The sequence below is a fragment of the Enterococcus sp. genome, from assembly GCF_032555305.1.
Classification (GTDB): Bacteria; Bacillota; Bacilli; order Lactobacillales; family Enterococcaceae; genus Enterococcus_A.
The window spans coordinates 1-57,671 of the sequence record NZ_JAWGOQ010000010.1; the positions used below are offsets into that span (position 1 = coordinate 1).

48 protein-coding genes (1 of these 48 running past the window's edge) are annotated in these 57,671 nt (G+C 40.5%); 33 read left to right on the forward strand and 15 right to left on the reverse strand.

What is annotated here, in order from left to right; genetic code table 11:
- The first annotated feature begins 219 nt into the window (after positions 1–219).
- On the forward strand, positions 220–645 hold the full coding sequence (locus E6139_RS09035) for a phosphate-starvation-inducible PsiE family protein (protein ID WP_316402735.1): 426 nt from the start codon (positions 220–222) through the stop codon (positions 643–645).
- Positions 646–695: 50 nt separating this feature from the next.
- Here the strand turns inward: E6139_RS09035 and E6139_RS09040 are convergent, their stop codons facing one another.
- Entirely contained in the window at positions 696–1,610 is a 915-nt protein-coding gene (locus tag E6139_RS09040; RefSeq protein ID WP_410470520.1) for a sulfite exporter TauE/SafE family protein, read from the reverse strand.
- Positions 1,611–1,690: 80 nt separating this feature from the next.
- On the reverse strand, positions 1,691–2,557 hold the full coding sequence (locus E6139_RS09045; protein ID WP_316402736.1) for a LysR family transcriptional regulator: 867 nt from the start codon (positions 2,555–2,557) through the stop codon (positions 1,691–1,693).
- A 189-nt stretch (positions 2,558–2,746) separates the two neighbouring features.
- Between E6139_RS09045 and E6139_RS09050 the strand changes: the two genes are divergently transcribed.
- From E6139_RS09050 to E6139_RS09140, 19 genes are all read left to right on the forward strand, one after another.
- Positions 2,747–3,286 (forward strand): prolyl-tRNA synthetase associated domain-containing protein, encoded by a 540-nt coding sequence (locus E6139_RS09050; protein ID WP_316402737.1) that lies wholly within the window; start codon positions 2,747–2,749, stop codon positions 3,284–3,286.
- Positions 3,287–3,463: 177 nt separating this feature from the next.
- A complete protein-coding gene (locus E6139_RS09055; protein WP_316402738.1) occupies positions 3,464–4,825 on the forward strand; it encodes a sensor histidine kinase in 1,362 nt (453 codons plus the stop codon).
- Between the two features lie 6 nt (positions 4,826–4,831).
- Complete coding sequence (locus tag E6139_RS09060; protein WP_316402739.1) at positions 4,832–5,566, forward strand: LytTR family DNA-binding domain-containing protein; 735 nt, start codon at positions 4,832–4,834, stop codon at positions 5,564–5,566.
- A 701-nt stretch (positions 5,567–6,267) separates the two neighbouring features.
- Positions 6,268–7,371 (forward strand): tyrosine-type recombinase/integrase, encoded by a 1,104-nt coding sequence (locus E6139_RS09065; RefSeq protein WP_316402740.1) that lies wholly within the window; start codon positions 6,268–6,270, stop codon positions 7,369–7,371.
- A gap of 504 nt (positions 7,372–7,875) precedes the next feature.
- Complete coding sequence (locus E6139_RS09070; RefSeq protein ID WP_316402741.1) at positions 7,876–9,690, forward strand: SpaH/EbpB family LPXTG-anchored major pilin; 1,815 nt, start codon at positions 7,876–7,878, stop codon at positions 9,688–9,690.
- 29 nt (positions 9,691–9,719) lie between these two features.
- Positions 9,720–14,420 carry a SpaA isopeptide-forming pilin-related protein gene (locus E6139_RS09075; protein ID WP_316402742.1) on the forward strand — a complete coding sequence of 1,567 codons (4,701 nt, stop codon included), beginning with the start codon at positions 9,720–9,722 and terminating at the stop codon, positions 14,418–14,420.
- Position 14,421: 1 nt separating this feature from the next.
- Positions 14,422–15,138 carry a pilin N-terminal domain-containing protein gene (locus E6139_RS09080; RefSeq protein WP_316402743.1) on the forward strand — a complete coding sequence of 239 codons (717 nt, stop codon included), beginning with the start codon at positions 14,422–14,424 and terminating at the stop codon, positions 15,136–15,138.
- A gap of 107 nt (positions 15,139–15,245) precedes the next feature.
- Positions 15,246–17,009 carry a class C sortase gene (locus E6139_RS09085; protein WP_316402744.1) on the forward strand — a complete coding sequence of 588 codons (1,764 nt, stop codon included), beginning with the start codon at positions 15,246–15,248 and terminating at the stop codon, positions 17,007–17,009.
- Between the two features lie 14 nt (positions 17,010–17,023).
- The gene (locus E6139_RS09090) at positions 17,024–19,153 is read left to right on the forward strand and encodes a glucosaminidase domain-containing protein (RefSeq protein ID WP_316402745.1); all 2,130 of its coding nucleotides are present in this window, start codon (positions 17,024–17,026) and stop codon (positions 19,151–19,153) included.
- Positions 19,154–19,192: 39 nt separating this feature from the next.
- Entirely contained in the window at positions 19,193–19,774 is a 582-nt protein-coding gene (gene lepB, locus E6139_RS09095) for a signal peptidase I (protein WP_316402746.1), read from the forward strand.
- 24 nt (positions 19,775–19,798) lie between these two features.
- On the forward strand, positions 19,799–20,575 hold the full coding sequence (locus E6139_RS09100) for a hypothetical protein (protein ID WP_316402747.1): 777 nt from the start codon (positions 19,799–19,801) through the stop codon (positions 20,573–20,575).
- A complete protein-coding gene (locus E6139_RS09105) occupies positions 20,575–22,170 on the forward strand; it encodes a hypothetical protein (protein WP_316402748.1) in 1,596 nt (531 codons plus the stop codon). Before E6139_RS09100 ends, E6139_RS09105 begins: the two co-directional genes overlap by 1 nt.
- 33 nt (positions 22,171–22,203) lie before the next feature.
- Entirely contained in the window at positions 22,204–22,944 is a 741-nt protein-coding gene (locus tag E6139_RS09110; protein WP_316402749.1) for a hypothetical protein, read from the forward strand.
- Between the two features lie 20 nt (positions 22,945–22,964).
- A complete protein-coding gene (locus tag E6139_RS09115) occupies positions 22,965–24,068 on the forward strand; it encodes a hypothetical protein (protein WP_316402750.1) in 1,104 nt (367 codons plus the stop codon).
- Positions 24,069–24,114: 46 nt separating this feature from the next.
- Complete coding sequence (locus E6139_RS09120) at positions 24,115–24,915, forward strand: helix-turn-helix domain-containing protein (RefSeq protein ID WP_316402751.1); 801 nt, start codon at positions 24,115–24,117, stop codon at positions 24,913–24,915.
- 102 nt (positions 24,916–25,017) lie between these two features.
- Positions 25,018–26,739 carry an immunoglobulin-like domain-containing protein gene (locus E6139_RS09125; RefSeq protein ID WP_316402752.1) on the forward strand — a complete coding sequence of 574 codons (1,722 nt, stop codon included), beginning with the start codon at positions 25,018–25,020 and terminating at the stop codon, positions 26,737–26,739.
- 100 nt (positions 26,740–26,839) lie between these two features.
- Positions 26,840–27,532 (forward strand): DUF975 family protein, encoded by a 693-nt coding sequence (locus E6139_RS09130; protein WP_316402753.1) that lies wholly within the window; start codon positions 26,840–26,842, stop codon positions 27,530–27,532.
- 328 nt (positions 27,533–27,860) lie between these two features.
- Positions 27,861–29,114 carry a DUF4352 domain-containing protein gene (locus E6139_RS09135; RefSeq protein WP_316402754.1) on the forward strand — a complete coding sequence of 418 codons (1,254 nt, stop codon included), beginning with the start codon at positions 27,861–27,863 and terminating at the stop codon, positions 29,112–29,114.
- Positions 29,115–29,323: 209 nt separating this feature from the next.
- On the forward strand, positions 29,324–30,721 hold the full coding sequence (locus E6139_RS09140) for a DUF1958 domain-containing protein (RefSeq protein WP_316402755.1): 1,398 nt from the start codon (positions 29,324–29,326) through the stop codon (positions 30,719–30,721).
- A 75-nt stretch (positions 30,722–30,796) separates the two neighbouring features.
- On the opposite strand, the gene E6139_RS09145 is transcribed toward E6139_RS09140, so the two are convergent.
- Genes E6139_RS09145 through E6139_RS09155 form a run of 3 tightly spaced genes read right to left on the reverse strand, consistent with a single transcriptional unit; the run spans position 30,797 to position 33,616 of the window.
- Complete coding sequence (locus E6139_RS09145) at positions 30,797–32,365, reverse strand: L-serine ammonia-lyase, iron-sulfur-dependent, subunit alpha (RefSeq protein WP_316402756.1); 1,569 nt, start codon at positions 32,363–32,365, stop codon at positions 30,797–30,799.
- A 12-nt stretch (positions 32,366–32,377) separates the two neighbouring features.
- Positions 32,378–32,590, reverse strand: a complete 213-nt coding sequence (locus E6139_RS09150) for a tautomerase family protein (RefSeq protein WP_316402757.1) — start codon at positions 32,588–32,590, stop codon at positions 32,378–32,380.
- A 39-nt stretch (positions 32,591–32,629) separates the two neighbouring features.
- Entirely contained in the window at positions 32,630–33,616 is a 987-nt protein-coding gene (locus E6139_RS09155; RefSeq protein ID WP_316402758.1) for an ornithine cyclodeaminase family protein, read from the reverse strand.
- A 373-nt stretch (positions 33,617–33,989) separates the two neighbouring features.
- On the opposite strand from E6139_RS09155, the gene E6139_RS09160 reads away from it, so the two are divergent.
- From E6139_RS09160 to E6139_RS09170, 3 genes are all read left to right on the forward strand, one after another.
- Positions 33,990–34,811, forward strand: a complete 822-nt coding sequence (locus tag E6139_RS09160) for an SPFH domain-containing protein (protein ID WP_316402759.1) — start codon at positions 33,990–33,992, stop codon at positions 34,809–34,811.
- Positions 34,812–34,983: 172 nt separating this feature from the next.
- The gene (locus E6139_RS09165) at positions 34,984–35,910 is read left to right on the forward strand and encodes an FAD:protein FMN transferase (protein WP_316402760.1); all 927 of its coding nucleotides are present in this window, start codon (positions 34,984–34,986) and stop codon (positions 35,908–35,910) included.
- A 426-nt stretch (positions 35,911–36,336) separates the two neighbouring features.
- On the forward strand, positions 36,337–36,825 hold the full coding sequence (locus E6139_RS09170) for a rhodanese-like domain-containing protein (protein WP_316402761.1): 489 nt from the start codon (positions 36,337–36,339) through the stop codon (positions 36,823–36,825).
- A 185-nt stretch (positions 36,826–37,010) separates the two neighbouring features.
- Here E6139_RS09170 and E6139_RS09175 read toward each other — a convergent pair whose 3' ends face one another.
- Both E6139_RS09175 and E6139_RS09180 read right to left on the reverse strand, forming a co-directional pair.
- Positions 37,011–37,430, reverse strand: coding sequence for a VOC family protein (locus E6139_RS09175; protein WP_316402762.1), 420 nt, complete (start codon positions 37,428–37,430; stop codon positions 37,011–37,013).
- 50 nt (positions 37,431–37,480) lie between these two features.
- Entirely contained in the window at positions 37,481–38,254 is a 774-nt protein-coding gene (locus E6139_RS09180) for an AraC family transcriptional regulator (RefSeq protein WP_316402763.1), read from the reverse strand.
- A gap of 177 nt (positions 38,255–38,431) precedes the next feature.
- Here E6139_RS09180 and E6139_RS09185 point away from each other — a divergent pair, with 177 nt between their 5' ends.
- A complete protein-coding gene (locus E6139_RS09185; RefSeq protein WP_316402764.1) occupies positions 38,432–38,923 on the forward strand; it encodes a hypothetical protein in 492 nt (163 codons plus the stop codon).
- A gap of 266 nt (positions 38,924–39,189) precedes the next feature.
- Positions 39,190–41,022, forward strand: a complete 1,833-nt coding sequence (locus E6139_RS09190; protein ID WP_316402765.1) for a DUF4365 domain-containing protein — start codon at positions 39,190–39,192, stop codon at positions 41,020–41,022.
- Between the two features lie 505 nt (positions 41,023–41,527).
- On the opposite strand, the gene E6139_RS09195 is transcribed toward E6139_RS09190, so the two are convergent.
- Positions 41,528–42,433 carry a LysR family transcriptional regulator gene (locus E6139_RS09195; RefSeq protein ID WP_316402766.1) on the reverse strand — a complete coding sequence of 302 codons (906 nt, stop codon included), beginning with the start codon at positions 42,431–42,433 and terminating at the stop codon, positions 41,528–41,530.
- A gap of 234 nt (positions 42,434–42,667) precedes the next feature.
- On the opposite strand from E6139_RS09195, the gene E6139_RS09200 reads away from it, so the two are divergent.
- From E6139_RS09200 to E6139_RS09235, 8 genes are all read left to right on the forward strand, one after another.
- On the forward strand, positions 42,668–43,897 hold the full coding sequence (locus tag E6139_RS09200) for an MFS transporter (protein ID WP_316402767.1): 1,230 nt from the start codon (positions 42,668–42,670) through the stop codon (positions 43,895–43,897).
- 23 nt (positions 43,898–43,920) lie between these two features.
- A complete protein-coding gene (locus tag E6139_RS09205; RefSeq protein WP_316402768.1) occupies positions 43,921–45,096 on the forward strand; it encodes a Gfo/Idh/MocA family oxidoreductase in 1,176 nt (391 codons plus the stop codon).
- Positions 45,097–45,246: 150 nt separating this feature from the next.
- On the forward strand, positions 45,247–46,560 hold the full coding sequence (locus E6139_RS09210; protein WP_316402769.1) for a citrate transporter: 1,314 nt from the start codon (positions 45,247–45,249) through the stop codon (positions 46,558–46,560).
- A 17-nt stretch (positions 46,561–46,577) separates the two neighbouring features.
- Complete coding sequence (locus E6139_RS09215) at positions 46,578–48,701, forward strand: hydantoinase/oxoprolinase family protein (protein WP_316402770.1); 2,124 nt, start codon at positions 46,578–46,580, stop codon at positions 48,699–48,701.
- A complete protein-coding gene (locus E6139_RS09220) occupies positions 48,679–49,323 on the forward strand; it encodes a hypothetical protein (RefSeq protein WP_316402771.1) in 645 nt (214 codons plus the stop codon). Before E6139_RS09215 ends, E6139_RS09220 begins: the two co-directional genes overlap by 23 nt.
- Positions 49,324–49,483: 160 nt before the next feature.
- A complete protein-coding gene (locus E6139_RS09225) occupies positions 49,484–51,535 on the forward strand; it encodes an FAD-dependent oxidoreductase (protein ID WP_316402772.1) in 2,052 nt (683 codons plus the stop codon).
- Positions 51,536–51,561: 26 nt separating this feature from the next.
- Positions 51,562–52,308, forward strand: a complete 747-nt coding sequence (gene aroD / locus E6139_RS09230) for a type I 3-dehydroquinate dehydratase (RefSeq protein ID WP_316402773.1) — start codon at positions 51,562–51,564, stop codon at positions 52,306–52,308.
- 425 nt (positions 52,309–52,733) lie between these two features.
- Positions 52,734–53,618 carry an Rpn family recombination-promoting nuclease/putative transposase gene (locus E6139_RS09235; RefSeq protein WP_316402774.1) on the forward strand — a complete coding sequence of 295 codons (885 nt, stop codon included), beginning with the start codon at positions 52,734–52,736 and terminating at the stop codon, positions 53,616–53,618.
- 85 nt (positions 53,619–53,703) lie between these two features.
- On the opposite strand, the gene E6139_RS09240 is transcribed toward E6139_RS09235, so the two are convergent.
- The 7 genes from E6139_RS09240 to E6139_RS09270 form a co-directional block, all read right to left on the reverse strand.
- The gene (locus tag E6139_RS09240) at positions 53,704–54,501 is read right to left on the reverse strand and encodes a peptidoglycan amidohydrolase family protein (protein WP_316402775.1); all 798 of its coding nucleotides are present in this window, start codon (positions 54,499–54,501) and stop codon (positions 53,704–53,706) included.
- A 13-nt stretch (positions 54,502–54,514) separates the two neighbouring features.
- Entirely contained in the window at positions 54,515–54,946 is a 432-nt protein-coding gene (locus E6139_RS09245; protein WP_316402776.1) for a phage holin family protein, read from the reverse strand.
- 315 nt (positions 54,947–55,261) lie between these two features.
- The gene (locus tag E6139_RS09250) at positions 55,262–55,723 is read right to left on the reverse strand and encodes a hypothetical protein (protein ID WP_316402777.1); all 462 of its coding nucleotides are present in this window, start codon (positions 55,721–55,723) and stop codon (positions 55,262–55,264) included.
- 61 nt (positions 55,724–55,784) lie between these two features.
- Positions 55,785–56,168, reverse strand: coding sequence for a hypothetical protein (locus E6139_RS09255; protein WP_316402778.1), 384 nt, complete (start codon positions 56,166–56,168; stop codon positions 55,785–55,787).
- Between the two features lie 72 nt (positions 56,169–56,240).
- Positions 56,241–56,453, reverse strand: coding sequence for a DUF2922 family protein (locus tag E6139_RS09260; RefSeq protein ID WP_316402779.1), 213 nt, complete (start codon positions 56,451–56,453; stop codon positions 56,241–56,243).
- A gap of 20 nt (positions 56,454–56,473) precedes the next feature.
- The gene (locus E6139_RS09265) at positions 56,474–56,677 is read right to left on the reverse strand and encodes a hypothetical protein (protein ID WP_316402780.1); all 204 of its coding nucleotides are present in this window, start codon (positions 56,675–56,677) and stop codon (positions 56,474–56,476) included.
- Positions 56,678–56,964: 287 nt separating this feature from the next.
- A protein-coding gene (locus E6139_RS09270) for a hypothetical protein (RefSeq protein WP_316402781.1) crosses the window boundary here: on the reverse strand, positions 56,965–57,671 show its 3' portion. Its footprint extends 19 nt past the window's final position; 707 of the gene's 726 nt are visible here — the last part of the coding sequence; its start codon lies off the right edge, out of view; its stop codon occupies positions 56,965–56,967.

Here is a 57,671-nt window from a genome sequence, read left to right on the forward strand (position 1 = left end):
ATCGATTCCTACGATCATCGTGTTTCTTGGCAATTTAGAAATATTTTGGTCTTATTGCTGTGAGACACAGCGATCGGTCTTTGGAGCTGATGTGGAACATTACCTACTTGGTGCTCAAAAGCTGAGCGAGTTCGCGAAGCCTTTCTTATATGCATATTCTTTCTGATTTGATTTAAGACTTGCTATAATTTAGCTAACGATCGGATGGAGGGATGCAGGATGAAAGAAAATTACTTTTTAAAGTTTGAAAAAGCAATCAGTACTGTCGTTGATATCTTATTGGCCCTGCTGATTATCGTCGTAGTCATCGTGATGGGAGAAGGTATCGTTAATATCGTCTTGCATGTGATTCCGCTGAATAATGTCTCCGAGTTGACGCTGTTAATTGACGAGATTGCCACGCTCTTTATTTTACTGGAAGTGATTTTGATGCTGTTGCGGTACATCAAAGAAGGGCATCATATTCCTGTTCGCTATTTGATTTTAATCAGTATCACCGCGATTTTGCGTGAATTGTTGCTGGCACATGGTAATGGCGCCAATTCATTATTGCTGTCGATCTCGATTTTAGTGTTGGTGGGAGTTCTCTTTATTTTAGAGAAGGTCAAGGCCTTCCATCGCGGAGAAGATCGAATAGAGAAATAAAAAGGCTTTGTACCGATTTTTGGTACAAAGCCTTTTTCAAACTGTATGATTTAAGCTGTAACAGTTTTACGTGATTTTATGATGTATTGGATACCAGTAATAAAAATAATGACAATAACTAAATACGTAATCATGGTAATATCCAGTCCCATCAAGAATTGCGAAGCGATGATTACACCAGGAATCCCACCGATCGTAATCGCTAGAGCAATCTTTCTTGAGTAGGCTTTTTCACGAATAAAGTTGATACTTGCGACTGGTTGAAGCCCAGCACATGAACACATCATGATCGGGAAGGCTGCTAAAGGAGTCATCCCCAGCATGTAGACCATCGCCATACATGGCGCGTACAAACCAACACCGACTGTCATCAAAGCCCCAAAAAAGAAGTTTCCGACGATTCCGGCGATCAGCTTTACACCGGTTAATCCCGTAGCTGTGTTGCCTTTTCCTAACAAATCAATGACTTCAGTTTGACGCAGCAGCATCAAAATAGCTGTGATCAACAGTGCCCAGCCAATCCATTTTTGTACCGTTCTTTCTGACATTTTTGTAACGAATTTTGATCCGAACCATGAACCGATCATCGCTGCGACGATCAAAGAAACTAAGGTCATTGGATCGACCTTGATTACTGTGACGAAAATCACTGCTTCGGTCAGGACTGGAATCGCATGTCCAACATTTAAAATTCCCGGTAATTTCCGGTCATCATCGTTTTGTTTTGTGATGTTTAACATCATGGTCGTAAGAGCGAAGCTCCCAATTCCGATCGTATCCGCAAAATCGGCAATAAACCCAATAATTCCATTAATTAACCAGTTCCCTGGTCCTAAATCGTCACGATGAGTCACCACATCGCGCACAAGCATAAATGCTTGAAAGATCATCAGACCAATCAAAATATAAAAAATAATCTGTGCCATAAATCCTCCCGTAGGTCTTTTTCCTATAATTATAACAATAAACAAAAAAGAAAAACCATAAAATTTGAAATTTTTGTGATTCGTTGAACTAACGAAGCGGAAAATAAGTTCTTTCTATTTCAAAATTCATTGAAGGATTTTAGAAATTCACGACTGGCCAAAGAGAGTAGAGATTCGTTGCGATAAAGGAGTCCAACCTTGCGAAAGACCGGTTTGACAAGGGTTCTGGTTTCTACTTGATAAGCAATTCGCTGCAGAATTAATTTAGGTAATATACTGATTCCTAAGTTTTTCTCCACCATCGCTAAAATTGAATAATCGTCCCAAGTGCGAAATTTGATTTGAGGCTGTACCTGTGCAGCGTTTAACAATTTAGTGATGTCGGAAGTACCTTCACGTTCCAGCAGAATAAATGGTTGATCGGTTAAATCAGCCAAGTCGATCTTCTCTTTGGACAAAAAAGGATGTCCTTGTGGCAAGACCACTAGTTGTTCATCATCATGCAGAAATTTTTGTTCCAAATCGTGGACAGCCGGTAACCGGGAAAAGCCGAAGTCAACGCGGCCGTCCAGTATCCATTGCTCAATCTCGTCATAGTCGCCCAGCAATAATTCAAAATCGATCTTTGGATAATTCTTTTGGAAAACTCTGATCGCTTCAGGCAGCCAGTGGGTCGCGACACTAGAAAAAGTTCCGATCCGGATCAAACCAGTGTCTAAGTGACCAAGCTCCGCCAGCTGATTTTGCAGAGTTTGATATTTTTCTGCTAGCTCTTTGGCATAGGGCAAAACATTCATGCCATCTGAAGTCAGCCGCAGCCCGGCACGATTCCGTTCCAGCAATTTAATTCCCCATTCCTGCTCGAGATCATTAATCATGCGACTGATCCCTGATTGGGAATAGTTCAAAATCTTGGCAGCTTTAGTGAAACTGCCGAGTTCGACGGTTTTAACGAAAGCAATGTATTTTTGAATGTTCATATCCATGATTGTTCCTCCTAACTTTACATTTGGTTTTGTCATGCTTAATATGCTGATAATTCGTTTTTGTAATCTATGTTTCTATGATAAATTACTGCTAATAACTATTCAATAAAAAGACTGCGAATCTCCCTTCCTGCTTTAGCAGATTAGTAGAATCAATGGTCTATCGAGAAAAAAATAGAGGTGAGGAAAATGGTTTTAGTAAGTGAAGCATTTACGGCGGTACCTGCGACATACAGCACGCCATTACAGGCAAAAGTCTATCAAATTTTGGAAGAGTTAGGGATGGATTTTGAGCGAGTAGAAACAGAAGAAGTCATTACGATGGAGGATTGCAAGCAAATTAATGAACGACTGGATATGGAAATGGTCAAGACATTGTTCTTATGCAATCGCCAAAAAACAAACTTCTATTTGTTTGTGACCTGCGGCGACAAGCCCTTTAAATCGAAGGAATTCAGTCAGGCACTAGAGATCCCTCGGGTCTCATTTGCATCGGCAGAACAGATGGATGAAATGCTAGGGACAAAAATTGGCGCGGCGACGATCTTTAGCACATTATTGCAGGAAGCCAAAAAGGTTCAGCTGGTTTTAGATAAAGATGTTTGCCAACAGGAGTATTACGGTTGCAGCGATGGCACAACGACCGGTTATTTGAAATTACGAACGGAAGATGTGTTGCAGAAATTCTTACCATACGTAAAACGCCAACCGAAAATCATTGAAGTGTAAAAAGCTTATAGAGCATCTCAAGCGAGATACTCTATAAGCTTTTTTTTGCATCAATTTCGAATCCCATTTGATTCTTGTGTTCAAATTGTAGAATTAAATGATATTTTTACTTGCCAATTTAGATATTATATACTTAATAAATATATATTGATTTGACTTATTATTAAGGGAGGGTCTATGAAATATCTCGTAATTATTTATTTAGTGAATTTCTTTACTTTAATTTTGATCAACTTTTTTACTTTATTTTTAACAAATATTCTTTTAGAGCAAGTACTTTTTTTAGAAAAACGTAGGGTTTATTTTTTTTGTAACACTATTCTATTTTCTGGATTGATTTCCTCCGTCTCTTTGATTGATTTAATGAATGGAATTCAGATTGGCTTTTTAGTGTACAGTATTCTTCTAACACTCCAAATTATCAGCGGCTATTTACTGATACGATCATTTTATCCAATGATGAATTATGCTCAGAATCTATTTATCCAAACAATTTCAGTGGCAATTTTAGCTGTTTTCAAGTATATACTACTAAGTTTTTCGTTTGGATATATCCAAAGTTTGCCTCAATTAGCGACCATGTTTGTAGGAATTATAATCTGTCTTTTTCAAGTAGGAGTGGCAATCATTGTTTGTTGGGCAGCAAGAAGAAGTCAGATAATAAAAGCCATCAAAAGAATCCTTGACTATTCTGTATTTATGTTGGTATTTGCTGGTTCATTTTTCTTTAGTGAGTTATTTGTGTATCTCCGCTTTTATTTAAATAATAATGATGATCAGCAGGTTCATTCATGGTTACTGTCATTAGCCTATTTGATTGTATTAATTATTTTTGGGTTATGGACTCTAACGATTGACCAGAAAAAGAAATGGGAAAATACCCAGCTTATGTTAATTCAGCAACAAAATTATTTGAAGCAAATGGAAGAGGTTCAAAAGGAGATTAGAAGCGTTCACCATGATTATAAAAATATGCTTACGGGAATTTATATGCATGCAAGCGAAGGAAATACTAAGGAAATCCAAATGTTTTTGACAGATAAATTTTTTCATATTGATCATCAAATAGAAGAGAAATTAAAACGGCAAAATCAGTTATTGCTTATTGAAAACACTGAGATTAAAGGATTACTGATTAGCAAGTTAGCAGAGGCTGAGTCAAAAGGTATTTTGATACATCTGGAGATAACAGATATCTTTAAAAACTTTCCAATGGAATCTAGTGATCTGCTGAGAGTTATGGGGATTTTTTTAGATAACGCAATCGAAGCTGTAGCGGATCTTAATCAATCTATGCAACAGATATCTATAGTGATTATGCAAGATGAAAAGTCTTTCGTTATACGTATAAAAAATTCCAATGGGCATAAGATTTTGCTACATGAACTGATGCAGCCGAATTTTTCAACAAAAGGAAAGAATCGTGGATTTGGACTCGCAAATGTTAGAAAAATATTAGCGAAGTACCCTCACATTTTAAATGAAGTTAGCATACAAAATGATCAATTTATTCAAACATTAACGATTAAAAAGGAGTGATTCACTGTGGTTCCAATATATATTTGTGAAGATCAGTCAGAGATATTAATGCAAATAGAAAAAAATGTTCGGAATATTAGTATGATTGAGGAATTTGATTTCAATGTTGTTTTGGCCACTAGATCTCCTGAGGAATTACTCTGTTCTTTACAAGAGAAACGAACTCAAGGTATTTATTTTTTAGACATTGAGTTCCCCAAGGAAGCGATGAATGGTTTCGAACTTGGAAAAAAAATTCGAAAATTAGATTCCAGAGGGTTTTTAATTTATGTTACCACTCATAGTGAATTATTACCGGAAACCTTTGCCCATCAACTAGAAGCGCTTGATTATATTTTGAAAGATGATCCGTCTCAATTGAATCACCGTATCAAAAAGGCACTATCAACGATTCAAAATTTGTTAGGTAATGAGTTGCATGAAGTGAGAGAGATATTTACTGTGGAGAGTGCCTCACGTATCTTGCATATACCTGTTGATACTATTGAGTATTTCGAGACAACCTGTAAAAAGCATAACGTCGCATTAATCACAGCTGATCAATATGTCGAGTTTCCTGGGAATTTAACTCAGATAGAAGAACGTCTATCTTCTAATTTTATCAGAACGCATCAATCCTATTTAGTTAATCGTTCGAAGATTCAGAGTATCGATAAAAGGCACCGCATGATACTACTTAAAAGTGGCGGTACTTGTTTAGTGTCTCGTAGTAAATTAAAAGAACTTAAAAAACTCTTTTGACCGAATAGGACATAGAAAGCACCGAATAGTTTATAATTTCCATTCTCATCTTTTTATTGGTTATAGTAATAAAAAACCATGCAAAGAAAGATGATTATGGCTAAATAAATCAAGGGTTAAATCAAGTTTGAAACAGTGAAGGAATTTTAGTGAGATTAATAAAGATAAAAAGTAAAGAATTAGTCGTAATTAGTGAGATAGATTACGACTAATTCTTTACTTTTTCTTTTTTTGTATATAAAGATAATTCTCATAACAAGTAAAAAAATAAGCTTTCTTTGTTAATGAAATGTAATAAATAAGGAACGTCATGGGGTTTATTCTTATTTAAATAAGAATAATAAAGAAATTACAACGCTAAAATAACGATGCGACTCATAGAATGCGTGCCTCAATTGTAAGGTACATATATTTATGCTGGAAAAAAAACTTTCTTAGTCTTCCTAAAAACTAGAAAGACTTTTGCTGTTGTAGAAATAAATTAACTTATTTGTTAGCTATATCAAAACTGTTCGTACAAACAATTATATATTATCGATTATTATTAGGCAATACAAATCATCAAAATAATTATTGTTATTGATAAAGATAACTATTTTATAGATGCATATTGGTTTTTATTACTTGTTTTAATCATAAAACAAGAATGGAAATTAGAAATGAGCCGTCTGTTAAGCCGTCAAAAAAAGGAGGATATAGAAATGCGTAAAGGTGAAAATATTTATCTAAGAAAAGATGGACGATGGGAAGGAAGGTATCCAAAAGGGAGAAAATCAGATGGTAAGATTAAATATGGGTATATTTATGGAAAAACCTATACAGAAGTAAAAAATAAAATATTTCCGCTTCGAGTCCATTACAGTACACTCCAACAAACTAGAGGCACTTCATGTGAATCATTCGAGGAATGGGTCATTCAATGGTTAGGTGAAATCCAAAGAGAGATAAAGCCCTCTACTTTTTCGAGTTATTTCTACAAATTGACGAAATATGTTCTTCCAAAAATCAAAGATGTATCCTTAAATGAACTGTCAGGAAATCATGGTAGGTTACTTTTAAAGTCACTTCAAGATAGACTCAGCAAGGCAACAATACAAGTCATCTTCAGAATTATTAATAAATGTTTGAATTGTGCAAAAAAAAATGGAAAGATCATAACGAATCCATTTTCTGAAATTCAATTACCAAAGGTCAAGCGAAATAAGGTCAGTTCATTAACTCGTTCTGAGCAATCGCGTCTCATGTCAATTGCCAAAAAGGAGAAAAAGAACCATGGGTTACCAGTTTTATTGGCATTACATTCAGGGATGAGAATTGGCGAAATCGCTGCGCTAAAGTGGGAGGATATTGATTTCGAATCAGAACTAATCTCTGTGAATCACACGTATCAAAGGATAGGAGCTCTAAGTACGCATGATAAGACGCAATTAGTTTTTACAGAATCAAAGACTAACTCTTCTGTTCGAGTGATCCCAATGGGAAAATCGTTAAAAAAAATATTACTAAAACATCGTAAGCAATCAAAAACTTCATTTGTTTTTTCGACGAATGGTCAACCTTGTGAGCCAAGATTACTGACATATCATTTTCACCGAATCCGTGAGAAAGCAAATTTGTCAAAAATCCATTTTCACCAATTACGACACACTTTTGCAACCCGATGCTTAGAAGCAAAGGGAGATGTTTCTTCTGTAAGCGCGCTTTTGGGGCATGCATCCACACAAATGACCTTGGATACTTATGTACATGCACTGATGGAGCAACGGGTTCATGTAATTTCGAAAATGGAGAAAATAATTAGCTGAAGACGTTTTTAATTAGAAAAAAATTAGATTTAAGCCTGTATGGAGGGCTTTTTTTGTTTTTTTTCAAGAAAACGTTTACTTAAGGGAGGTCAATAATTAGTCTGAAATATTTATTGTCCATTTATGATTTGAAAACTCAAAATTGGTGCGATCAAAAATATTCGCCGTCATTCATCGTCAAGATTTGTAAAATACAGCTTGTTTTATCAGCCTTTCTAAAGGGCTTCTAGTTTTTCGGAAGACTAAGAAGTAAATTCGGGGATTTTTTAAAGAGCCCTGAATTTTTGTAACGAAAAAAATTAACAAATTACTTTTTGAAGGGAGGTATGTTTATCGAAGGACGGGCATACACAGTTTTCAATAGTAAGCAACTTAGACACAAAAGAATGACCATGTTGTTTAAGTGAAAAATAAGTGAATGAAAAATGACGGCAATCAAATTTCTCTCTATTCATTTATTTTAACCAATTTTATCAAAAAGAGGAAAAAGAAAAGGAGTTAATTATGAATAAAAGATGGATAAGTAAAACAGCAATGACTTTGGGTGTATTAACAATGGTTGGATCAGTAGGAACAGGAATGATCAATGTTTCTTATGCAGTAGAACAAAATATAAGTGGTAACGCTGTGTCCGATGATACTTCTGATCGAACAATTACACTTTGGAAGTATGAAATCAGTAGTTCAGCCGATTTGGGAGAGCGTGGAGATGGGATTAATCCAGATCCGAGTAAGGCACCGGATCTTAACGGTAAGAAATTGATGAAAGGCGTAAAATTCGAAATCATTAAAGTTAAAGCAATCGGAAATGCGAATCTTACAGATCCTTTAAAACAAGTAAAAGGAACTGATTGGGAAGAAGATACAAGTTTTGCCAAAATGGAAGGCGAGACTGATGATGGTGGTAAATTGACATTTGATGTAAGTGAACTTCTTGGCGCAAATGATAAAAAGAAGGCCGATGGAATCTATTTAATCCGTGAAGTTCCAGATAAGGATGGGAACTATACTTATGTAAATGAAAAGGGAGAAACGAAGAAAGTTACTAAACCAATGGATCCGTTCTTTGTTCATTTACCACAAACAAAACGAGATGATACTGGTAGTTTGATTTACGACGTTCATGTTTATCCTAAAAATATTGTTTCAGAAACCGAATTAGACAAAACCGTTGAAGGCGGTAAAGGATACTCTATCAAAGCGGGCAATTCTTTCCAATGGGAAGCAACTACTAAACTTCCTGATGGGCTATTCGCTATTGCTCCTCAGGAAATGGACGTTCCAAACTATGTAGATCCAGATACAGGTGTGACCTCTGATAAACATTTTGCAGCTGGTGATGAAATTTACGCTTCTTACTTCAGAGTATACGATAGCATCAGTGCAGATCTTAAGCTAGAAGATGTGGATGTCTATGCGATTCCTAAAGACGGTGGAGCAAAAGTAAAACTGACTAATGGAACGGAGTATAAAGTTACTTTAGGTTCAGGTGGAGGAACAGCTGCAGAGATTGCTCCTGGGAGTAAAGTAGAAGATGTGACATTAGGTGCTACGAAAGATGTCGTTGTCAGCTTAACTAAAGCTGGTATGAAAAAATTAGGTGTTGATGAAGATACACACCTTCAAGTCGTCTACAAAGTAAAAGCGGATAAAGATTACAATGGCACGATTTCAAACGTTTATGATGTTAAATTCTTACTTCCTGGTGGAACACCTACTGAAGAAATAAGTGATAAACCTGAGTACTTTAATGGTGGTTTAGATATTAAGAAGACGGATAAAGCTGGTGCAGATTTGTCAGGTGCTGTATTCCATATCGCATTAACAGAAGAAGATGCTAAAGCGAAGAAATATTTAGCATCAGACGGCAATTCCTATACCTTGAATGACGATGGTACTTCGACACCAGCATTGCCTAAAGATGTAACTTACTTAACTTCTGAGTCAGATTCAGATGGTAATGCTCATTTCGATGGATTGAAATTAGACTGGTACACAGAGTCTGGTAATAACACGAAACAAGATCCAGAAATCCCTTCTGAAGCAACTTGGGATAAAGCAGATATCAAAAAAGATTACTGGGTAGTAGAAACGAAATCTCCAGATGGGTATGAATTATTGAAAACGCCACAAAAAGTTACGGTTACTTTGAATTCACATGAAGACAGTACAATTGAAGTTACTGTAGTGAATGAACCAAAAACCAAACTACCATTCACCGGTGGAACTGGAACAATGTTGACCATTATCATCGCAATTGGAGCAATCACTATCGGTACAGCAGCAATCGCAATTGATAAAAAACGTCGCGCAGTGTAAATGGAGACGACAGAAAGGATGGGCAAGTCATGCAAAAGATAAGACTGGACAGAAAAATTGCGATTGTTCTTCCCATCATACTTCTTTTAGGAACAATCATTTTTCTGATTGCTCCAAAAGGAGGGCTCTTAAAAGCTGATAACACGGCGAATACATTTGTAAATATTTACCAAAACGGCAATGACATCACGGATGGTTCCTTTCAAACGAAGGAACCATCTGTTGAAGTCGATATTAAGTCTGACGAAAATCAATTGCTTAAGTTCTCAAGTATGGACAAAATAACCATTGATTCAAAACAAGAAAAATTGGCTGTAAAGGAAATATCTGAAACAGATTTTAGTGTCAAAGAATTACTAGCAAAAACTGAAACGGATATTGAAGAAGACGAAGATCCCATTGAAAATAGCTTGGTCAAAGTGATAAATAAAGATGGAGAAATTACCGCCACATATTTACAAATAGCAGAAAAAAGTCAAGTAAAGCTACTTTTTGAAAAAAAAGTAAGAGAAGAGATAGAGGTCAATCTTTCTTCCGTAAAAAGCAATAAAGAACAGAAAGTATTACAGTTTATTGGAAAAAAACAAAATGAAGCATTACCTACCTTAGATGAAATCGAGAAACAACAATTCACAGCGAAGGATTCTTTTAAGCCATTTGAGTTCAAAGGAGATTTACCGGACTTGAAGAAGGCCGCTAACAAGGCAACGAAAGAATCAGCTTCGGCTGTGGAGGTAACTGGATTACATCTTAGTGTGGCAGATGGTACCAATAGTTTTGATGAAGGTAGTGGAAATAAAGCTGGATTTGACGAAAACGAAAAGAATGGTATTGTCAGAAGCTATGATTCCGTTGCTTATAAATTAGCATTTTCAATGGAAAGTACAGACGCAACAGTTAACTATAAGAATATAAAATACCGTGTTGATATGGAACTCCCTGATGCTTATACAATTGCAAGCGATGGGGAAGAACGATTCAACGCTGCTGTTATGCAAGGACCAGAGAACTATGGAGAATTACGAGAGGATACAGCCAACTCGAAAACGTCATTAGGTTTTGTAGAAGATACACTCATAGAACCTGGAAACAGCAACATCATTATTCCAATCATCGTCAATGTTTTTGGCGCAAAGCATGGACACACTCTGCAACCCAATATTAAGCTGACCATTCTAAGCGCAGAGAATGAGAAGACAGGCGAAACGGTTGAGATAAATAAGGAATACACTGATGAAAACCTAACAGCTTTGGGTGTTTCGCCAACAACAGTTTCTGCAAAAGCTTCGATAACTGCAAATTTGGTTAAAGGTGGAAGCACACCGCTAAAAACATTTGCTCCTAATACGAGTAGAAGCACTGCATGGGACGCAATAGCGTTTGGTGCAACTTTGTCTTTGAAAGCTTTACCTGAAAGAGGTGCAGTTGATGATTTTCGAGGATCAACTTTTCCAAGTGGCAAGATATCATATTTCATTCGATCGGAGTCAAAATGGAGTAAGACTGGGAGTGAGGGGTCTTTTGAAACAGTCAATATTGGAGGTGCTGCAGCTGAAGCAAGACCAGTCTTAGCAATTGCTACTGCTCCGGCAACGAGTAGTACAGCGGCAGCGGATTGGGCGCAACGTAGAGAAACTGGAAGTACTTTAAAGTATACCGATAATTTAATTGATTTAGCCATTCCTAGAGGAAAAACTGGTCAGATTCATACTGAAGAACCGAATGTCAGTTCAGAAGAAAAAAAACAAATTGGTGTTTACGATGCAGGAACATTCGCAATAGAAGATAATGCAAATGCCATTAAGGTCAATAATTCAGCATATGCTCCGTTGAACAATCCTTATACGTATACGCTCAAGGGATCAAAAGTTTCTGCAAATAATAAAATGTTTTCTAGTATTAGTTTGATAGCAGAGTGGTCAAGACAACCTCTAGAAAATCGAGGAGCTGGTGTTTTTGAGACTACTTTAAGAATTACGGATCTTACTTATGAAACTGAGCCAGGTAAGACCGTTAACGAAACGCCAAGTACCTCTGTAAAATTTGGAGCAAAGAAAACATCAGTTGGGGGCTTCGTTACAGGAGTAGGTGTCGTAAAATTCATTCCTAATATGGAATTAGACAAACCAGGAGATTTTGCAACTTCATTTGCAAGTATTGGCGACTCGCAACAGTCAACTTCAGGTGACGGTATTGTCGAACAAGGAGCAAAAGATGTTTATCTAGGGAATGTTGCTCATGCAAGTCACACACTTGCTAGAAAAGTAGCAACTTTTTTAAGATGGAATGCAAATTCATTTGAGTATGATTCAAGGCGAGATCTGTTTTTAGATGAGAACTCTAAAAATGGATATATCGATAGGAAGCAGACAAAATATGGAGTTAAAAAGTCTGGAAGTATGCCCGTACTTACAAGAAGAGACCAAAGTGTTTTGGAAAATGATTATACGTGGTATAGCACTGCTAAAGAAGCACAAACCAAAGGTAAAATTGGTGCTGTTAAAGTAGTTTCAATTTTAACAGAGGAAGAGAAGTATTCGTTTTATTTTCGAGCACCCGTGAATGTGATCGGAAAAGCAGGAGCTGATAATGGAAATAATGACCCTCATGTAGTTACGATGGACTCCTATTCGTACCTTGCTAATGGAACATTATTAAATCAATATCCTAGTAAGGAACATCCCTACGTACCAACAAAGTTTAAATCAACTGGAGAATGTGACGTTGGGCATAGCGGAGCTGGGAATCGCGGAGATACCATATTCATTAAGCCTATCGGTATCGAAACAACCACAAAACCTAAAAAGGATATTTATAAAACGAATGAAACTGTTGAGTGGAAAGTAACAGGGGAAATCATTTCAAGTACGGATAAGAATCACACTGTCCGATTGACCTCAACTATACCTAAAGGTCTAAGTTACGATGAGGGCTCATCAGTCGATAATACAGGGAAAAAGATAACACCAACTGTCGAAAATATTTCGAACGGTACAACAAAATTGGTTTGGGAACTTCCTAATCGAAATCCCACTAAAGGTGAGCTAGCAGAAGTTGAGTTTACAACAACACCAATATTGAAGAGTTTAACATTTAATTCCGCGCTAATAGCAGAACAGACGGTTAAAACTGTTGGGGAAATTTGGCTATCTGATGATGATTCTCAAAGAGATGAAAAAGCTGAAAAATTCCGTACTTCTAGTGGGAAAGTCCAATTAACACAAAGTCAACAAATCATTCTGAAAAAGAGTGTAGATAAAGAAGCTATTGAAGTTGGAAAAACGGATCCAGCGAATTCTGATGCAAATACGGACATCACGTATACAGTTAATCTAACGAATAACAGTTCGGAACGATTATTAGATGTTCGATTGTTGGATGTTCTTCCGTATAAAGGAGATTCACGTGGATCAGATTTTAATGGTTCGTATACAGTCAAAAAAGTCGAAGTCATTGACGGTGAGGCCGATATACTTTACAAAGAATCACTGGCTTCGGGGTATGAAAAAACGAATCCTAATGATATTACACTTTCTGATTGGTCGAAGTTTAATCCGAAAGTAGATGAGAATACCAAAATAAAGGATGCAAAAGGATTCTTGTTTACAATGGATGAATTGCTTATTGGTGACAACCTTAAAGTTAAAATTACAATTTCTCCAAAAGGTCAAATAGCTAATAACATGTTTAAGAATAGAGCGGTGATCAATACTAGTTTGGATTTGCTGACAAATAGCAATGTCGTTGAAACAACTGTCTATGGTCGTGACCTGACCGGCTATGTCTGGTATGACGACAACTATGATGGATTAATGGATCAAGATTCAAATGGTACACCAAAAGATCCAGTCAAAGATATTGCCGTGAAACTTTATCGCACTAGCCTAGAAAATGGAACCTATAAGAAGGAACTCGTGAAACAAAGTTTGACGGACGACGAGTTTATTGATAGTTCCGGGAACTCGGAGATAAAAACTGGGACGGATGGGAAGTATACATTTTCTAATCTTCCTGAAGGGGACTATCTAGCAGAGTTCGTCTTAGGTGATATTGTTGTTACGAAAAAAGTCGCTATTGTGACGAAACAATTAGTCGGCAGTGATCCGAAACTGAATTCCAAAGCCGATCCCGATGACTTCAAGACACCAGAATACAATCATCCGGTGTTGAAGGATCTACCCACATTATTAACTGGAACAGATAAGGTTCATCATATTACGGATGTCAACGCTGGGTTAACACGTTTATCACGGATAAAACTCTTTAAGTATGAAGAGGGCACAGTTGTTGATCAAGACGGGGATGGCAAATTAAGCGATGCTGAGATTGAAGCTAGCACAACTCGTGCGCTAAAAGGTGCGGAGTTCCAGTTATATAAAGGAAAAAGCGATAATCCAAAACCAGAAGATAAGATCGGAGAAATTAAAGCGACTGATAATTCTGGCTGGTTAGAGTTCGACGTCAGTTTACCACCAGGTGACTACACGATTGTTGAAACAAAGGCGCCAGACGGTTTTGAATTACTGAAAGATCCGATCCATGTAAATGTACCAACCTACAATTATGTGGCTGTCGTGCATGTTGCGGATAAAGGCCAGACCGAATTGCCATTTACTGGAGGAACCAAAGCGATGCGCATCATCTTAATCGGCGCGGCGTCACTCTTAGTAGTCGGTATGACCGGAGTCTTCCTGCATTTTAGACCAATCAAAGTAAGAGGAGGAAACTAAAATGAAAAAAGTACGTCGTTTGTTATTCTGTTTGATTGTTTCCTTCTTGAGCTTTGGTGGAGTGGTGTCTGCTCATGCCGAAGCAGAGACCGCTGAAACGGCAGGTAGTGCTGGATATAGTATTTTCATCCAAAAGTACAAGATAGAAGATTTTGCCAAAATCGCTGACACAATGCCCTTGGATGGGACTAAGGCAGATCAAGTCAAAGATGCGGATGGAAAGAACCTTGACCCATTACCAGGGATGTCCTATGAGATCACTCGTGTAACCCCAATCCAAGGTGGTGCAGGATTTGAACCTGTTCAAGGGGATGGCGCATTTACGACAACGGTTACGACAAATGACCAAGGATTGGCCCATGCAGGTAAACTCGTCCAAGGAATGTATCAGATTGTTGAGAAGGAACATGCACAGCTAAAAGATGTGATGGAACCCGTAGTTGTCGAACTGCCGTTCCCTCAACAGACTGGAGAACCTTTGAATGAAGTCTATATCTATCCGAAATCGAGTGTTGTAGGGGACAGCCCTAAGCTGCCTGTGACCAAAGGACCGGATGGTACGCCAATCGAAGTTGATGAGAAAGGCGAAATCAAAAAGCTGCCGCAAACAAGTGGAAACATTGGAACCGCTCAAGTGCTTCTATGGATTTTAGCGATGATTGTTACCATGGGGGCGTTCGGGATGCTCAGTATCCATCGTAAGAAAGATGTTTTTTAAGAATTGATTCATGCATCACTACTGAAGAAAGAATCTTGGATGCGTAATAACAAGTATCCTTGATTCTTTCTTTAAACTTGTAAGCCTATTGGAAAGAAGGACCCGTCATGAAGAAGAGGAACAAAAGTACAAAATCTAAAAGAAAGCATTCCTTTTTGAAAATCTTTGCGATCATTATGATCGTTGGCGGCATATTGACACTACTCTATCCGATCGTAGGGAATTATTTAGCCAATCGTGAACGGAGTCAGGCTGTTTCTGAATACGATGACACGATGAAGAAAATGTCGAAAAAAGAAAAGAACGAACAGTGGTCCTTGGCGAAAGCCTACAACGAATACATCTACAATAAGCAAGAAGGATTACCCAAGGGCGATCCAGTGGTTTACAACAAGATCATGAAGCAAGGGGATGTCATGGGGACTATCGATATTCCTGCAATTGATATCAAACAAATGCCTTTTTTTCATGGCACGTCCTTTAAAACATTGGAAAAAGGTCTTGGACATTTTGAACCTACTTCGATCCCAATTGGTGGGAAAAATACTCATTCGGTCATTACGGGACACAGTGGGGTTAAGAACCAAGTACTTTTTACTGATATTCGTAATCTAAAAGAAGGCGATTTGTTTTTTATCAATATTTTAGGCAAACGGTTGGCTTATGAGATTGATTCCTTTGAAGAAATCCTGCCAAGCGATGTTGATAAGGTCAAAATTCACAAAGGTAAGGATAAAGTAACCCTGCTGACTTGTACACCACCAGGAATCAACACGTTCCGGCTGTTAGTCACTGGACATCGCGTTGATTATAAGACGGCGGTCAAGAAGAAGGTCAAAAAACGCAACACTTGGAGTTATCAAAACATTGTACTAGCAACACTGGGCTTAAACATAGCGATATTTGCTCTATTGATGGGCTTATATCGACGCTTCATCAAACGCTTCCGATCAGACGATCCAATCATTGCAGCGAAAGCACGAAAAAATCTGAAACGTCTGTTTACCATTACGAAGACGCTCTTTATTATCTTATTTGTCACGATGACGGCAGTACTTGTTACAGCAATCTATGGGTATCTGCATATGGAACAAGAACCCGCATCTGCGGCAGTCAATATCGGACAAAAGGAAGAGTTGAATGCCTATAACATCGATAAGATTGAGAATGCAAACTATGGTGAGAAGCAAATCGCAAGTGTAAAGATATCTGATTATGCTAAGGCAAAGTCCGTTGTTCAAAACACGACGAATAATTGGGGGATCGGAAAGATTGTCATTCCTGACGTGTCGATTGACCTGCCGATCTTGGCAGGCATGGCCAATGAAAACTTGTTGACTGGAGTAGCGACCTACCGCTCCAATCAACAATTGGGTCGGGGAAACTACGTGGTACTTGCCCACAATATCTTTGATAAGGATGTTTTGTTGCATCGAATCCAAAATTTAAAAAAAGGACAGTTAATTTATACGACAGATTTCAAAAATGTCTATGTCTATGAGGTTTCTTTGAACAAGATCATTGAAGAGACCGAGGTTTCTTATGTAGAAAAAGATCCGAAAAATGGGATCGCGAAAATTACACTCCTACGTTGTGAAGGCGATATTGGCACGATTTATCGGCGTCTTGTTCAAGGGAATCTCAAGAGTGTGGAGCCGCTACATGAAGCTAGCGATGAGCTGTTCAAGCAATTAAAGCTTAAGCGAGATGATGGGGAAATTGATGGAACCATCATGAAAAAGAATCCTGTATCAGAGTCAGAACGAATTAGTATGACTCTAGCGGCCAAGATCATTTCTGATCCAATGCAGACTGTCGTGCCGTTGTTCTTATTATTTTTATTACCGATATTATTCTTTAGTTTGATTTAGAAGGGGAAACGTTCATGAAAAAAATTGTTATAGGAATTTGTGGTCTTTTCGTCTTTATCGGAGGGCTTGTAAGTATACGAAGTGGTGCATTAAAAGCTGGAGAGATGATCGAAGAGTCTTCTTCAATAATAGAAACAGGCACGATCGAAAGTTCAGTCACTGTTCCTGAAAGTAGTGAAGCTCCTGTGGAGGAAGTAGTTGTTCCTGAAAGTGAGAGCGCCACACCAATTGATGAAGAGCCAGAAGTATCCGTAGACGAATCAATAGAGCTACCAGAGGATTCTGCTAGTTCGGAAATAGAACTGCCAAGTTCATCAAGTACGGTTTCTTCTGAAAATAGTACAACGGAGTCATCCGAAAGTATCAGCTTGTCATCATCAGGTTCAAGCACATCGAGTTCGACGAAACCTTCCAGTAGTTCGTCAACAACAAGTGCGACAAATTCGACCAGTACGACATCGAGTCAAACCAAACCAAGTATAACAATGCCAAGCAGTGTAGAACCAACACAACCGTCGACGAGTCAAAGTACGGAAGAACCAAAGAAGCCAGTGACTCCAAAACCGGTTGTTCCAAGTTCACCAGCAGCTCCAACAACATCAAATACTTCAAGCGTACAGTCGAATAATTTCGTTGCACCAACTGCACCAGAGTCATTCTCTGAAACAAGCACTCTGAATCTGCCAAGTGAGTTGAAAACGGCGGAGGTTGCACAATCGGATTTAAAAGGGTTTGAGTTGCCGCTGTTAAGCAGTTTTAAAAACAAAGATCATGCGGCAATAATCTATGAAGGAATTAAGCAACTTGGGATCGAACAAGAAGAAAACTATAGTGCGGAACAATTTACTGCAGAATTTTATCAGAAATTATTCAATCTAGAAATTACTGGAAAACCAGAGAAAATGTCAGAGAATCTCACAGTTGGTAGTCTAATTTATCAGGAGAAAAAGAATAAAAACGTTTTATTGGGTATCTATATTGGGGATGACTATTACTTAACGATTGATGATGTCGAAATCGAAAAAGAGGAAGAAAAAGAAGTCTCTGAGTCGGAAACAGAAGAAAAAGAAACCCAGCGTCAAGTGACTGTTGAACCCCTTGATTTAGAAGAAGACTTATTAGTACAAGAGCTACCAGAAGCAGACCTGACCGAGTATGGGGAACAAGTTCTAGCGGATTATCCCGCTTCTATGAATTTTACCGAAAATGAGGGAGCAAAAAAGTTTATTGAAACAATCGCAGAAGATGCACAGAAGTTAGGACAAGAGTACGACGTGTTTGCATCAGTGATGATTGCCCAAGCATTAATAGAAAGTGGCTCGGGAACCAGCACGTTATCCTTGTCGCCAAACCATAATCTATTTGGGATCAAGGGAACGTATCAAGGGCAATCTGTTTCGATGGCAACCCAAGAAGACCGGGGGAATGGGGAGTTATACTCAATCAGCTCTGCCTTCAGAAAGTATCCAAACTACGCGGCGTCATTAGGAGATTATGTCCAATTATTGCGAGGTGGTATCTCAGGAAATGACAAGTATTATAAGTCTACTTGGCGATCAGAAGCGAAGAATTATTTACGCACGACGAATGCTTTAACAGGAACGTATGCGACCGATACTATGTATGGGCAAAAACTAAATTCGATTATCGCCTTGTATCATCTGACAGATTACGACCAAGTCAAAACAACCGAAGAAAATTCAGGAATCTTCATCAAAGGGAAAGACGAGATTCCAGAAGAATACCGCAGCCGCATGAAGTATCCCGATTATAACGGTGTGGATTACAACAGTTCAGGCTCTTATCCAGTCGGACAGTGTACTTGGTATGCCTTCAATCGCGTGAAGCAATTAGGCAAATCGGTCGATGATTACATGGGTAACGGCGGTGAGTGGGCAACCAAAGGCAAGGCACTTGGCTATGAAGTCAGTCAAAAACCAAAGGCCGGATGGCTGATTTCCTTCAAACCAGGAGTGGCAGGTTCTGATTCACGCTATGGACATGTGGCCTTTGTCGAAGTGGTTCGTCCAGAAGGGATTTTGATCTCAGAAGGCAATGTTTATGGAGGAACAGTGATTTCGTATCGCGTCATCGATACAGCATTAGCCACCTCTGATCAGGTTTCCTATATCAAAGCAAAGTAAATTTTACACATTTAGAAATAGTGAGGAGCACCGTAACTTATGGCAACTGTTCGATCTCGGCAAACGAAAAAAGAAGGAAGCCCACCGCAAAGATCTATTGGAAAAAGTCTTGTATTGACGATCTTGACCCTTCTGTTATTGGTGGTGCTGTTTATTTCGGGACAATTAGTGCGGAGAGAATATAGCTTTCATCCGATATCAGGCACGTCCATGACCCCAACACTGACAGAGAAGGACATGGTGCTAGTCAAAAAAAATGATCAGATCCATCGTTATGACGTGATTGCTTTTTCAGTCAACGGAGAATCTGGAAAATTCGTGAAACGAGTGATTGGTGTGCCAGGAGACACGATGTTTATTCGGAATGATCGAATGGTTTTGAATATAGGGGAGAATAGTGAGTTTGAGACGACCTATACCTTTCAACTGTCTCCTGCCGTTGCGGAAGAATTTCGAGAGTTAACGAAGATTCCAAAAGGACTATACTTTACCACCGGCGATCATATTGATGTCTCTAAGGACAGCCGTACCTTTGGCTTTGTTTATAAAGAGAAAATTGAGGGCACGGTGCAATTCCATCTACCCTCTCTAATCGGAAAGCAGGCGAGAGTGAATGAATAAAAAAATCCTGCTGGAGGAGAAGTCATGATGGTGATATCAGGGGTAATCAGTGCTATTTTCGTAGGTTTGTCTATAATACTAATTTTTATCAGACTGATGTTTGATTTACGTTTTACGGCGGTTCAACAAGAACCAGACCAAACACCACTGTTTCGACGAAAAGTTAACCATCTAAGAAAAATCGAACAGTCCAGACATATTCGCTATTTACTGATTGCATGTTTAATGATCGGGATCGGAACAGTAATTATTATGGGGTCTTTTCTGATTTTAGCCGATAAGCAGCAGAAAATGACCGTGCAGAATCAGAAAGCGAATCAGCGAATTGCACGGTTAGAAAAACAACAGAAGGAATTGATCAAAAGTACTCCTTTAAAGAATTATCCAGAAAATGGTATTGGCTTAAAGGAATATGAATGGGATAAGTTAGTCGGAGAAAACAAAGATTTGAAGCTGCAAAAACAGACAGAAATCGCCATTTCTCAACGATCAGGCCCATACTTTAGTTCTTTTGATACAAAAGTATCATTTTCTGAACCAAAAACGCTGATTCTTCAGTTAAAAGCCTGGACAGATAATGACACAAGTGGAGAAACAATCAAAAAAAACATTGATTCCTTTGTGAAGGAAGCGGAAGAGATTCCAGAACTGATGGCGATTCATGTTCAGCTGATCACCTCAAGTGAAAAGAATGAAAAAGTCGTGTATAGCGTGACGTATGCTCGCGAGAAAAGCGAGGATACTTTCAATAAACAAAATGTCTCTGAGCAGAATCTAAAGAATGATGGTGGGAAGGGCTAATGGCAGAAAATAAGAAAAAGCGAAAATGGCTATCAACGCAAGCTTTAAAGGAATTTATCAATGAAATCACTGAAGAGGAACTCAATGCGGAGGAGCTGTATAACGAGACAGATCAGATCCGTGATACCCATCGTTTAGCTGATACGGAAGCAGTTTCACCGTCAGAATTAGGAGAGCTGATTCAAGAACAGGAGACGTTTTCTGAAGGATTGTCGGAAAATTTAGATTTAGAAATACAGCCTGAGAACAATTATTCTAACCAACAATCCGAACTCCAACAAGTCTATGATGAACTGGTTGCTTTGAAGAAGGACGCTGAGGTTCGGGTTCAAGAACTAGAACAGGAGAACGAATCTTTAAAAGAAAAACTGGATTTTGAACGCGTTCGAATGGGAGACGAATTAGCGGAGCGAGACGAAGAATGGCAGATAAAACTTGCTGAGATTGATGAAGAGAAGCAAACAACTGAAGCCATTATCGCGGAACTCCAAGAGAAACTTGAAAGGAAGCAGAAAAAGTTAGAAGGAATAGCGGCAAAAATTGAAAAAGAACAAATCGAAAAAGAAGCGCATGCTGTTGATTTGAAGGAGTTAACGCGACAACTAAAGGAATACCAGAAAAACTACGAAGCCGCACAAGAGGAAAATCGTAAAAATAAAAAAAAGCTGGCTCAGATCAAAGTGGAGCGTGAAGAAGAACGAGCCCAATTTGATCAATTAAAGACACAGTATCAGGAGTTGGAACAAGATTACCAACAGTCACATACACTTAATCAAAAAAACGAGGCGAAACTGATAGAGCTTCAGGCTGAAAATGATGTCCTAGATGAGCTGCTTGAGGAAAAAGAGCAGGAAATCGGTAAAGAATTGAAACGATTGAAGGATGATAATGAGAAATACAAACAAACGATCCAACAGTTAAAAAAACAGGTAGCGCAGAAGCTTACGAAGGCATTGGAGGAATCAGACATGGCGATCGAAGAACAGGGACAACAACCAGAAGAACAGGTACAGGAAGAAACGAGTGAGGAAATGGAACAGCTCGCAGCGGAAAAAGAAGCCCTCAACAGTGCCTTGTTTGATGCCCATGAAGAAATCGCAAAGCTGGAGGAACAAACGAGTCATCTAGAAGAGCTGGAAGCAGAGAAAGAACGATTGGCCAGTCGTTTGGCGGATGCACAAATCGAGTTAAGCAAGTTGAGAAATCAAAAAGCCAACGAAGAAAGCCTCGAGCTGATTCAAGCGAAAAAACAAGTCGAGGAACTGATGGAAAAGAACGAACAACTGAAAAAGGAAGTCGTTCAATCTCAACAAGAGATCGGTGAAGTACTGATTTCAGCGAAAAAACAAGCCAACCGAACCATTGAGGAGGCACAGACAGAAGCCAAGCATTTAATCAGCTCCGCCGAATTGGAATTAGAAAATATCAGTAACCGGGCAAGAAAAATCTTGATCGAAGTCTCCGAGTCACGTAAGAACGTGCTATCGATTTACGATGACTTGGAATTCAAAGTCGAGGCGCTTTCCAACGGTTCGCTGTTAAAAGAGATAAAGAAAAAGAAACAGGATCAGAAGTTAGTGGATTATTTTGATTAGAAACGAAACGAGAGAAAAGGGGAAAGAAACATTTTGATCATAAATTGGATTAGCGTTGCGCTGGTCATTTTGATACTCATCGTTTGGTTTCGGCGAATGATCATTAAGGTGCAGCTGCAGCGGCTGAAGGTACCACCGAATACCCCGTTGTCCTTTCAGCGGAAACTGGAATACGTCAAACAGGCAGAACAGGGAAAACACGTTTCCGCCCTGCTATATCTGACCATCTTCTTAGCGGTGGGTCTACTGTTAACGACGTATGGGCTATTTCAAATGGAGGACCAGCTGCATGTCGTCACCGAACGAACCAATCAATTAAAAGACGAGCTGTACACGTTGAAAAAGGAACAAAAACAAATTATCAACAAACTTCCCATCAAAACCTATCCCAACAAGGGCATTGGGCTGAAGGATTACCCATGGGAAGAGTTGTTTTCCGATGAAAATCGCGAAAAACAGTACGAGATCGAAAGTGACATCTCTACGAAGGTCAGCCCGTACTTTGGGCTTTCAACAACGCTGATTGTACTGGATATCCCAACGCAAACGTTGAATATCGCTATGGCAGGTGATTCCGGCAGCGAGGAGAATCGCCAACAGATCAAAGATAACATCAAAGCCTTTGCGAAGGAAGCCAAGGACATTTCGAAGTTAACACAAATTACTTTCCAAATGAACTTAATGAACGATAAAAACAAGAAGAAAACCTATAGCTGTACCTTCTCACGAGAGAAAGCAGACGAAGAATTTTCATTGATCCAAGAAGACGAGTAAGTAAGGAAAGAGGAGAAAAAATGACTGCACAACAAAAGAAGAATGGTTGGTTTTTTAACAAGAACATCATTGATGAGATCAATTCCGTACCAGAAGAAGAAATATTATTTGAAGAGGAGACTAATGTTTTACCAGAAAGATATTCAAAAAAGCAAATGGATAAAATTTCTGAGTTAAAACGATTGAATGAAGAGAAAGATGATCTTCTGAATAAATTAACAAAAGAAAGTGCACTAGAAAATCAGCGTTTAATGAAAGAAAACGAGAAGTACAAACAGGCGTTAATTCGAACAGGAGAAGAAAAGGCAGAAAATCGTCGTCAAATTCAAGAGTTGGAAGCGGAGATTCGGCGAAATAGACAAGAAATACGAAATCTACAAGAAAATAAAGAATCAGAAGATTTGAAAGAGAAATTAGAAAAAGCAAGAGAAGAATTGAAGAATTCAAAGGCGACGGTAGAAGATTATCAACAATTGAAAATAGAACTGCAGAAAGCACAGCAACAAATTCGTGATTTAACGCTTAATCATAAAGATGACTCCTATCATCATCAGGAGGAACTTCAGAAGGCTGAACGGCAAATGAATCATCTGATGCGTGATCTTAAGGAAAAAGAAGAGTTGGTGACTCAATTGGATCAATTAATCCTCGAAAAAGATCAATTGATTTTAGAGAAGGAAGAGTTGGTTAGACAATTAATTGAAGATCAGAAGCATCAAGATTCCGTGATGGAAAGTGAACGAATTGCACAATTACAGCAACAAATTACGATGCTCCAGAAAGAGAATGAACAACTCCAATTAGAATCAACCGAATCCCAGCATGAAATCGGGGAAGTCTTGATTTCTGCTCGTCGACAAGCGAATCGTATGGTTGAAAAGGCGAAGTTGGACGCTCAACGGATTGTTAAAGATTCAGAAGCTGAGCTACAAACGATCCACGATCGTGCCAAAGAGATTTCTTGTGAAGTCGACGAATCCCGTCAAACGATCTTGAGTATTTATGAAGAACTGAAAAGTCGTGTGGATCAATTGGCAAAGAGTAATGTACCTGATTTGGAGGAGATTAAAGGACGTTATGAATATCCAAAAGTCTCTGTAATCACGAGAAAAGAGCATAAATAATTTATTGCGTTGCTATGAATAGTTTTAGAAAAAAGGGGAGATTAGTGTGAACCAAATCTTGATTCTGACTAAAAACGTATTAGCTGAACAAGAAATACAGCAAAAACTGCAATCACTGAACTACGAGGTATATTGTTCTTCGAAAATTTTTGATACTTGTAGACAAAATTTAGAAATAAGAGAATTTTTTGAACTTTTTCAATTCGTGATTTTGAGTGAAACAATCTGTGAAATAGAAGTGATAGAGCTTATACCAGTTCTAAACAATCACTCCGTTCGGATCATACGTAAAGTAGATACAAATGTAACAGAAGCTGATCAAAGATGTTTAGAGAATGAGCAGCTAAATGCGATTATTTCATCATCCGACTCGATTGATGAATTACGAGAATGCCTATATAACTTGAAAAATAGTGTAGGGCGAACCGAAATAACTAAGCAAAATAATAATGTTGTTCAATTATCCGGTAAGGTTTCTTTAATTGGCTCAAACTATCTTCAAAAACCAGAAAGGTATAGCGAAAAAAATCGACTTATTATTGAGACCTTTCATCGATTATCTCAGACTGAATCAAAGATTTTATCCATTCTAATTGAAGCAGGCAACCAAGTAGTTACTCGTGAAGAAATCTGTCATAAGGTTTGGAAAGAAGATGTCACTAAATCTCATTTGGCTTCACTTTCTAGTACTGTAACACGAATTAAAATGAAGTTTGAGCAGGCTGATCTAGAAAAAATAGCTATTCATACATTATGGGGAAAAGGATACAGGATCAATCAAAATTTGCTTAATTATCTTCAAGCAGAAGAGCTTTTGAAAAGTATCGTTTCTGTGTCAAATGGATGAGTAAGAAAGTATTTCGTTAAGAACGATTGAGACACAAGTCATCATTAAGGATCTTATCCTCTTTTAGAGGTTAGATAAATATATAACAAAAGGAGAGAAATAATGAAAAAGAAGTATTTAGCATCACTAACCATAGCATCGGTATTGTTACCCGCGTTTCTTGCTACTCAAGGGGGGAACGCTGCTGAAAATGAGGTGAGTCCTCAAGCAACAGAGGTATCAGCTCCAGCTGCACCATCTGTTGAGCCAGCTGCTCCAACTGTACCAGGTGTTGAACAGCCCGCTTCAACACTCGCGCCTGAAGTACAAACATCAGAAACACCCGCTCCTGAAACAGCACCAGTACAGGAGTTACCGCAGCAGGACGTAGCACCTGCACCTGTACAGGAACAACCAGCTCCAGAGGTCACTCAACAAGAAAGTGTCTCTCAGGAAAAACAAATGGAAGTGAATCCGTTAGATGTTGAGCCATTTCCACCAAATGTACCAACCGATTCAAAACCTGCAATCAATATTATTCCGGTACAAACAATTACTAAAGGAACAGCCTTTGATCCAATGGCAGGGGTTAGTGCTACGGATCAGACGGATGGAGATATTACATCAAAAGTAACAGTTACTGGAAACGTAGATGTCAATGTTGTTGGTTCTTACTTGCTTACCTACTCAGTTACAAATTCAAAAGGTCAAACTGCAACACAGTCTGCGCATATCATGGTGGTTGAAGCCAATATTGGGATGTACACTATAGAACTAGCAGATTTTAGTTTACCGAAAGGTTCGGATTATGTTCAAGCGATTCGCGACCGTATTGTAGTAAAAGACGCAGATGGAACAGTACTTCCAAATGGACCATTGAATATTGTGGTTGCTGGTCATCATTCCACAGATAAAGTAGGTACGATTGCTGTTGAAGTAGCAGTTCTTTCAAGTTATAACACGGTTACCAAAAAAATTGTCAATATTACAATCGTTGATAATAGTGCAGTGAGAATCGATGCCTCTGATGTAACGATAAATGTAGGCGAGGCATTTGATCCTTATAATTATGCTAAGGGATATGAGACAGATGTGAATGGTACAGAGACTGAGTTAGGTCAAGCGACAGATGCTTCAAGTACCGGGATTTTTGTATTATCAAATAATGTTGATACGGCAAAAGCAGGAACTTATCAAGTGACCTATCAGGTAAGAAGCTCTGCTGGTACTGTTGATACGAAGACGATCAATGTTAATGTTCTCGATGAGGCAAGTGATCGCTTACCTTCTATTATTGTGGAGGATAAGGTGATGTACGTTGGGGATAAACTGACTAAAGAGATGATCTTAGCATGGGCTTCTACAGAAGATCCTAATGACTTTATTACTGGCTTTGAAGTATTGAATGGCAAAATCAAGGTTAAATTTGTTGATGACACATTAGTAGAACCAGGTGTTCATGAAATTAAGTTTAGTGCGAGTACTGCAGAAGGGAAAACAGCTGAAAAAGTAATGACATTAACTGTTAAAGAGAAAGATGTCCCTACGGATGGAAAAGATTCAGAAACGCCAACAGAAACACCAACAGAAACACCTAAAGATGAGCCGACTAAAGAGATTACATCGGTTCAGGAAAAAGCAGAAGAAACTAATACTGTTAAAAAATTGGCAACGACAAAAACTGAACAAAAGGGCTCAGTAAAAGCGAAGTCAGATGAAGAAACATTACCGAAAACGGGTGAGTCTTCAAGCAATGTAATCCTTACATTGATTGGCTTAATCATGAGTATGGGAATTGGTACGATTCTATTTAAGAAAAAGAAGAAACATTGTAATAAGTGTTAGGTTTCCGAATTGAACCAATAGATATTTTTCTACGAACAGTATATTGAAAGTGACTAAAAGGAGTCAAAAAGTTTTTTTGATTAGAAGGGTTTGTTTATTTATGAAAACAACTGCTGAATTAAAAGCAGAGGCAAAAAACGCGCTTAGAGGGAAATGGAAGCAAGCGATTCTTTTGAATTTTATCCCTACATTGTTGATTGTAAGTGTTTTTCTGTTTGGTGTATTATCTTGGACGATTTGGTTTTTTACGCATGAAACTGATGCAGCAATCGTTTCAGCTATTTCAGAAAGTATAATGGATGAAGGAATCTTTAGTCTCTTATCCTCAATTATCAGTGCAATATTTTTGAGTGGGATTTCTTGGACGTACTTAGATTTAATACGGGGAGACCGCTCAACAATTGAACCACTGAAAGATGCGTTCAGAGGGTTTAAGAGTATGCTTATTGGAGGGGTGATTTTATTGTCATTACTTTTCAATATTTTTACGAGCTTATGGATGATTCTGTTTCTTATTCCAGGAGTTGTAAAAAGTTATGCGTATTCTCAATGTTACTTCATCTATTATGATCAGGTACAACAAACAGGAGAGAAACCTAGGGCTTTAGATACAATCACAGCAAGCCGCCAATTAATGGATGGTCAAAAGCGACGTTTGTTCTGGTTAGATATCACTTTTTTGGGATGGTATATCTTATCAGCAGTTACATTTGGAATAGCTTATTTATGGGTGGCACCGTATGTATCGGCTACTCGAGCTGCCTTTTATGAGGATGTACAAACGAATGTTTAAAATGATATTGATTTCGATTAGTAAGTAGTATGCGAAGAAAAAGATAGCGAGCCGTATTTCATACAAGAAGAAAGAACTTCTCCTAGATATTTAGATAGTCAATTTCTGTCTTTATTAATAGTTGAATATTGTAACTGTAGAAAAAAGAAAGCTACTAATCTAACTACGACTAATCGTTATAACATTAAGGAAATATCGAAGTCTTCCTTTCAGCTTTAGGAAGGCTTCGACTTTTTTATTTATTCTCGATGACTGTGTTTTTTCTATGAAAAATGAATTAATCTATGCACCACCCATTATAAAAGAACTGTTTGAAAGAAGGGGAAAAATGAAAAAAAAGGTTTTATTGTCTCTAGTAACAATTGCTTTATTAGGAATTAGTGGATGTGAAAATTCAAAAAATAACGCATCGGAATCAAGTGTATCGGAATCTTCCGTTAGTAATTCAAGGGAAAAACAGAGAATTACTAAAACTAGTAACAGCAACGTAGAAGAAGAGAGAACTGATGAAGAAGTAGATATGGAAGACGCACAAAAGTTACTGAAAGAGAATACTAAAGCAGAAAAGTTAACGATGCTTTTTGAGAAAGGTGACGTAGTTACTAATGGAGATAACGCTGTTAATTTTACAATCAATGGCTATCAATATATAAAGATTGAGAATTTTTCGCGTGATTTTAGTGTTTCCTTTGGTGATCAAAACAGAGAAGGCGGCGTATTATTGGTCTCTGCTACTTATAAGAATAATAGCGACAAAAGTGTTTATACTGGTCCAGGTTTCTCAATGAATGTTGTGGGATATGGTTCTGCAATTGGTCGTGATGAAGACCTTTTAGAGAATGATTTAGTGGGTGAGTTGCTTGAAAAGAACAATGAGATTAAGCCGAACGAAGAAATTTCAGGATTTGTAGCTTTAGGAGTTAAACCTGCGGCGATGCAAAAAATTACTGAATCTGGTACAGCCGAATTTGAACTTCCAGGTTTTTACAGCAAACCTGATAGTTTTAGTAAAGCAGATACGATTGCTGAACCGAAAAAAGAGCGTATTACTTTGTCTGATGAAGGGGATAAGAATAATACTGAAAGTTCCAAGTTTTATGAAGATAAGCTAACAAAGGATAACATGGGAACAAAAACAATGATTCACGAAAAAAATCTCGGAAAATCAGAAACGTTTGAGAATGCAACTGTTACAGCAGAGGGCTATCAAATAACTTCATTTGAACCTAATGAAGATCAAGCATCAAGATTCAGTAAATTTGAATCAGGTGTTGTTCTAATAACGGTTAAACTTAATATAAAAAATGATGGAGAAAGCCCTTTAAATGTCGATAGCACTTCTGCAACTCTGAAAATAGGTAATACCGTTAAAATGATGAGCGAAAATATGTTGCAAATTAAGAGTGGGGAAGACAATGTCGGTAAAGGAAGCGAGGCAACTAAGTGTTTAGTTTTCGTATTGGATAAAGACGAGTATGAAAAACTTTATAAAGATCAAGACCTCTTATTAGATGTGAATCTGTATGATACTGATTTCAAACGTATTACAACAATTGGAAATATTCAATTTGAACTATCTTAATTTCATTGCTTTTGAAACGCCAACCGAAAACCATTGAAAAAAAGGATTTTTATCGCAGGTTCTCCCTATTAATGGGGGAGCCTGCTTTTCTATTTGAGAAATTACTCGGAAGGAATGACTTGAATGTGTAGATCATATGAAAAAATTTCTAAAATTTATTTCTTATATATGCTAAAATTTAAGGTATTACATGTTAATTAGGAGGTCCTGTGGGGAAAAAGGTTTTATTTTTATTATTTATTATGTTTCTGCTTTGTTTAGAAACACCAGTCTATGCGGCTGAAGATATGATGGAAATAACGAAAGCAGCTGGATATACCGATGCTTTAGCGGAGAACAAACCAAAAGCGTCCATCGTCGTTGATGGAGCAAACGGTCAGATCTTATGGGAAGAGAACGCTGAAATGGTGAGAGAGCCAGCAAGTATCTCGAAAATGATGACCGTCTTTTTAGTTTTTGATGCCATTAAAGAGAGGCAATTTGACTTAGATACAAAAATCAAAGCGACCGAAACCGATCAAGCAATCAGCCAATTGTACGCGATCAGTAACAACAATATTGTGGCAGGTGTCGAGTATCCGGTCAGAGAGCTGCTAAAAATGGTCGTGGTTCCTTCATCAAATGTAGCGACAGTAATGCTAGCCAACGCTGTCTCGGAGAACGACGCTGGCGTGTTCATTAAGCAAATGAATGAAAAAGCCCAAACAATCGGCATGAAGAATACTGTTTTTTATAATTGCAGCGGCGCATCTGCTGCGAGCTTTGAAGGTCTTTACAATCCAGCAGGATTCGATCCCAATGGCAGTAATACGTCAACGGCTCGGGACTTAGCCACGATGGTCTTTCATTTGATTAATGAGCATCCCGAGGTATTGGATTTTACCAATCAGCCAAAGGTCACCGCTATGGCGGGTACACCTTATGAAGAGACTTTTGAGACGTATAATTATTCCTTGCCTGGAGCAAAATATGGCTTTGAAGGTGTAGATGGAATGAAGACTGGCTCAGGTCCCAGCAGTGCCTTCAACTATATTGCGACAGCTAAGCGGGGAGATACGCGTGTGATTGAAGTGATCTTAGGTGTGGGAGACTGGTCTGATCAGGACGGAGAATATTATCGACATCCCTTCGGTAATGCGTTGCTAAAAAAAGTCTTTGATGAGTATGAACATCGCTTGCTTTTAGCAAAAGGCACTCATACAATCGAAGGAAAATCGATCCAATTAACCGACGATTTGTATGGTGTTGTAAAAAAGAATGAAGAACCGAAACTTGCGATCCAAGCGAACCAAGTAGTTTTAGCGAATCAGAAGGAGCAGCTAACAGCGGACATGCCGAAGATAGCCTTGAAGTACAATGAACGTGTATCGAAAGAGAAACATTTGCCCCATACGAACAAGCAGTTGTTGTTGGATCAAGCAAAAGGGTACCTTCTACCAATGGTATTGCTTGCTTTAGGACTGTTATTACTCTTTTTACCAGCTAAGCGAAGAGTGGTGGGGCGGACTCGTAGCAGTGCCTATAGAAAAAGTACATTAATATTCAGAGTTATCGGTTTCACCTGTATCTTTGCCTCGCTGATTTTGCTGATGAGAGAACTATTCTAGGTAGACGATTAAGAAAAATGACGATAAAAACCAGAGTAACCAACAATAACTGGCTACTCTGGTTTAGTTTTTTTATCAGCAGCAATCCAGCGGACAGCCTAACTGTTCGGCGATCGCTAATCCAGATGGTGTTTGAGCCAGACCAGCATGTCCTGTACAACGCAATGACGTTGGGATCATTCGACCGACTTTATTAAAGCTTTCAATCGTTTCATCTAAAGGAACGACCACATCGTAGCCAGCCAACGACATATTCGCAGCGCCTAGCGCATTCATCCCGCACATCATATTTTTCCCAAGACAAGGGACCTCCACGCGAACACCGATTGGATCACAGGTCATGCCAAAGACATTTTGCAGCCCCATCGCCGCTGCATTCACGGCTTCTTCGATCGTTCCGCCCATTAATTGGACTAAGGCACCAGCAGTCATTCCTGATCCCGAACCGCACTCGGCTTGGCAACCAGCTACTTCTGCAGCAAACGTGGCGTACTCAGCGATGAAGACGCCGATCATGCCAGCTGCCAATAATGCACGGACCAACTCGTCATGAGATTTTTTCTGATAGTCGCTGACGGCGATCAAGGTTCCTGGAAGTGCACCGCAAGAACCAGCTGTTGGAGCAGCGACAAAGACGTTCATGGAGCTTTTGACCTCCATCAAAGCGGAAATGTTTTCGATGATTTTGGCCGGCAGGTCGTCACCAATCAGCTTCTCCCGGTTTGCTCGAATCTTCGGCGCTTGTGAGCCTAACATCCGGTCTTCATAGGAAGTTCCGGCTAAACCTACTTTGATGCCATTAGACATGATCGCCAGAATTTCTTCGGCTTTTTGATAGACTTCTTCTTGGGAGATACTGCCGCGATGACTTTCATAGCGCAGCGCCATATCGGCTAAGTCCAAATTTTCCTCTTTGGCTAAGGCGATCATCTCTTCCGCGGTCGAAAAGAGCATCTTCGGTTCCTTTTGCGACATGATCGGCAGGACTGGGTCAAAGGCGATAAAGCGTTCGATCTTCATTTGTTGGTTTAGCCAAGCAATTTCGTTGCCGGGAATGGCTTGCTGCGTCTTGATGTGCAGCAGCGTTTCACCATTCTGTTCTTTGATCGCAGCAGAACAAAACTTGCTGATTTTTTCTGCTAGCTCTGCTTCAGTTAGCTTTAACTGATTACCGAAGAGCAGCGTTTCATAAAAACCGCCAGAGACTTCAACGGCAAAGTGGTTGATCTCTGTGATCTCGATCATGCCGCCGCCAACGGAAAGGGCAACGACATCCAGCACTTCTCCAAAATCGGTTTTGAGCGCCATTTTATAGGTATTTGGATGATTGTTTTCATAAGGAATGACGCGGAAAACGACTTCCATCCCGTCCTCTTTAGCAATCTCAAGGGCGTTGGTTAGCCGACTATCCGTCGGGTCCATGCCCAACAAGCCGCCGACTAGACCAATGTCAGAGCATTGCGTGATATAGCTGGCTGCCAAGGAACCTTCGGGATCGAAATCTGCTTGAAAATAGGTGATTTTTCCAACAACCATCTGTCGCAATGCACGCCCGATGCGAACCGATGCGGCAGTATGAGAACTGGAGGGACCAATCATCACTGGACCTAAAACGTCATTAAAAATACTCGCATGTTCTTTCATCTGCGCCTCCTTTTAGAAATCCGCTTCGATATAGACATCTTCACCTGCGATTTCGTCATCAATCACATCTTTCCACTTGTCAGCGTCGATTTCTTTGAATGAAACAGAGACAACATTCGGTTTGCATCCTAACTCCTTCACGACGAAATCCTGTAATTTCTGCGCAAAATCCTGTTTTACTTCTTCTGTACGGCCTGGATATAGTTTTACTGACAAATGTGGCATAGTTAATTCCCCCTAATAGATAATTTTATGTTGTTCTGGCTAGGACCATTCTGTCCCAACTTTTTCTGAAAGTGCGCGCTCATAGATTTTTTGCGCGGTGACCAAATCCTGTGCGCCGATCCCGACGGTTTTGAAGACAATAATTTCTTCATCATTTTCTCTGCCGCCGACTTTTCCCATCAAGACTTCACCGATATCGCCTGTAAAATCATCTTTGGTAATCGTACCGTCATCTAATGGAATCAAAATATCACCCGCTTCAGAAAGCACGGCTTCTTCTGAATCGAAATAAATCTTACTTGCTCGTTCTAAAATCACAGGGTCCATCTCCTGCATATGAGGTTGATACGAACCCACACAGCTGACCGTCGCTCCGGCTTTGACCTTGCTACCATCAAAGACAGGGGAAGTAGCTGGTGTAACAGTGATGATTAGATCCGCATCGCTGATCGCGTCATCCGAGGTTGCTGCTGGTAAAATCTCAGTGCCATAAGCTTTTAATTCCTCATTCATTTGAGCAGCAAATTCCTTCGTGCGTTCAGGATTTTGATCAAACACATAGACCGTATCCAAATCGCGGGCGCAGATCATGGCCTCTAATTGCGTCGCCGCTTGTCCACCTGTTCCAATCAGTGCGCCTTTTTTGGCGTCCTCACGACCTAGCACGTCAAAGGCCACACCTGATGCTGCGCCTGTTCTGAACTGAGTCACAGTCACACCGTCTAATAGGGCATTAACGTAGCCCGTCTTGCCGTCGACTAATAACACCTGGGCTGGAGCCGATGATAAGCCTTTATCAATATTATCAGGGAAAATATTGATAATTTTCAGTGCCGCCGCATCCAAATCAGGGACATAGGAAGGCATGAATAAGAACGTCCCATTTTGTTTCTCCGAGACGATCTGAGTTCGTAAAGGCACCTCCGTTTTGTTCTCGCTAAATAATTGGAAAGCGACCTTATCGGCTTCGATGGCATCTTTCATGGTAAAAACCTGTTTGATATTTTCACGTGATAAAAGTAACATATTATCCCCCTTTTGAAATTTTTCTATCCATCTAAAAGTATAAGCGATTACATTGTTGGTGTCACTGTGATAATTTGTTTGCGTACCTTTTAGTTGATAGGAAGTAGAGGGTAATTTTTGCAAGAAGGTGAAAATATTAGAATCTGTTATTCAGACTTTTTATTCATCAGCTATTTTAAGCGGATTCAGAATGTGGTAAAATTTGACATCAACACTTTAAATAACTTGCAATGAGTATTGCAGGACTGAAAGGACGAGAATACCGGCGGATAATATAGGTTGGTTGAAATCGTAAGTTCCTATCGAGTAACAAGTGAAGCTGTTCACTTAAAAACAGCAAGCAAATAAGTCAACTTTGGGGAGATTAGGGAGAATGAAAGAACACAAACACAGTAAAGCTATTAAAAGAGTTGTAGCCGCCGTCTTGATTCTAGTTATCGGAGCGATTGCAGCAATTAAGTTTTTTGAAAAAATCGACAATGGTTATGTCGGTGTGCGGTATTCAATGAATGGCGGAATCAAGGATGAAGCCCTGACTCAAGGGGTGAAATTCGTCGGAATCGATAAGGTGATCCAATATCCGATCCGCCTGCAAACGATCCAAGCCAAAAATGTTTCTGTTTCAACCAGCGATGGGAAAAAGACCACCATCAACATCAAATATGATTACAAAGTCGACCCAACCAAGGCGGCGAAAATGTATAAGGAGTTTGGGAATATCACCAGTGAAGATATCGAATCAGGCTGGTTGAAATCCAAGCTGCAAAAAGTCTCGCGGGAAGTTTATGCGAAGTTCAGCTTACTGGATGTGCTATCCGGTGAGTCCTCAAAAGTAGAGGCGGAGGTCTTAGCCGATTTTGCGAAATCTGTGGAGAAAAAAGGCTTTCTGGTAGAGGATGTGACTCTTGGTGTACCGGATGTCGATGCGGAGACGCAAAAATCAATTGACGCGATCATCCGCGCAGGACAAGAAAATGAAAAAGCCAAATTAGATGCCGAAACCGCTAAGACTCAAGCAGACAGTGAAGCCTACAAGAAAACCAAAGCAGCCGAGGCTGAAGCAGAAGCGAATAAAAAGGTCGCTGATTCAGTAACTGATGAGTTGATCCGTTACACAGAAGCCCAAGCCAGAGAAAAACACGGTTGGGTCACGGTTAATGGTGCAAATACGGTCGTAACCGATCAGGGCAAGTAGTATGGCATATTTCATAAGTAAAATATTCGTGTTTTTACTATTGTTGGTCTTGGCTGGATTCGTCTACATCATGTTAAGATCCAACAGAAAGAATAAAAGTAAAAAAACGAAGAAGGATGATGACTGGAGCCAATTTTAGGTAGGGATGGACGATCCAGAAAGGGGCTTGGATATGAAAGAACAAATACTCCAATTGATGGGAACAATCATCAAGCTTTCGATCCAGCATCCCGAAGCGGAAGATTTACTCATCAAAGCTGCCGCCCGCCTGAAAGAATTTGAGCAGCGCTTCAGTGCCAATGCAGAGGATTCTGAATTGATGAAAATCAATCGCCAAGCAGGGATCGCTCCAGTCAAAGTAGATCAGGAACTTTTTGAATTAATCAAAATCGGTAAAGAACAAAGCCTGATAGCAGATAGTGCGCTGAATATTGCCATCGGTCCTTTGATCCAAGAATGGCGCATCGGATTCAAGGATGCAAACTATCCATTACCAGAAAAAATTCAAAGCCTGCTGCCGTTGATTGATCCAGCAGCGATCCAATTAGATGAAAAGAAACAAACTGTTTATTTGGAACACGCAGGGATGGCGATAGACTTAGGCGCATTGGCGAAGGGCTACTTTGCTGATAAAATCATCGCTGATTTCAAGAAGGCTGGAGCGACTGCGGCGTTTATCGATCTCGGCGGAAATGTGCTAACCTATGGAGCAGTACCGCAACGAGCAGATGGTCGTTGGCGGATTGGCATCCAAAACCCATTCTTACCGCGAGAAAACTATGTCGCTGTGGTAAAAGTACAAAACGAATCCGTTGTGACCTCTGGAATCTATGAGCGAAAGTTTGACTGGCAGGGGCAAAGCTATCACCATATTTTTGATAGTCAGACCGGCTATCCCATCAAAACCAATCTAGCCAGCTTGACGATCGTTTCGGGAGAATCCTTAGCAGGTGAGATTTGGACGACACGTCTATTTGGCAGATCTGCTCAAGAAGTACTAGCAGAACTGAATCAGCTGGATGATATTGAAGGGATCGTGATCACCACTGATCAGCAGATAGCTTATAGTGAAGGACTAAAAGGCAGAATTGAACTCTAAACAACGAGACACAAGAAGGAATCTTGTGTCTTTTTTTTGCGAAACAGTTGTGATTTTATTCAATTTTTTTAGGCGATTTAAAAGATTTTGCAACGAAAAAATAATTTATTAAACGTTATTGAAAAAGCGTTTTCCTTTCTATATACTGTGTTTGAGAGAGGCCTTACATTAGGAACTAGGAGGTGAAAGAAATGCCAAAACGACTATGACTATGAAGCAGAACTATACTTAGAGTCTCTAAGCGAGTACAGTTAGCATTCTTTCCCTCAAAGTATCTCCGTGATTGAAAATCAATCCAATACTTTCGAAGGACACAAATAAAAGCGGTCTTTTTTTGTGTCCAAAAATTTTGATTGGGAAGGAAAGCTGCGACTCATCAAGCCAGTGATCCAAACAAAAAATGACGACGAAAGAAGGATTTAGAAAATGAAAAAAAGAGTAAGTGGATTATTCGTGATCGCATTAGCAGTTTTTGCGATCGTGTTAGCGGGTTGTTCAAGCAATGATGCGAAGGAAGAGAAGAAGGATCGTGCGGAGGCCGACATCGACTGGCAAATGATCACGCCAGAAAAGATGAAGGACGTGCTTGAAAAAGACGATTCAACCGATTATCAAATCATTGATATCCAACCAGAATCCGATTATGCCAAAGGACATTTGCCAAACTCAGTTAGCGTACCAGCTTATCCAGTCGATACGGAAGACTTGGAAAAATTAGTCGTTGATAATGCGGATCAGTTCAAAGATGGCGACAATCCAATCTACGTTGTCTGCCCTGGCGGCGGTGGCGGTGCAAAGCGTACGATCTCACTATTAATCGACGAAGGTGTCGATGAGTCTCGCTTATTCATCGTAGAAAACGGTGCGAAGAAATGGCCTTATAAAGACGATAGCAAACTTTGGGTGACGGAATAAAAAGATAGATTTGAAGAATCCTCTTGTTGGAAGAGGGTTCTTTTTTAGCTTTAAAGTTCGTTGGAGATCAATTATAGCCACATTAACTTCTAAAAGAAACATTGTTGTGAATTTCTGAGGACTATCACTAATAAAATGGATCATAAAAGACCACTGGAGCAGATGATTCTACTCCGGTGGTCTTATTAATTTTGTACATTCAATTCCCACACAATACCGAATCGGTCTTGAACCTTAGCATAGTGAGATTCCCAAAAAGTCTTGTGAAGCGCAACAAGACTGACTGAACCAGTTGATATTAAGTTGCTTTCTAAAACGGCGATTTCTTCAAGAGAATCCAGTTCAAGCCAAAAAGAGATGCGACTGTTCTTGGAAACGGTTTGTAAATCACCTTTTTCAACCGCATCTCCAGCATAGAATAAATTATTTCCGAGCTTAAACGTAGAGTTCGCAATACAGTTGTTTCTTTGACGATCTTCCGTGTATCCAACATCTTCAAAGGTCATTTTCTCAATGATCTCCGCATTAAAAATTTCGACATAATAAGCGAGTGCTTGCTCACAGTCGTCATTAAATAGTAAAAAAGGAATACTTGCTTGAATCATTTGACCACCTCCATAGTCATAGTAGCACAACCATTTTTAGAAAAATTATTCTAGATTGTGTTCTTCTTCAAGACAGAGGACAGGAGTTTCACCAGATTAATAAGAATGGGTGGATCTTCTTTGATTGGCGGGCGAAGCTTGATCGTATAATGATTGCCGCTAGCTTCAGGAAAGGAAATTTTTTCAGCGACTTTTCCTCGTAGTGACTTGCTTAAATTAAAGTAAGAAAATACGGTCTCTGTGGAATCAATCGCGCAGGCTAAAAGATAGTACTCTCCGGCTGGAATATTCTTTAGTTGATTCATTTTAGGATTTTTCGTTGCAATCCCTGATACAGGTCGATGATTTGGGATAGGTGTATGGAATAAACCAATAAAAATAAGCCCTTTTTTAAATCCGGTAGGCAATTCGATCGTTGCCTGACAAAAAGAGTCTGAAACGTCTTCAAAGTATTTAGCGGAGGTTGCTTTGCTGCCTTCAAACTCCTTAGCAGCGTGATATAGGTCAGACATTTCTTGCTGGTATTGCTTTGGGGAACTTCCGGTGTATTTCTTAAAGATATTGGAGAAGCTTCCCGAGCTGGAATATCCGACAGAATCCTGAATCGAGGTAATTTTTTCTTCTTGTTCAATCAATTCAATTGTTTTTTCGGCTTTGAGACTGGAAATATATTCACGTAATGAGTATCCGGTAATCTTCTTGAACTCACGACTAAAATGGTATTTATCATAGCCAAAATGCGCAGCAATATCCTCTATTTTCAATTCCTCTAGAAAAATATTCTCTTCAATGTAAATTAGGATGTCTTCAATGATGTATTTCATAATTACTCCAGAATTTTTCTTTAAGTATATCGATGCTCGAAAGAGGATGCTAGCTCAAACTCGGTATCTGTCAAAAGGAGTTCCAATTGAAGAACTTATTATAGCCAAAAACAATGACTGTAACAAAATAGTTGAGTGTATAATGAATGAAAACAAAAAATGGAAGGAGCCTTTCTTATGTCCCTAGGCATGTACATAGCCAGTGATCACAAACTAACGACACCTCCACAGCCTGAGTCGGGGGATTTGCTATCCTTGAATGACCTTAAAAAATTGGAGAATCACACCTCCGTCATTTCAGAATTGAAGACGAATCTAGGCATTGATCCAAAAGAAGTTGATCCCAATGAAAAAATGTTTGTCTTCTTAGATGACGATGAAGAAGCCTTTTCAGTTACCAGAGATCGTGATGCTGGAACGATTCATCAATATACCGATAAACCCTACATTTATTCTGTTGCTATTTATGATTGCCAGAATTTTTTTGACCCCTTCTCCGATTATCTACAATCCTTACAACCACCATTCGAGCTATGGAAAATTGGAGAGGGAAGGTTTGAACCAGATGACTTGAAGGCTGTACGCATTGACACGTTGAATAAACAAAACTTGGAAAAACTATTTGGATTTGATGACTATTTGAATCCGATTGTCGGTGTTTATGAGTAAAAATCAAGGTTTTTCTCTTCCATAAAAACAGTCTAGTTTTCATAAATAAACTTAAGTTAATAGAATAAACATAGAAATAAGGAAGAACTCTCTTAGGAAAAGAGAGTTCTTTTTACATTTAAAACGTTATTAATATCGGACCTAATTTTCTATTTATATGCTCAAAAACGCTAATATGAATGCGTTTGTGACAATATGATATTTACTTAATTTGAAATTAATGTTATTTTTGTTGTTGGAGTAACTAAGTGAAAGGCGGGAGTTCATTGTTAGTAGAAATGAAAGCTGTACCAAAAATTGCAGACCCAGCGGAAGTGCTAAGGGCACATCTGTCGAGAGTATGCACAGTGAATGAAATGCATGATGATTTTGGAATTGATTTTTCATGTACCCTTGCTTCGGATGAGACAGATACAAGAAGAGAATTTTTTGCTCAATATAAAGGAGTGGAGAGGCTGACTGAGGATGAAGAGTCAATTTCACTCCAGCTTGAAACAGCAGCTGCACGATTGTGGTTTAGAAAAAGATCGCTGACCATTCTGTTTTACATTGATTCTGAAGAGGATAGGGTTTATTGGGTGGATCCTTTTGAGCAGCTCTTTGGAAAAGTTAAAGAAATTTCTGCTGAACAGGAAAAAATGGTAATCAGCATCCCTAAAGAAAACCTGATAACTGAGGATGAAAGACTTCCGACAGCTCTTTATGAACGAATGGATCGATTCGATCATTATCTTTTTAACGGTACCTTGGAGCGAGTTAGTCAGGATATCCAAACGTTTTCTGAAACTGAGTATTACTCAGATGAGCTGCTGGTCGATGAAACGGAAGAGGCAATCACAATAAAATATAAAAATGTCTGCCTAACAGCTACTTATCCAGAAGAAAATCTAGCTTCTCGTGATGAAAGCTGTACGATTCAATTAGTCAGGCTGAAAAAGAAAGCGGAAGCTGATATTGAATTAACGCATAAAGAGCTATTGGATTTGTTTTACTTTGGAAAAGAAACAGATGCCAAGTTAGGAATGCGGAAATTCATCAAATTATATTTAGAAGAGCTTGATCAATACTTCGCCGATTTTGGCAATAGTATCGCTTATTTGTATCAAGACGAAGTGGATGAACTGTGTGTCGTAATCGATACCTTCATCAAAAAGTATGTTTCAAAGATCACTCATTTCATGAAAACTATCGAATCATTTGCCTTTGAGCCTTATCGTGGCAGTCATGGCAAATTTAAGCTGATGCAGCTTGAGGTTCCACTGTGGGAAAATATTCGGGAACATGTTCAGAAATACCAGATAAGTAATGGCGCATATGAGGATGGCTACATCTACATTCCCTTTGAAGACAGTAACCGAATCGGAGTCGAAGATGAACAAGGCAGCGAACTTTTCAATGTCTATGGCAGCTATGAACAATCAGCTTACGATCCAGAGAAATTGGTCGTAGACGTGATCTGGGAGCATCTGGATTTTTTTGAAGCTGAGAATCAGCCAGAGCAACCATACAGTGTCGCAGATACCTATTCTTTTTTTATTAACGATCTGCTGCCGAAATTCCTCACGAATGAATTTACCGTCAGAAAGAAACGCCTTTTTGGCACAAAATTAATCAAGGTCTACAAGACATTGACGAAAGAAGAAATCGAAAAGAAAATCTTTACACCTAGATATAAGCTTACACAATATCCAAATAGTAATTCGGAACTAGGCAGTACCTTTTATTATTTAGCTGAATTTATGAAGGAGAAGGATTTCTATTTGATCGATCTTGCAGCATTCGAGAAGCTGCTGCGGCAATTCGAGCAGTTGGTTCAGGCTGAGTTATCAATCGGAGGAAATTCTGCGAAGGCTTGGTATCAACATAAGAAAGAGGATTTGCTAGAAGATATAAAACAAATGAAGCAAGAGCAAAAGAACCAAACGCTTAGTGAAGGCTACTTTTTAGCCAGTATCTTTAGCAAACTCCAAATGATTACCCGCCAGCATAAAGGCTCGTTTGATGGGAAAAGAATTCGGGAAAGCAATCTGCTTCAGGATTTCTCTGAGTTGATCGCTGAGTATAATGAAGACCGATTGATTCGGTTGTTGATTAATTAGGGATTAAATAAGAACGGAAAATGGGCAATCAACTCAACAAATGACAGCCAAAACTATGATTTTAAATCATTGAAGAGCGCTTTTAGAGGCAGCTTGAACGAATAAATAATACACCTGCGTATTGTTCGCAGGTGTATTTTGCTATCGTTATTTCCACTTTCTCAAAAAGAAAGACGCAAACCCGAAAATACAAGTGGTGATAAAAAGGATGAATAAAACAATTTTTATAATAGTTGAGAAGTCCATGATCATCGCCTCCGATAGTTTAAATATACCATATAACGGTGTTATATGTGAGTTCTCAATGTACTTATCAAGTATGTAAAAGTTATATATAATTTTGCCTGACACAATAATAATCTTTTTAGCCTCTTCTTCTCCATTCGTCTATGATTGCACGGATGGCATAAATGTGAGTAGTGAGAAACCTTATTCAATCGCACACTGATAAAAAAGTGTCCGATAGGAAATAGCCGATTCGTGGAAGAATCGGCTATTTAGCGTACTATACTATTTCGTTTGGCTCTGGAAGCAGGTTCTCTTGGAATTCCTTATTTGTCAAAAAACGTTCGAATTCTATTGCGGCAGAAGTCAACAAAGCGTCCTTCTTTTTTGCCAGATAGACGGAGCGGAACTGCGCTTCCTCTAACTGTAAGACTTGAACATCATGAAAATGCAGTAAATTATTATAGGGCAAGATCGCGACCCCGATATCGATAGAGACGAGGCCTGCCAATGCCTGATCCTCTTCCACGCGGCAGGAGATTTTTAGCGGTAACTGATGCTTTTCAAATAATTTCTCCATGTAATAGGTTTTGTCGAGGGACAGGATCATAGAAAACGCTGAGAGTTCTCTTAATGAGACTGTTTTTTTCGCTGCAAGGGGATTATTTCTTGCGACGATGGCTACCAATGGCTGGTCCAGGATATGCGTAAACTCGATTTCAGGCTCATCCTTCAAAAATGAGCATAGGGCAAAATCGCAGGTTTCGTTCTTAACATTTTCGATCAGTCTGGGACTATTTCCCTGCCAAAATTTAAACTTGAAGTTTCGGCGATGATCATTCGCGCGAAACTGCTGCAGTAGCTGCGGGATAATCTCAGGACCTAGGGTGAAAATGAATCCAAGATCGATACTTCCAGAATAGGGATCAACCAAATCGCGTACAGATTTCGTACCAGCAGCAATCTTTTCAAGTCCCTGTTGGACACTTTCGTAATAAATTCTGCCGATTTTTGTTAAATGGATGTTCCGTCCGTGATGTCTGAACAGAACCACGCCAAGCTCCTCTTCTAGACGCTTGATCGTTCGACTGAGTGTTGGTTGGGCGATCCCAAGCTCATCGGCTGTTCTTCCATAATGTTCTAATTCTGCTAGGCGACAGAAGGCCTCCAGATTTTTGATGTTCAAGCAGTATCCCTCCAGTCCAATTTTTTCTATTGTATCATTTTTCACGAATCGATATATAACTTTTTTGTTATGGATATAACGGTTAATTGAGATTGTTTCTATCATGAATTCGTTTTATATTGTTGGTGGAAAGAAAAGCGCTTTTTTATCCGGACGAATTACCTACACTTTTGTTATGTAAATAATTTATTGTATATCTTATTGTGAACGAAAACACAATGCTGGAGGGAAAAAATGAGAAATAAGTATTTTTCGACTGCTGTCTGCATGTATTTGAACTATATAGTGATCGGTGTAAGTGTCATTATTCTTTCAATGAATATGGATGCATTGATGGAGCAGTTTGGAACGGATAGAACCGGTTTTGGCTTGGTTGTTTCGGGCATCGGTATCGGAAAATTTATCGTTTTATTTATCTCGGGAGTACTGTCAGATAAATTTGGCCGAAAGCCGTTCATTCTGCTTGGAATGGTAGGATTCATCGTTTACTTCATGGGAATTTTGTTCAGTCCGAATGTGCCAGTTGCGTTGTTCTTCGCAGTGATGGCAGGAATGTGCAATTCCTTCATTGATGCTGGGACGTATCCTGCCTTGATGGAGATTTTTCCAACATCGGCAGGAACAGCAAATTTGGCGATTAAGTTCTTCTCAGCTGCGGGACAGTTTATCATGCCTTTTATTTTTAGCTATATCATCCAGAACAATCTGAATTACAGCCTTTCCTTTTATATTGTGATCGGCTATCTTGTGTTGAATATTGTCTTTATGTTCACTCGTGGCTTTCCGGCATTGTCTACTAAATCAGGTGCAGCCGAAAAAGAGGTCAAACGAACCTTTTATGAAAAGCCGAAGATGGCGATTGAGGGTGTCTGCCTCATCTTAATGGGCTTCACTTCTACAACGATCTTTACGGTTGTGCAGGTTTGGATGGCGAAGGTTGCTGAAGAATATGCTGGGATGAGTGTGGCGGCTGCTTCGAAGATGTTGACGTATTTTAGCCTGGGTGTCGTGATTGGCGTCTTTGTTACTGGCTATCTGGTAAGAGATCGGGTTCGGCCGATCATCATCTGTTTGATTTACCCTTTGATCACGATGGTTTGCTTGATCGCATTGACGATTGCACCATCACCAATCTTGTGCTTTATCACCGTTATGGTGACCGGCTTTACGAGCGGCATGCTGCAGCTAGGGCTGACGACGATGGCTGAGCTGTTTCCAGGAAGTAAAGGAAAAATCACCGGTATGGTCTATAGTCTGAATTCGATCGCGGTATTTTCGGCACCAGTTATTACCGGCTGGCTAGCCAATACGAATACAATGAATACGATGGTCTATAATGCGGCAGTGTCTGGTCTGGCATTTGTGTTGGCGTTGGTCGTATTCGTCAGATATAAGAAAGTTTTTGGTCCGGAAGCTTTTATCAGCATGAAGGAAATCACTAATTTAGCAGAAGCAAGCAAATAATACGAGTTTAGGAGAAAGAATAGATGAAAAAAGTTAGAGCAGCAATTATCGGCGCAGGATTCGCGGGGAACTTCCACACAAATGCCTATACAAGGGTTAGTGGAGTAGATTTCAAAATCAAATATGTGTATGACGTGGTTGAAGAAAAAGCAATCGCTTTATGTGAGAAATGGGACATTATTGAACAGGTGGCAAAAACCTACGAGGAGATCCTTGAAGATCCGGAAGTAGACGTCATTGATGTGATCACACCACCGGTTACTCACTTGGAGCTTGCTTATAAGGCATTGGCGGCTGGAAAGCATGTCATTTGTGAAAAACCACTGACGGGTTATTTCGGTGAAGAGAATGAGGAAGAACCGATTGGTTTTACTGTTCCAAAAGCCAAAATGTACGAAAGTCTTTTGAAGGATATTGATGAGTGCCGAGCGAAATTTGAAGCTTCAGATGTTTTATTCATGTACGCAGAGAATTACGTGTATTCGCCAAACATTTTACGTTCAGCTGAAATGATTGAAGCGAAGAAAAGCAAGATTATGTATATGAAAGGCGAAGAAAGCATCCGCTCTTCTACTTCTCCAGCCTCTGCTCACTGGTCACTAGCTGGCGGAGGTTCATTGATTCGTCTAGGAAGTCATCCGATCGGCGGGATGCTTTTCTTGAAACAGCGAGAAGCGAAAGCGCGTGGTGAAGAAATCGGGATTCAAAGTGTAACAGCCGAAACGGCACGATTAGCACCAAATTTAAACGAACATGATAAACGCTACTTCCCAGCGAAGTCGATCGATACGGAAGACTTTGCGACTGTCATCATCACGTTTACTGATGGGACAAAAGCAATCTCCATTTCCAATGACAATACACTGGGTGGTGTCAAAAATTACGTAGAAGTCTATACGAATGACAGTGCTTTAGTGAACACGATCACACCTGCGGACAACTTATCGACTTATTTCCTTGATGAGGATGGATTAGAGGATGTCTATGTTTCCGAGCAGCTACAGGAAAAGCTTGGCTGGAACAAGGTCTTTGTTTCAGAGGAAACTTTGCGAGGCTATCTAAATCAGTTCCAAGATTTTGTTGATGCAGTGGCAGAAAATCGCGAACCATTGTCCGGTTTGGACCTTGCATATGATACGATTAAGGTGATTTATGCTGCCTATCAGTCAGCAGAAGAAGGGCGCAGAATCGACTTCTAGTCGTTTGAATAGGCGTCTGTAAAATAGAATAAATAACTGGAATTGGGGCAGAATAAGCAATTATTTTGTGCCAATTCCAAGTCGGTTTAAGAAGGAATTGTGTAAAGAGCCTGTTGAGAGGAAAAGGCTTTAGGAGTGAGGGGGAGAAGCATGTCGTTTATAAGTGGATTGATTTTAGTGTCGTCTTTTATTGGTTTGGTTGTGTATTCGATCAAAGGCCATAATTTGATGATCGGCTTTATTTTGATGGCGACGTTATGGACGATCGTTCCAATCATCAATCAGTTGGCAGCGGGGAGCAGTCTTTCGGTTGCTGTCGAAATGTTGCAAGCAGTCTACCAAAGAGCACCGGAGAACTGGGGCGGCGTCCTAGTCAATGTTTTTTTTGGTGCTTGGTTTGGTCGTGTTCTTTTGGATACAGAGATTGCTTCGACGATTATTCGAAAATCTGTTGAACTTGGAGGAGATAACTCAGCACTTATCCTTGTTCTGGTTAGTCTGATCACTGGAATCATTTTTACTTCTCTGACAGGTGCAGGCCCTGTTATTTCGATTGCTGTTGTAGTGTTGCCGATACTATTTTCGATTGGTATTCCAAAGGGGATCGCCTTGTTCTCCTACACTGGCTCAGTCGCTGCTGGGATTTTTCTGAACCCTATCAACTTTACACAATATCGGGCGTTCTTTGACGTAGAGGGAGCGACTTATACATATGCCGATTATTTTCCATTTGGACTTGCCGCATTTGCAATCATGCTGATGATTTTAGCATTCTTTTCACTGATCTATATGAAGCGGGAAGCGAAGCTCTTTCAGTGGGAGGCGAGTACAGCAGCATCAACAGTCAAAAATGCACCAAATCTAGCATTAATCACGCCATTTTTACCGGTGATCGGTGTGATTTTTTTAAGATTGCCGATGATCCTGTGCTTTATTCTCAGCGGGTTATTTGCGTTAGTGATCTGCCAGGAGCTGACCGCTGATTTTCGTTCGATTAGCCGAATGCTGACAAAGCAATACGCAGATGCTGTCAAAGATACAGCCTCATTGGTTGGGTTTTGGTTATGCTTGGCGATGTTCAATGCGGCGGCTTCATTTGCCGGTCCATATTTCCAAGCTATCCTTGGTGGAATCATCCCGCAATCAAGTATCCTGCTTTGTCTGATGTTTATTTGCCTTTCGCCCTTCACGTGGTTTCGTGGACCGATGAATCTAGTGGGTAGCGGGGCCGCGATCCTTGCTGTCATCAGCCAGCAAAATGCCGGCTGGCCTATCGAGTTTCTTTACCCGTTGTTCATTTCGATCTTGATCGGTATGGGGCATTTTGATATCACGACCTCATGGGTTTCTTGGGGGCTAGGGTATGCTCAGGTCGAAGGGAAGAGCTATATGAAAATGGCGTTTATCCCGGGAATCATTATTTGTATCGTATTAGAGCTGCTGACCTATTTCTGGTTTGGCTAAGAAGGTGAGGAAGACAGATGAAGGAAAGAAAGATTCGGGTCGGTATTGACGTAGGGGGAACCCATACGAAGGCCGTAGCCATCGATAACCAGACAAAGCAGATTATCGGGAAATCTTCTGTAAAAACGACACACGATGCACAAGCTGGTGTAGCGGAGGGCGTCGTTGCTTCTTTCTTAAAATGTTTGGAAGAACATGACATTTCAGCAAATGAAGTTGTTTTTGTGGCACACAGTACCACACAGGCGACCAATGCACTTCTGGAAGGCGATGTCGCGAAGGTCGGTCTCATTGCGACAGCCACAGGTAAGTTTGAAGCGTTTCTAGCCAAACGTCAGACGCACCTAAAGAGCTTGGAACTGGGTACGGGACGTGAGATTCAAATCTGCAGTCGCTTCATTCACCAAAAAAAGCTTAATCAGGAACGGATTGTTCAGGCGGTCGATGAACTCTGTGCAGAAGGGTGTCAGGTTTTTGTCACAAGTGGTGCATTTGGTGTGGATGATTTGACTTCGGAGCGGCGAATCAACGAAGTATTGCATGCACGTGGCTTGAAGGTGACCATGGCTTCGGAAATCACCAAGCTGTATGGGCTATCTCGGCGAACGCGGACGGCAGTCATCAATGGGTCCATTTTGCCGAAAATGCTGGAAACAGCGGATGCCACTGAAGTGGGTGTGAAGGGAACAGGTGTCAATGTACCTTTGATGATTATGCGGGGGGACGGTGGTGTCATGGATGTGACAGAGATGAAGAAGCGTCCTGTATTGACCATGCTGTCTGGACCTGCCGCGAGTGTGATGGGGGCTTTGATTTATTTGAGGGCTTCAAACGGGATTTATTTTGAAGTCGGCGGTACCTCTACCAATATTGGTGTAATTAAGGATGGGCGTCCGGTAATTGATTATTCACAGATCAATGGACGCAGTACCTATATTAGTTCATTGGATGTCCGAGTTTTGGGTGTAGCTGGCGGCAGTATGGTGCGCGCCGGTCAGCATCAGCTGATTGATGTTGGTCCTAGAAGCGCCCATATCGGCGGAATGGACTATGCCGTATTTACTCCAGAAGAAGAGATGATCGATCCACAGCTAGAATTCTTTGCGCCGAGAACAGGAGATTCTGCGGATTATGTTGCGATTCGACTGAAAAATGGCAAGCGGGTTACGTTGACTACTACCTGTGCTGCGAATGTGCTCGGTTTAGTGAAGGAGGAGCACTTCTCCTATGGGAATGTGAACGCTGCCCGCAAGGCGATGGCGCCATTGGCTGAGTATTTGAACCTGAGTATCGAAGACACAGCGGCTGCCATTCTTGAAAAGGCCTTCGAGAAGATTGAACCGGTGATCATGGGACTTGCCCGCAAGTACAAATTAGAGAAAGAACAGCTATCGCTGGTGGGTGTTGGCGGCGGAGCTTCCTCCTTATTAGGCTACTGTGGGGAAAAAATGGGTTTGAACTACAGTATCCCAGAAAATGCAGAGGTGATTTCATCCATTGGTGTTGCGCTTTCGATGGTGCAGGATGTGGTTGAACGAATCATCCCCAATCCCTCCAAACAGGACATTCAACAAATTCGCAACGAAGCGCTGAACAAAGCGATCGAAAGTGGGGCAGTCAAGGAGACGGTCGAGGTGCATATCAGTATCGACTCTCAAACACAGAAGGTCACTGCGATGGCCACTGGTTCGACGGAAGTACAGACCTGCGATCTCTCGAATCACTGTTCTCTGGAGGAAGCGCGCGACCTGGCTGAGAAGGATTTTCGAGGAGCAGAGGGTCAGGTGGAGCTGTTGGCGGAAAGTAGTCATTTTTATATTTTTGGGAAAAAAGAAGCTTCTGGACAAGCCATCCGTGTGATTGATAATAAAGGATTTATTAAGGTACAGCGGGGAAATGCTCGGATCATCCGAACCTCTATTCAAAATTATCTGGAGGCGCTGCGTACCCTATGGGAAGATATGGCGAATTATAAATCAGACTTGATCGTTCGACCGGATTTTTATATTTGTGCGGGCGCTAGATTGATGGACTTTGCAACGCAGGATTTTTCACAGCTGATGATGCTGGTGGATTTGGACATGGCGAGTATCCACACAGACGAGGAGTTGACGATCATTGCATGCAACCAACAGTATTGAGGACACACAGCTGGAAGTAGCGGATCGGTTTCTAGCGTACTTGGAATTGCGGAAGGACCCGTTCTTTCATAAGATTCCTTCTGAAAAGCTCTGCTATTATCTCGATGGAGCACTTGCATATGGCGAGCAGCTGGCTGAGACATATGACCTCGTTGATTCAACCGAACTGTGTCGCTGCTTAGACGTAACGGTGGAAATGGTGACAGACAATAAGCGGCGGACCACTCGCGGGACATTGGAGCTAGCGGGAAATAAGAAAATTATTCGGATTTATTGCCATTCATTAATGGCAATAGCGCGTGAACACAACGTATCGCTAAGGCTGCTAGAAGAGGCAGTGCTGTCACATGAGCTGTTTCATTTACTGGAAGAGCAGACCCAGTCTACAGCTGAAAAACTGGATCGGATCGACACAGTACAATTTCTGGGCTTCAAACGCAGAGCGATGATCCGACAAACACGAGAAATAGCTGCCCATGCCTTTGTCAAGAAACGAATGAAGCTTCCCTATCTGCCGAATTACTGGGATTATTCGTGGGATGAAGCGGAGGATAGTGAGGAACTGGTTGCGATAGAAAAAGATTTTTTTGCTGTTATGAAAGAGTCAACTGGTGGTAACTAGTAGAAAAGATTTTGGGATGTCAGTACAACACTTAGCCAAAAAGAAATTTAGCAAAATTAGCTAGATTATTGTTCAAATACTTTAGTCGAATGATATACGGCATTCGAATCAGACTAATTTTTCCCTGAAAAATTAATTCATTAAAACGAGGAGAGATCATATGAACGAGAAGTACAAGAAACTGTTTGAACCCTTGACGATCAGACGAATGACTGTGAAAAACAGAGTCGTTATGCCGCCGATGGGAACAAATTTTGCGAATATGGATGGGACCTTTTGTATCCCTCATTTAGCCTATTATGAGCAACGGGCGAAGGGCGGTGTGGGCCTGATCACCCTGGAAAATGTCTGTGTCGACTATCCTATGGGGACAAACGGTGCCCGCCAGCTGCGGATTGATAATGATCAGTACATTTCTGGCTTATGGAACTTTAATGAGCGGATGCATGCCTATGGCGCGGCAACTTCTGTCCAGCTGAATCACGCAGGGGCTTCTGCGTACGGACTGCGATTGGAAGGAAATCAGCCTGTTTCAGCCTCAGATGTCCCCAGTAAAAAGGGCAATCCAGCACCGCGCCCACTGACGACGGAGGAAATCTATAGCATTATCGATAAATATGCAGAAACAGCAGATCGAGCGAAGCGCTCGGGCTTTGACTGTGTGGAGATCCATGCGGGCCATTCCTACTTACTTAGCCAATTCTTGTCACCAATCTATAACAAACGAACAGATGAATTCGGCGGCTCTCCTGAAAATCGTGCGCGTCTGACGCGATTGGTTCTCGAAGCCGTTCGTAACAGTGTGGGTCCACAATTTCCGATTACCTTACGCTTCAGCGCAGATGAACTGCTTCCGGGAGGCAACGCGGTGGAAGATACATTGGAGATGCTAGACTATTTTGTGGAGCATGTCGATATCTTGAATGTGTCAGCGGCTTTGAATGACAGCCTGCAATACCAGATCGATAAGATGAATCTGGCAGACGGTTGGCGCAGCTTCATGGCCAAGGCTGTCAAAGAACGCTATCCAGACAAGGTAGTTGTAACGTCAGGAAATATCCGTGATCCGAAAAAAGCGACAGAGATTCTTGAAAATGGGGAGGCAGATCTGCTGGCTATGGGACGGGGGCTGATTGCAGAACCAAACTGGGTCAACAAGGTGGCCTCCGGTAAGGAAGAGTTACTGCGAAAATGTATCTCCTGCAACATCGGCTGTGCCGATCATCGGATCGCCAAAGCACGACCGATCCGCTGTACGATCAATCCTGATCTGCACTATGAGGATCAATACAAGCTGAAGCCAGTCAAGCAACCAACTAAGATGGTAGTGATTGGTGGCGGAACAGCCGGACTTGAGGCTGCGGCAACAGCTGCCGAGGTTGGTGTATCTGTTGAGCTGTTCGAAGCAAAGGATTACGTCGGTGGCCTGGGACATGAGATTTCCCGCTTACCGGATAAAAAAAGAATCAATGATTTTATCACCTATCAGATCAATCGCTGTCAGGAGCTGCCAAATCTAACGATTCATACGAATCAGCGCTTCAAGCCAGCGGATCTGAAGGAAATCAAGCCAGATATTATCGTCAACGCAACTGGGGCAAAACCATTATTACCGCTAATCACCGGCCTGCACGAGGAGCTGTCAAAAGAGGATCGCAACGTCTTTTCAATCTTTGATTTGCTGAATAGTATGGAGAACTTCCAAGACTTTTCCGGCAAAGAAGTGGTTGTGATTGGTGGCGGGGCTGTTGGTCTGGACGTGATGGAATACTATGCAGAACGTGGCGCGGCGAAGGTCAGTATCGTTGAGATGTTTCCAGAATTAGGCAAAGACCTTGATTTAATTACGAAGCTGTCGATGATGGAAATTATCGAAAAATACCAGGTAAATGTCCATACATCCACGAAATTGACACAGGTCAATGAGAACGCCTTTCTTGTCGAGGATGCGAACGGCAATATGAAGGAATTAAGCTTTGATTTGGGCTTTGTCTGTCTAGGTATGCGCGCGGATGCACCTTTGCTAGCTGACTTGCAGGACTATGCTCTAGCAGAAGATATCTCACTGGTGAATATCGGAGACAGTAAGGTTGCGCGGCGAATCATCGAAGGGACAAGAGAAGCCAGAGACATCTTAAAGACGATCGAACAATTAGAAGATAAACGAACAAGACAATCACTGCAGCATCAGCTTTCAGCAGTTGTCAATTAATAGATATTGTGATAGGAGAGATGAGGATGAAAACTGTAACGATTGATACAGTCACATTAGGCGAAGGAAAACCAAAAATCATTGTCCCGCTAGTCGGTAGAACAAAAGAGGAGATCATTCAGGAAGCGGAGTTTGTCGCTGCGGTTGATTGTGACATTGTGGAATGGCGCATCGATTTCTATGAAGGAATCTTAGATTTTTTAGCAGCGGCTCAATTTTCACTACAGGTGAAGGAAATCTTGCAGAAGCCGTTACTGGTAACCTTTAGAACCAAGCAAGAGGGCGGGGAGCTAGCGCTTTCGGATGAGAAATACTTTGAGATGTATCGGGTATTCTTAACGGAAGGCAGCTTTGATTTGTTGGATGTAGAGCTGTTCATGCCAGCAGAAGGTGTCGAAAAGACGATTGCACTGGCTCATGAGAATGGGAAAAAAGTCATCATGTGCAATCATGACTTCGATAAAACACCAGTGAAGGAAGTCATCGTCGAACGGCTATGCAAGATGCAGGAACTGGGTGCAGATATCTGCAAGATCGCTGTAATGCCGCAGACCACTGCCGATGTGCTCACCCTGCTGGATGCAACACAGGAAATGTATCATGAGCATGCAGACCGACCACTGATTACGATGTCGATGGGCAGCCTTGGTGTAATCAGTCGTCTATCTGGTGCTACGTTTGGCTCATCAGCAACGTTTGGTGCAGCAAAACAGGCCTCTGCTCCGGGACAGGTCTCTGTTGATGAGCTGCGCTCGATATTGGAGATTCTATAAAACATTTGATTGATATCCTATTGAGCGAGAATTCCAGGGAACGAAATCGAAAACGAACTTGTCCATCAAACGGTTAGACCGCTTGATGGACTTTTTTTAGCTGTCCAGTTAGTATCGTAAGAATCGCTGCTTTCGGCACCGCAGTAGCAGGCTGGCAGAAATGCAAAAAAAATAATCAGCGAATAATTCTGCTATGTGGTCCTAGAAAAAAACAATGAGAAGGCCGCGTAAAAATGTCATCAGCAAAAGAAGTATTCAACGATGCTAGGAATGTCTCATTGAGCGTCTCCAAAAAAAAATGGAAGTTGCTCTTTTGCGTATCTTTAAGCAAAAGATTTTTGATGGAGCCTCGACCTGCATGCTATAATAAGCACGAAGAAAGCCTTTTATCAGAGGTCAAGGAACCATCTGGAAGGCGGAAAACCATGCAAAAATATCTACCTACTAACGATCTCTTGTTCCGTAAGCTACTGGCCTCAGAAGATTCCCAGCACATCCTCAAAGCCTTTGTAAAGGACATGTTAGGCATCGAGTTCAAGACATTGACACCCACAGTCACCTACCACATCGACAGCTACAAGAAATCTTACGAAGAGAAAATCAATTCTGAGTTAAAACGAACCGAAGTCGATGTGTTGGCAGTTGATGAGCAAGGCGGACACACAACGATCGAATGCCAAATCCAATCTCATGATTTTTTTCATGAACGTACGATTTTTTATCTTGCTGAAGCTTTTCGTTCGCCCTTTGGCATGATTGAAACAAAAGATGCAGAAAAAAAGAATAATTTTTCAAGCCTGCGTCCCGCTTATGGGATCAATATTTTGGATTTTCATCTCTTTGAAGAAGGTGAACCAGCGTTCCAGACATTTCGCTTACTAAATGAAGAAACTTATCGTCCCTTTCGCAATCGAGAATCAAGAGAATTGTTGCTTCTATGCTTTCTCAGCCTAAAAAATAAGAATCTCGATACGCAGCATCCAGCCTGGCAATGGTATTATTTTTTGAAAACGGGAGAAGTAACTAATCAAGCCCCAGACTACATTATGGAAGCCAAAGTAAGAACAGATTTTGCGAACCTAGAAAGTGAGGAACAGAAAATGATTATGAGAATCGATAAGGAAAAGGCAGTCAATGATGCGATCCTGTCAACGAAATATCGCGAAGGACGCGAAGAGGGAATAGAGCATGAGAGACGTACCCTAGCCCTTGAATTTCTGAAAATTGGTAATACTTTCGAACAAGTGTCGAAGGCGACAGGACTGGATATCGAAACGCTAAAGAAATTGAAGAGTGAAGATGAAAATTGAGAACTAGCGACTGTTTTGATTAATCATTCAGATTACCACCTGCGATTATGTAGTATCGCAGGTGGTTTTGGTTTGTATTCTAAAGCTATAAACATCCTTGATTCAATCTTCCCAGCATCACTTTCACACACTCAGATTCGGGACTAATCACACCATCTGGCGTCGTCCTCATTCTCTGCTGCAAAGCCAAACAAGTAACTGGACCGAAGTTTCCATCCGCGGGAACTTTTAGTAGCGATTGGAGCGCTCGAATCACGTTCGAACCACCATTTCCAAACTGGACAGAAGGGATGAACTGATTCGCCCGATTTCTGATCTGACCGCTGATGATCCCGTCTTTAATTCCGCAATTGAGCACTTCCTGCAATCTCCTTGTGGTGGCAGGTCCCCAAGAACCATCGATTGCTAAGATTCGTTGTTGACTGCTGTTTTCGTTCGGACCTGATACACTTGCATTTTTCACTCGAAAATAGCGAACGGGTAAGCCTGAATAGTCTCCCATCCAACCGATCGCTCTTGTAACAGCGATGTTCTGGCAGCCTTTGGAATAGGTGCAATGCAGGGCGTCGCCATGAATGTCACTCAAAAACAGTCCTGTATGTCCAGCCGAGCCTAGCGATGCGCCTTCATGACCTGCGATCCACAAGTTTCCTCGACGCACATCCGAACGTTTGATTTCTTCTAATAATGTTCCGTTCAATTTGAAAAGCGTTTCTGTATTTCCGATATAAGAACTCATAGGCAAAAAGCCTGCTGCGATCAACGCTCTAAAAACAAAGCTGGAGCAATCCATCGAACGTGCGCCGAGGCGATTGGACATGGAGTAGTAGACTTTGCCTCGCAGATTCAATCCATATTGCAGGGCAGTCTCCGTAGTCAGCATTTAAATTCCCCCCTCAGCGAACATTGTTTTCCTGATCATCCTTGTCAGGATACTTCCCGACATCTCGTTCGAAGTTCCGCAGCCATTTCTGCAGCCAAGTGATCTTCAGTCCAAACTCATGAGCATTTTCTAAAATGGAGCCAATCTCGTATACGATTAACAAAGCGGTCCAGATCAAGGCTACATTGATCGGTAACGTGATTCCTACGGTTGGTGCGATCTTGTCCAATGCCGCGGCACAAATGATTGTTGAAAAGGTGATAAATTTTGTAAATAAGCCATAGAGATTAATGGAGGACACCCACGTATGGCTCTTTAGTGCTTTGATATATCCGGTCGTCAGGTCTAAGCCGACCATGGTTAGAAAGACACCCATGATCGGTATGCTTCCACCGAATAAATAGGTGATGAGGGTTCCTCCAGATAAGATGGTACTAAGATTCATATAAGCATTCCTAGCTTTTTTAGTTGATAAACACCTGCGATTTGACTCGCAGGTGTCGTGAAATAGTGTTTCTACGCATGAATCATCAAGGAGTAACAGGATTTATTATTTGGTTGTCAAAGGACGACTTTTGTTAGGTGTTGGCAGGGTCTTCTTTATTGCGACTCCTTATTTTGTGAATCCAGTGAAGCAGTCCAACACCTTTCTTCGTTGTTTGAGCGGCTGCCTGCGGGAAATGGTCATTCTCGATTGTAGGCTCATTTATGATCTCTGCCGCTTGGATACTCCTGTTTTGAGATGGAAGAGAATCAGATTCTATTTTATAGCTGTTTCTGTACTCTCCGCTGCTTTAGCCTTTGGTAATTGCTCAAAAGAGCGCTTATGCGGTAGTAACCATGTTGGCATAAGGCGATTAGGCGTTTCTGATAAAGGTAGACGTTGTTTTACTGCATCTGCCTTTTCTGTTACTTCAAAGCAACGCACTGCTTCGCATGTTGGCTCTTCGACAGGCTTTTCCACTTTTTCGCCATAATAATTGACGCCTCTTGTCTCATGTTTTGGATCGAACATGATTGTTTCTTTAGTGATCACGACCTTTGCCGTCACCACAGAATCAAATAGTTTTACGCCGTTTTCTGTACAAATGTCTAAGTTCGTTAATAGTTCGCAAGCTTCTTTGATCTCTGCTGCGGATAGCTTAGGGTCGAGCCCTTTATATTTCCAGTCGTGTGTCCCGCCATCACTTTTGCCAAATGTGGTAATTAAATCCTGGGTCATTGCTGTGATTCCTTTCTCTGATTATTTTCTGCGTAGGTTATTTTCTAAAAATTTCGATCTTTCAAGGTTCATTGGTTTCTTCAGGGCGGCCAAATGGTAATAGGGAACGGACAGTTGACACGATTGTTTCACCGAAGCTTCTTTTGGGAAAGACTTTTGAACTCAGATTTATCCACTCAGGTGCCATAAAGTAGTCTTCAAAATAATGGAAGTAGCGCTTCATGGAACGTGTCGCCTTGGTATTCATGAATAGGTCGCGGACAAGATCCTTTAGAAAATACTTAAACTCCGCCGCTCCCAGCTGATTTCGTGCCTTGATTGCTAGGATGTATTGGATCGTGATGTTGCTGTTTTGAGTCGATTGATAAAAATTGGTGATGCGTGTTTCTAGTGTTTTTGGTTTTAAGTTGAATAGCTGTCGGAACGACAGAGGTTGTACATACATAGGTGCTCATCCCTTCTTTTTCTAAGTAGAGGAGGGCGGTCGCGCGTTACCGCTGCTCCTCAGTAGGTTTTTCTAAAAAATAATTCTTTCGATAGTTTCGACGTACTTAGCGGTTTCCACTGTGTGGAACATCTCCGCACCGTCTTTTTGACAAAGCTTCACGTCGGTCATTTGTTCCAACAGACCTTTGATCTCAGTGTCGGTTTTCAGTGTATTTGGGTCTTTAAAGCTCCAGGTGTGGTTCTTTCCAAAGCTGTTTTTAAAGGTTGCGACGATTTTTAGCATTTAATTTTCCCCTTTCATTTTTACTTGGTGTAGCGTGATTGGCTGGTTAAGACCACGCCATATAGCTCACTACCTTCTACCGATAACTGCTTCATTATCTCTCCTAGCGCCAATACTTTTTCTTCACTTGGTTCTTCGATGACATTTTGGAAGTTGATTTTTTCAATCTTCTCTCCACCTGCGTCGATCTCTACTTGTAGTTTGTTGCCGATATGTTGAATCATGGTTGTTGCCTCCTGTTTTTGTGTTTGTTCCGGCCGGTGACTAGAATATAAAGGATTCCAAAAAAGAATGCGAATCGCAATTTCGAATTAGTACTCCCAATTTCGAGTGATTAGGTCTTAGAAACGTTGAAAGACCGTTTTAATCACTCGAAATTGGGGGGTGAGCACTCGAATTTGCCCTTTGACATATTTGATCGAAGTGGAGTATATTTAAAGATTCGACTATTTTCATTCGATTAAGTGAAACAAAAAGGCTAGATGAACAAATCATCTAGCCATAGAGAGCATTATCGCCAATTTTCCCAGTAAAGGTCTTTTGGATTGTTTATAAGTTTGTCGTAATGATGAAGAATTGACGCCTTATGATATTGGCGACTGATCTCACCAGTTCGCGTGAAGAATTCTTTCAACAAGGGACGTTTGATCAGACTGCGCGAAAAAGGAGTATTCGGCAAATCTAAGTAGTCTACTGGCGAATGACTATTGATTGTGAATTGCAGTAAATCTTTCCGCATAGCTGCTAACGCCCCGCAAGCAACTTCTGCCCGTAAAAGTGTGTAATAACGTTGAAGCGGTACAACAAGATTCGGTCCAGCAATCATTTTTGCATAGTGCAGCTCTTGGTATTTCGTGATGTCATGAATGACTGACGGATTGATCCAAATCGTATTCTCTACACCTTCCAAGGGGAAGAGGGTGAATAATTGGCAAACCCAAGGGAGCTTGTAGGAGCCGAAGTAGCCGATCTCTTTGAGGGTTTGCGAAAGTATCTTGTAATCAGGAAAACCATGGAAGGAAGCAAAAATTTGTAACGTACTGAGCGCATTCTCGTAACTGTGAAAAACTTGACTCCTAGAAAAGACCAATGTGTCTGATCTCTCAGGAATCTGCAGGATACAGGTGATCTCATCAATAGCCAGTGGGTCAAAGACCTGTGCCTCATCGAGATACTTTTCCCACAAGGGGGACCACTCCATAGGATCTAGGTACTCGT

Coding starts and splice junctions, on each gene's coding strand:
- lepB (WP_316402746.1), top strand. CDS start 19,193: ATGGCAACTGTTCGATCTCGGCAAACGAAAAAAGAAGGAAGCCCACCG.
- E6139_RS09085 (WP_316402744.1), top strand. CDS start 15,246: ATGAAGAAGAGGAACAAAAGTACAAAATCTAAAAGAAAGCATTCCTTT.
- E6139_RS09115 (WP_316402750.1), top strand. CDS start 22,965: ATGACTGCACAACAAAAGAAGAATGGTTGGTTTTTTAACAAGAACATC.
- E6139_RS09065 (WP_316402740.1), top strand. CDS start 6,268: ATGCGTAAAGGTGAAAATATTTATCTAAGAAAAGATGGACGATGGGAA.
- aroD (WP_316402773.1), top strand. CDS start 51,562: ATGAAAACTGTAACGATTGATACAGTCACATTAGGCGAAGGAAAACCA.
- E6139_RS09205 (WP_316402768.1), top strand. CDS start 43,921: ATGAAAAAAGTTAGAGCAGCAATTATCGGCGCAGGATTCGCGGGGAAC.
- E6139_RS09145 (WP_316402756.1), bottom strand. CDS start 32,365: ATGAAAGAACATGCGAGTATTTTTAATGACGTTTTAGGTCCAGTGATG.
- E6139_RS09050 (WP_316402737.1), top strand. CDS start 2,747: ATGGTTTTAGTAAGTGAAGCATTTACGGCGGTACCTGCGACATACAGC.
- E6139_RS09105 (WP_316402748.1), top strand. CDS start 20,575: ATGGCAGAAAATAAGAAAAAGCGAAAATGGCTATCAACGCAAGCTTTA.
- E6139_RS09130 (WP_316402753.1), top strand. CDS start 26,840: ATGAAAACAACTGCTGAATTAAAAGCAGAGGCAAAAAACGCGCTTAGA.
- E6139_RS09135 (WP_316402754.1), top strand. CDS start 27,861: ATGAAAAAAAAGGTTTTATTGTCTCTAGTAACAATTGCTTTATTAGGA.
- E6139_RS09100 (WP_316402747.1), top strand. CDS start 19,799: ATGATGGTGATATCAGGGGTAATCAGTGCTATTTTCGTAGGTTTGTCT.
- E6139_RS09055 (WP_316402738.1), top strand. CDS start 3,464: ATGAAATATCTCGTAATTATTTATTTAGTGAATTTCTTTACTTTAATT.
- E6139_RS09075 (WP_316402742.1), top strand. CDS start 9,720: ATGCAAAAGATAAGACTGGACAGAAAAATTGCGATTGTTCTTCCCATC.
- E6139_RS09200 (WP_316402767.1), top strand. CDS start 42,668: ATGAGAAATAAGTATTTTTCGACTGCTGTCTGCATGTATTTGAACTAT.
- E6139_RS09255 (WP_316402778.1), bottom strand. CDS start 56,168: ATGTATGTACAACCTCTGTCGTTCCGACAGCTATTCAACTTAAAACCA.
- E6139_RS09080 (WP_316402743.1), top strand. CDS start 14,422: ATGAAAAAAGTACGTCGTTTGTTATTCTGTTTGATTGTTTCCTTCTTG.
- E6139_RS09070 (WP_316402741.1), top strand. CDS start 7,876: ATGAATAAAAGATGGATAAGTAAAACAGCAATGACTTTGGGTGTATTA.
- E6139_RS09240 (WP_316402775.1), bottom strand. CDS start 54,501: ATGCTGACTACGGAGACTGCCCTGCAATATGGATTGAATCTGCGAGGC.
- E6139_RS09125 (WP_316402752.1), top strand. CDS start 25,018: ATGAAAAAGAAGTATTTAGCATCACTAACCATAGCATCGGTATTGTTA.
- E6139_RS09090 (WP_316402745.1), top strand. CDS start 17,024: ATGAAAAAAATTGTTATAGGAATTTGTGGTCTTTTCGTCTTTATCGGA.
- E6139_RS09155 (WP_316402758.1), bottom strand. CDS start 33,616: ATGTTACTTTTATCACGTGAAAATATCAAACAGGTTTTTACCATGAAA.
- E6139_RS09170 (WP_316402761.1), top strand. CDS start 36,337: ATGAAAAAAAGAGTAAGTGGATTATTCGTGATCGCATTAGCAGTTTTT.
- E6139_RS09185 (WP_316402764.1), top strand. CDS start 38,432: ATGTCCCTAGGCATGTACATAGCCAGTGATCACAAACTAACGACACCT.
- E6139_RS09150 (WP_316402757.1), bottom strand. CDS start 32,590: ATGCCACATTTGTCAGTAAAACTATATCCAGGCCGTACAGAAGAAGTA.
- E6139_RS09215 (WP_316402770.1), top strand. CDS start 46,578: ATGAAGGAAAGAAAGATTCGGGTCGGTATTGACGTAGGGGGAACCCAT.
- E6139_RS09245 (WP_316402776.1), bottom strand. CDS start 54,946: ATGAATCTTAGTACCATCTTATCTGGAGGAACCCTCATCACCTATTTA.
- E6139_RS09045 (WP_316402736.1), bottom strand. CDS start 2,557: ATGGATATGAACATTCAAAAATACATTGCTTTCGTTAAAACCGTCGAA.
- E6139_RS09260 (WP_316402779.1), bottom strand. CDS start 56,453: ATGCTAAAAATCGTCGCAACCTTTAAAAACAGCTTTGGAAAGAACCAC.
- E6139_RS09180 (WP_316402763.1), bottom strand. CDS start 38,254: ATGAAATACATCATTGAAGACATCCTAATTTACATTGAAGAGAATATT.
- E6139_RS09210 (WP_316402769.1), top strand. CDS start 45,247: ATGTCGTTTATAAGTGGATTGATTTTAGTGTCGTCTTTTATTGGTTTG.
- E6139_RS09175 (WP_316402762.1), bottom strand. CDS start 37,430: ATGATTCAAGCAAGTATTCCTTTTTTACTATTTAATGACGACTGTGAG.
- E6139_RS09250 (WP_316402777.1), bottom strand. CDS start 55,723: ATGACCCAGGATTTAATTACCACATTTGGCAAAAGTGATGGCGGGACA.
- E6139_RS09265 (WP_316402780.1), bottom strand. CDS start 56,677: ATGATTCAACATATCGGCAACAAACTACAAGTAGAGATCGACGCAGGT.
- E6139_RS09035 (WP_316402735.1), top strand. CDS start 220: ATGAAAGAAAATTACTTTTTAAAGTTTGAAAAAGCAATCAGTACTGTC.
- E6139_RS09160 (WP_316402759.1), top strand. CDS start 33,990: ATGAAAGAACACAAACACAGTAAAGCTATTAAAAGAGTTGTAGCCGCC.
- E6139_RS09225 (WP_316402772.1), top strand. CDS start 49,484: ATGAACGAGAAGTACAAGAAACTGTTTGAACCCTTGACGATCAGACGA.
- E6139_RS09165 (WP_316402760.1), top strand. CDS start 34,984: ATGAAAGAACAAATACTCCAATTGATGGGAACAATCATCAAGCTTTCG.
- E6139_RS09235 (WP_316402774.1), top strand. CDS start 52,734: ATGCAAAAATATCTACCTACTAACGATCTCTTGTTCCGTAAGCTACTG.